Raw genomic sequence first — 57,671 nt, 5'->3', positions numbered from 1 at the left:
AATGGGATTCTGTCGTCAATCCATAGGTCCAATATCCATCCACGGTCACCTGACTTTTGAATCCTTCCAGCACAGCTTTGGCCTCCTCCCCGCCTTTCTGCCTTTCTTCCTGCGGCAAACTGCCCCAATCTTTATCCACCTCAAAAAGGGCAAACGTCCCAAACACAGGGGCATCGGCGGCCCAGCTTACACCAGACAACCCAAACTGCACGACCGCGAAACACAACCAGGATAGTAATACAGGCATAAGTTTTCTCTCCTTCCGACCTGAGTCTTCTCTCCAAACATCCAAATGGGAAATTTTCGGGTTACAAATGACCGGATTGATTTCCCTCACCTTCCCGTAGGAATTGTTGAGCGGAAATCACCACATACGCGGGTCAACTTTGGAACGGGCACGCGGGAAAAAACAACCTTTGAAGAAATATTGAGATGAGGAGAAAGGCCACAGCAGAGAAAGGCAGGGGCTACCACAAACAGCATGCCGGTACGGTAGCTTCTGCGGTGGGTCCGCTCCGTGGCGATACAGCGGCCATCGGCCTTTCAAAAGCACGACTTCCAGAACCGTCGGGACTCTCACGAACATTCCCTTTCTGACTGAATGCCTACGGCCCTGCCGGCGAAAAGACCATTTAGGGGGTGGGGGGAAACCCCCATCAAACGCCTAAACATGGATAGTGGTCTCTCATCTCTTCTATTTGTTACACGAGAAAAAAAACGGCCTGCCGAAAGACGTACACTTTCGGCAGGCCGCGCAACAGTCGAATATCGCTACAATTTTCTGCTTGAGATATCCCCAAACACAGAACTTAGCAGGGAAGCTTATTTACCAATATTGTCAATCATGTCGTTGGCGGTTTCCTTCGTTTTATTCACTTCTCCCTTGGCCCCTTCCTTGAGTTGATCCATCATGCCACCGGCCTCTTTTTTGGTGGCACTCTGGGCTTCAATCGCCTGCTCTTTTGCTGCACCCGTCATGTCCACGCCCTTATGAGCGTCAGTTGAAGTCTTTGTTGTTTCGTCGGCCTTCCCTTTTAGGGTATCCATCATCCCGGCGAAGGATACTCCGGCTAAACCCACCACACACAACACAAAAAGTACTGAGCATAGTACCTTCTTCATAAAAAACCTCCTTAAGGAAGAGCGTGAATGAGGGTGAGAAAATACTCTGCACGTTTCCCCAAACTGAAGTCAATCAGCAGGGATACGAAAGCGCTCTATCGCCGGAACCGTTTTCCGCCCCCATGTCCACGACCATAATATCCGAAAGCCGAAGCCGAATACGGCCAATACCACCCCCAATACCCACCCCAGTAAGGATACGTCCCCCAATAGGGACGATACCCATATGTGTTTCGTGGAATCATCGGCCACACTTTCAAGGCCTGAATGGCAAGAACAGGATAGACTTTTTCTTCTTCATCCACCGGCACGGAGGCCTGCCCGGTGACTTCTCCTATGATGGTGAGGCGAGTGCCCGGGGGAAGCGTGGCCGGATCAAGAAAGGGCTGCTGCGTGGCAATGAAACGGCCTTGGGACTTGGTCCGATCCCATTTGGGAACCGAATCGCTGTCTAAAGGGATCTGAAGCACCATCACTTCGGTCCGGTCCACAAAACGTTTCGCAGACAGCACGACTCCACCCACTTTGAGAATGTGTCCGATATGTGCGGAGGGATCTTGAACCATTTGAACAAACGAGGCGCCGGCCGTCACCTGCGCTTCCTGGTTTGTGGAAAACGGGGAGGAGGAAAATGTCGCGCACCCACTCACCACAAACAAAAGTATTCCGAGCTGAATACTCCACATCCCGACTTTCATGGAAATCCCTCTTTCACCCTCTATTCCATTATACGCCCTCTCCCGTGCCTTTGAAGAGAGAAGGAAAGAATTCCTTATTTGCCCGATTGATGCACGTTCGAATCCATTCGTTTAAAAGCCAACGAGAATTCAACCGACGCATGCCTTCCATCCGCGAAGCGCGATAAACCCATGACCAGATGCGTCTTTGACTTGTGATTTCCATTGTTCCAGGTTACATTTCACTTATCACGATCCAATTAATGACCTCTACCTACAGAAAAGGAGCATTCGATGGCTGTTAAAAAAGCGGTAAAGAGCACGGCGAGAAAAGCATCCAAGAAAGCCTCTCAGGTTAAGTCAGCAGCAAAGAAAAAATCAGCGACCGTCGCTAAGAAAGCCAAGGCAGCGGCCAAAACCGGAGTCAAAAAAGCCAAGACCGCAACCAAACAAGCAAAGAGCACCATCTCCAAAGCCAAGAAAACGGCCACAAAGCGAACCGCCGGGGCCTCCTCACGTGCGAAGAAAACCGTGAGCCAATTGAAAAAGGAAGGGGCGCAGAAAGTGTCTTCAGCGAAAAAAACCATTCAGAAGAAAACTCGAAAGGCTAAAAGCACCGTGCGCAGCGCAGCGAAGCAAGCCGGAAAAACGGTAGGGAAAAATGTAGGAAAAGCGTTAAAAACCGTTGATGAATTGGTTCACCAAGCACAGGAATTCGGCAAAACGCTCCTGGGCTAACCATCTCCAGGTGTCAAATATGTAGCTGCAATTCACTTCATCCGACCTGTCATCATGAGATCACGGCGAAGGATCTGTGCCCAGGTGGACGATGCAACAGCCCGGCGGGATCCTTCGTTCTACTCAGGGGTAGTTCCAACGTACCTTGCCATTCTAATCCTGCGGCGAAGAATCTCTGGCCGGGCGGACGATGCGACGGCTCCCCAAAATCCTTCGGTGGACCTGGTCCTGAGCGTTGCGAGTTGCCGAATAGGTGAGGATGACCATGGCCTCAGTGATCCGAGGGAAGAAGAGAAAAAATGTGACCCTATTCCCGCGAACAGCGGTCTTTAAAGGTCAGCTCGGCAATGCCGGATTTATCCAATTCCCCTTTTCCCAGCTTCACCAATCGTTGATATTGTTCCAAGGTCGATTTGGCCAGAGGCAGGGTGAGTCCGGCGGATTCCGCTAGAGCATAGGCAATGCCGGAATCTTTGGCGGCGTGGGCTACTGAAAAATAGCATTCGTGGTCACGCTGTTGCATATCGGCTCCATCGGTTTCCAGGACCCGTGATGCCGCTCCGGTTTGACTGAACACTTCCCGCAACATCGTCAGATCCAGCCCAAGCGCGTCTCCAAGGCCTAAGCCCTCCGCCAAACCGGCGGTATTGATATTCATCACCATATTGACCAGGGCTTTCACCTTTGCGGCCTGCCCGGCCGGACCAATAAGACGTAACTGAGCACTCAAGGTGGTTAAAACCGGTTTGGCCCGCTCGAAGACTTCAGGCTTTCCGCCACACATGAGGTATAACGTGCCTTCACGCGCCTGAGGAATGCTGCTGGCCATACATGCCTCCAGAGCATGCCCCCCTCGTGCTTCCACGCGCTGTTCGAGTTCCACGTGAATGTGAGGAGAAAGCGTCGCACAATTCACAAACAATCGACCTTCGGCATTCTTCAAAAGACTCTTCGGATGCCCCTCTGAAAAAATGTCCTGCATCGCCACGTCATCCGTCACCACGGTAAAAATCGTATTCGATAATGCAGCCACCTCACCCGGAGTGGACACGGCCTCACAGCCTAATTCTTTGGCCAGACTGTTCGCCCTTTCGCTGGCCACATCGAAAACCGCCGTTACCGGATAACCCACATCGTGAAGCCGGCGGGCCATATTGGCCCCCATCCGCCCCACCCCCACAAATCCGATTTTTTCAGTTGGGGTCTTCACGTCCACCTCCATCTTTTCCTAAAAATTACACAACGAGATCCCGCTGCAGATAAGCCATTTCTTCCCTTCCGCGGACTATTCCCATTTTTTCCTGGGAAACATGCCTAGAGATTCACTGTACCGAAGGCTTCGAACCTGCACAACCAAACATTCAAGAACACCCTCTTGCGGGTAGACAACATCCATCCTTGGATAGCGCCATTATGCATTCCGTCCCTTTCCCCTTTCGCTCCTGAAATCGGTCCATGGTTGCTGGCGACACCCGCTGGAGGTTGTAACGAAAATTCCTCTTGAATGGACTGGGGGGAAGAAAATTCAATGCCTGGCATGAAGCAAGCTAAGGCCGTTTTCCAAGGAGTACCCGTCATGAAACACAAACACAACGCATTATGGAGAACGGGATTGCTGGTTGCATCACTCGTGCTCACGTCGGCCTCCTGCATCCCGACACATGAAAAATTGACGCACGCTGCCGACCCCATTCCCGTTCAGCCATTTGAAGAAATCCCGGTGGAATTCGTCCATCAGTGGGATCAGCTCACTCATCCATTTTCCGGAGCCGCCGTCATCGACGTGGACCAGGATGGCACAATGGAGATCTTTGTGGGCGGCGGCGGCGGGCAGGAGGACGCCTTGCTCACCTACCGGGATGGCCGACTCGTGAACAGCATCCAGGGATCGGGGTTGTCCAGTACCATCGCCACTTACGGGGCCACGTCGATTGACATGGATCATGACGGGGATACCGACCTGCTCATCGCCAGGGACGACGGGATCTCTCTCTACCTTAACGATCAGGGGACGTTCACCCAACGCAAGATTCCGCTCCATCTCGAACCCGACGCCGTCCCGCTCACAATCGCGGTCTCCGACATTAATCATGACGGGCATGGGGATCTCTACGTCAGCGTGTTTGTCAGCAAGAAGGCCTTTCGGAGCGCCACCTTCAATGACCCGACCCATGCCAAACATAACGTCATGCTGCTCAACAACGGCGACCTCACATTTACGGATATCACACAGTCGTCCGGCACCGCCTCGAAACAAAATACGTTTCTGTCGGTCTTCGTCGATTTGGACGGAGACGGCTGGCAGGACCTGGTGGTGGCGCAGAACACAGGCGAAGTCGAAATCTTTCAAAACGAGCGGAACGCGACCTTCACGCCCATCGCCACCAACTCAGGATACGGATTCTGGATGGGACTGGCCGTGGGAGACGTGGATAAGGATGGTGATCAGGACTTGTTCTTTACCAACGTCGGCACCTCCATATCGCACTACTTTCTCAGGGGAGACCTCAAAGACGGTCAGCGATTGGAATCCCAATGGCTCCTGTTACGCAATGACGGGAACTTTGTCTTCACCGATGTCACGGGAGCCTATGGGTTACGGGATTATGGATTTGCCTGGGGAACGGTCTTCGAAGACATCAATCTGGACGGACGCCTCGATATTTTGGCGGCCCAGAATTACATCAAGTGGCCGGTGCACAAAGTTTGGAAACTGCCGGGGAAATCGTTCCTCCAGGTTTCGTCATCCCCTACCAACACCTTCGTCCATGTGGACGACCTGGGACTCACCAACCCGTACTTCGGACAAGCGCCGGTGATTGCGGATTTGAATGGAGACACGAAACCCGACGTCATCTGGCTCAATATGAACGGTCCGGGGCGGGCCTTTCTGAACCGATCCACAGCAAACAGCATCGGCATAGCCCTTCCCGATAGCGTGCACTCGCTAGGGACTCTGGTGACCATAGAAACCACAAGCGGCAAATCCTACACGAAACAATTCGTCACGAGCGTGGGATTGCTGTCGGATCAATCCCCGACCCTGTTCTTCGGCCTGGGATCGGAAAAGGACGTGAAGAACGTCTTCATTCGGCGACCTGATGGAACCGTCTCCATCATGGAACATCCCCCGGTCAACCACACACTCAGGATTCAGGAGCACACGGAAGCAAGGCTTGATGGGGTACAACCATGAAAAGACAAAAACAAATCCCCTTCTTGTTAGGACAGGAACTTTTTTCAGGGAGGGAAAAGTCGGGGTGTAGAGAATTTAACGACACAAAAATATTAAACGAGTTCCCCCTCCTGTGTAAGGGGGGGCTAGGGGAGGTAGAGACATTGGCAAATCTACCCCCACACTGAAGAGCCAAAATAAACAACCCACAATTAAAGGAGGAACACAATCATGAACGTCACACAAACATTTAACCAATCGACACTCGCCATCATAACAGCGTTGACACTGCCAGTCGCAGCCCCCGCCTTCGCGAACGAATTACCAGCGGCCGTCATGGGAAAAGCGTCAGAGGCCTTGGTCACCCTGGCGACAACCGGCAACCCCGATCCATTGCAGGCCGAACTGGGTGGCACCGTGATGTCTTCGGAAGAATTACAAAAGAAAGTCGGCAACCTGCTGAACCTGGAAAAGGAAGAGCACCTGGCCCCCAAAGCCCTCGTCACGCCGACGGGAGAAACCTATGCGATGGTCGCGCCCACGATTACCAAGGATAATTTCATCCTGGTCGATAATCAGGGCCAGGCCAGGCGCATGGACGTCGGCGACTCGGAAGGGCATCACATGCCGTTTGTGGTCCAGACGATTGTGGAAGACGGCGGCACCCCCTGGTACGTCGAATTCTGGCATTGGATTACCGGGTAAAATATCTCTCAGCCAATTAAAGAGTACCAGCCGCCGGGGAGGAAGTCCTTGGCGGCCGGGTTTAATATTTCCATTCAAAAGTATATGACCAATTGAGCGTCCTTATAAAATGAAAATATTCAAGACCTCAAACCCGGTCCGACATGAGGGCGCCGTGGCTGGTTATAGAAAATTCCTGGAAATTTGGGAAAGTCGGAAGGGATGTAAGAGAGGGAAAGGTTCGCTGTAGGAAAAAATATTGTTTTAAGACTGCTTTAGACAGTCGTGTATCGCATCACTTCCACCGAAAGCTTTCGAATAGCTTGGCCTGATCCTTCCGCGAGTCGTTCCATCTCTTTATACACGAAGGGTTCGAAATACTTTTCACCACATTGCTGGCAGATCCCAGCCGGCACGTCCTCTATGATCTTTAAATCCTCATCCCACCAAAAGTCGACGTTTGTGTGTTGTTCCATGACTTTTCCTTTACAGAAGTAACAAGATTTCGGCATAACTTGCGCCCTCACTTCCTGGTTTTCCAATCTAATTCCCAATCAGTGGAATCCGGCTCATACGCGGTAATGATCAGAAGGTCATCCTCTTCAAGATTTCCACACACCACATGAATCGGTCGGCCCTCTTGTGTAACCCCCTTATCAAACAGGAAGGCCCCCTCGGATCTTGAGTATAGTCCTCAATGATCTCGCCCTGGCTGATGGCCTGCTAAATAGTATTGAGTGAAATTCTCCTACGGCGAAGTTTTTCAGTATGGGTAAAAGAAATAACATGTCTCCCGTTTCGGATACGATTACGGATCTCCTCAATATCCATAAATCGGGAACGCTCCCCCTTTCCACAATTTCATCTATAACATCCTAGGTATCCATCGACTACAAGTCAACAAACGTATCTAGGCCGAACCTCTAAACACAATAAATCGAACCGATTAAAAAACTGTGGAGTCAGAAGCCTGGGATGACTGAAGCTGGGGACACCCAATTTCATTTATTTTAAAGGCCAGGCGCATGGACGTCGGCAACTCGGAAGGGCATCACATGCCGTTTGTAGTCCAGACGATTGTAGAAGACGGCGCCCCCCCCTGGTACGTCGAATTCTGGCATTGGATTACCGGGTAAAATATCTCTCAGCCAATTAAAGAGTACCAGCCGCCGGGGAGTATACCCCTGGCGGCTGCTTTCATTCTTCACCTCCAAAAGTACATGCCCGGTTGTGGTGCCTTTTCCAAAATGAAAATATCGTATTGCAAGCCTTGCCCCAGGATCTGACCCCGAATCCCTGAACCCGAATCGTGATTTAAACGAACCCCCTTCTCCTAATCGCTGTGGGGTGTTTTCATAGGGAGAACATGTTCTTGGGTTTTAGGGTACTTCTTTAATTCTTCTTTAGTGGCCCCCTGCACGAGATCCGTCGGTGATGACAAACGTAAGTAACTGCCCATGCCGAAGCGGGTGTTCTTGTCAAAGGTGAGGCCGGCCATCACCGAATCCCCTTTTATTCTGCCTAACGTAGTCCGGGCCTCATCGTGCGATCCGGTATGCACCTCGAAGATGTTGGTTTTCGCCCGTACAGGTGTCATGAGATGTTCAAATATCTGCCGTCGTGGATTACCGACGGCCACGGGCCACACAACAGGAATTAAGACATGGAGTTTGTCCCATTCCTGGGGACCTAACTCTTTTTTCCATTGGCTCATGGCGCTCAATCCCGCTTGTACCTGCAGTTCCACGGCGGATTTCATGGCTTGGGCAACGTAAGGGATTATTTGATGAGAAAACGCACGATAAGACTGTTCATCACCGGAATTATTTTCGATACAGTCCCGTAGATAATGATTCACCATATCCAACATTGTCATGGCTCTGGTCGATGTGGCTTGACCGATATCACTTTTCCCTAAAAGGTCTTTTATGGTTTCCACATGTTTTTTATATTCAATTAGCGGCTCTTCCCACCCCTCGGGTCGATTGGCCACATTGTCAAAGTAGGGGGAGATTAAAAAAAAGACTCCCATCGGGATGTGCGCAAGAATTTTTTCCATCTCATACGTGACGGAGGTCGGCGTGACCGATTCGACGGGACGGTCTCTTCGATACAAGTAATACGTGCTGCCGACCCCCTCTTTTCCCGGCTCATAGTCACTGGCGATGATCAACGGGTAAATATTCTGACCCACATTCCGGATGAAATTTTGATAATTGTTTTTCCTGAACCAATCCATATTACGCATGGCTGTATATGTTTGCTTTGTGAAATGAGCAGCATCCGTCCCAGTATCAGCGGGTTCGGCTCCCTCCCCATCGACAGTAGGCCTCACCCCTTTATAATCGATATACTCCACTTTCTTATCACCCGCGTACGAAACACTGTCCATCAGGAATTTCTTATAATCCTCGTCCTTTTCAAGTTCCAGGAGGGCTTTAAAATATTCTTGATCACCCTCAGGGTAATCCTCTTTCGATTGAGAAAAAGCCGGGATAGGTAATAATAGGGTTTGAATCAACAAGCTGATCCCCAGGATCAAAGCACATAAAAAACCCTTGAACGTCATGAAGTAACGGTGTTGGAAAAATAGATATGATGAACGATTGACGATGAGTGGTCGGCGGTTCTTGTGAAATTTTTGCAACATAGCGAGTTCCCTAATCAAAAAGAATGAAAAAGAATTCCAACGCGATTTTCCCGCCTATTGTTGGGAAATCACCTCCAGTTAGTCAATTGACCGTATCTGGATCTTCCTTAACGAAATTGTCATGCTGAGCAACGCGAAGCATCTGGTTGAGCCATAGCCTGGTTGGGCTGGAATCAGATCCTTCGTTCCTCTCAGGATAACAAGAAGAGACACGGAGCCTTTTAGCGCCTATCCTGAATATGGCCGAAGGGAGAAACCATGGCTGAAGTTTTTCGGCGATCAATAAAAGGAGTATCCTTTGGTCAGCCCCAATTGGTATACACTATTGAACCCGTCTGGATATGCAAGTCATGAACGTGAAATTCCCGGATCAAGCACAATGAAACCTTTTTGTCTGAGAATTCTCTGCTTGTTATTTCTGCTGGTACCTGCGACGGCGGCAATGGGGCAGGAGGTTGACTGGAAGGCGACCGGGGGCGAGGCCGTGGACACCTTGCAGCACTATCTTCGCTTCAACACCACCAACCCGCCGGGTGATGTCACCGAGGCTGCCGGATTCCTTCAGGACATCATCGAGAGAGAGGGGATCACCATCACGCGATATGAAGCTGCACCGGGCAAGATCAATCTTTCTGCCCGGATCAAAGGCACAGGCAAGGCCAAGCCTATTCTGCTGCTCCATCATATGGATGTGGTGCCCGCAGACGCGAGTCGCTGGGATGGCGTCGATCCTTATGGTGGCGAGATGAAAGACGGCTACATTTGGGGCCGGGGCGCGATCGATATGAAAGGCACCGGTGTGCTGCAACTCTACGCCTTTCTGACGCTGGCACGGCAAAATGTCTCTCTCGACCGCGATATCATTTTTATGGCGGTGAACGACGAAGAAATCGGTGGGACGATGGGGACGCGCTATATGCTCGACCACCATTACGACGAACTCGATCCCGAGTATGTCCTCGACGAAGGTGGAGTTGGCAGTCGCGAGATCTTCGTGAAGGATAAGCTCGTCTTCGGAATCTCCGTGGCGGAGAAGCGGGCGTTCTGGCTTCGTCTGACGGCCCACGGCATCGCCGGACACGGCTCACAACCGCATGATCAGAATCCGAATGATAAATTAATGCGCGCGCTCGATCGGCTGTTCAGTCAGCCGTTTCCAACCGTCTCCAATCCGGCATTGGATGCGCTCGTGTCCCAACTCGGCCCGCTTACACCAAACCAGTTCACAAACGCCATCCGGCAAACCACGGTCTCGCTCACCTCGATTCGGTCTGGTGTGGGCGATCCGCCCAAGGCGAATGTGATTCCCTCGCTGGCCGTCGCGACCCTCGACGCCCGGTTGCTGCCGGGCATGGATGCCGAAGCCTTTCTGGCGGAGGTGAAGTCCAGGCTCGGCAATGAGATCGACGTTGAGGTCATTCATCCCGCGAGTCAGTCCATCGTGACGCCGCATGACACCCCGATGTTTCGTTCGCTGTCCAACGCCATCACACGGCACCATCCCGACGCGACCGTCGTGCCGATGATTATCCCTTATGGAACCGATTCGAGGATGTTTCGTCTACGCGGGGCCAAATGCTATGGCATCCTTCCCCTTGTGCTCAGTACTGAACTCGCCACCTCAATTCATGGTGACGCTGAGCGAATCCCCGTCGACCAATTCGAAACGGGAATCCGTATTTATTACGACACCCTGGTTGAAGTCGCAGCCCGCTAGCGCTTCGATTCCTGATCCGAACCCCAGCCCTCTGATCCTTGCAAGCGCTAAGAAACCCTGTTTAAGAAAACCCCATACAGAATCGGGTTCAGCAATCCGACTCCAGGTTATTCTGCATTCCTCTCGCACCGTTCACGCACAGGGCCTAAGGGCACAGGATTTTGAGGCATAGGGATTGGACTCATCCATATAAGGTGCCAAGGCCTGACGAACTTTTGTCCTGGCGCGATGTAACAGCACACGCTGATTGGATTCGGAGACGCCCAGCATCCGGCAGATGTCCTCGGATGTACCCCCCTCTACATCCCGCAGCAGAATTACTTGTCGCTGCATAGCCGGAAGGGTACGAATGACGACATACATCCGCTCGACCATTTCCTTATTCAACAGCTTCCCTTCGGGTGACGCTTCCGTTTGAGAAAAAATGATTCCGGAATAATTTCCAGGGCACCCCTCTCCTCCCGGAGCAGCGGGCAGTTCATCCACCATGTCGTGTCCCCCTTGATCGGCATCGGAAACCTTTTGGGGAAATTCCACGTACCGGCTTTCCCGCACCCCTTGCGTTTTGGCCCGATTGACCAGAATGCGAAAGATCCACGTTTTTAAGGACGAGCGCTCCTCAAAGCGATGAATGCCTTCCAACACCGCCATCCAGGTATCTTGCACGACTTCCTCGGCCACCGCCTCGCTATGCACGAAGGTCAAGGCAACCCGGCGTAATGGTAAATGATAGCGTTCGACCAATTCCTTAAACGCCGTTTCTTCGCCGCGTCGAACGCGTTCCACTAAGGCCGCTTCTGCAGGATCGTCTTCCGCTCGACCTTCGTGACGGTCGTGGCTTTTGAATACCCGGAGTGCCGGGGTCGCGGATTTTCTGAGCCGACCTGACGCGGGTGCACTGAACAGACCATCGATCGATTCTGCTGTAATTGTACTCATGGGACGCTCCTCCATCGAAACCATTTAAGTAAATAAGATCTGCTGAATGAATGACGGACAATTTTTAATGCCACAGCCTTGGGTGATGAGCCGCCGAATCATGCGGACCCCATCCTCTCCCACAAAACTCACCGCTGAACAATCAAGCACCACCTTGGTGCCTTGAGCCAACAGGCCCTGACATTCGGTTTCGACCACGTTGATCCATTCCGATACGATTCGTCCTTCGATTTCCACAGTCGTCGTTCCGTCCTGTGTGGCTTTGACCGTGAGTCGAATCATGGGTCAGGGTTTCCTGTTGCTTGATGTGAACTGTTTCATGCGTGGAAGCTGTTGAAAAAAGCCGCCAACTGCGTTCTCGCCATTTTTCCTTGCTCACGTACTGGAAGTACGCTCCGCGCGAAAAACTGACTGCGGCCTTGCTGGACGAACTTTTTTGAACAGCTCCCCGACCTCAAAACATCCAACATGAATTTGGCCTTTTTCCTCTTGGATGTATTTGTTATTCAACGTTCTCATGAAGGGTATTGAGCAACCATCGGGCCAAAAAAAAACCGGCCACTTAGACAGCATCCAAGTGGCCGGTTTCAATGAGGTTTTTTATTCTTTGCTTGATGAAGGCCTGGTCGGTATTCCCAATATTTTTTCCCAATATGTTGTGACCTTCACAAAATATTGGGAATCTCTCCTATTTTTTTCTTGTAATTCCCAGCTTCTTCATTCGGGCTTCCAAGGTGGTGGGCTTCAACCCCAGCAACTCCGCAGCCCCCTCCTTTCCACTGACCCGCCAACCCGTTTGTTCCAGGATTTCCATGATATGCCGCCGTTCACGCTCCTCCAATGTCATGACAGTTGACACCGACCCGCCTCCCCGCGCCCCCGTCGACAATTCGATGGGTTCCAGGGAAGATCCTTCCGTGAGAATGACGGCCCGTTCAATGACATGCTCCAACTCGCGGATATTCCCGGGCCAGGAATATTGCCGCAACGACGCCATCATCGCTTCCGGAATCCGGTCGATTTTTTTTCCTAAATTCGTGGCGCATTTCCGCACAAAATATTGGGCCAGAAGGGGAATATCCCCTTCCCGCTCACGAAGTGAGGGAAGGTGAATGGGAAACACATTCAGCCGATAATACAGATCGGACCGGTATTGCCCCATTCCGGACAATTGCTCGAGATCCCGGTTGGTGGCGGCGATGACCCGGACGTTGACCTTAAAGGTTTGCGTGCCCCCTACTCGTTCAAACTCTCCCTCTTGGAGGACCCGTAGGAGTTTCGCTTGCAAATCCAAAGGCAGTTCGCCGATTTCGTCCAGAAAAATCGTCCCTTTGTCGGCCAATTCAAACCGTCCGATTTTTTTGGTCAACGCTCCGGTGAATGCGCCCTTCTCATGCCCGAAGAGTTCGCTTTCGATCAACCCGGCAGGAATGGCGGCACAATTGACTTTGACCAGCGGCTTGGACTTGCGAGGACTGAGATTATGAATGGCCCTGGCGATCAACTCCTTGCCGGTTCCGGTCTCGCCCGTCACGAGTACGGTGGAATCGGTGGGAGCCACCCGCTCGACGTTGCGCAAAACTTTTTTCAGAGTCGATGACGATCCAATCACCTCTTCAAAATTGTGCACACTTTGGATTTCCTCCCGCAGATACGTATTCTGCGCTTCAAGCCTGGCCTTTTCCTGTTCCATGAGGACTTTGTCGGTGATATCCAGGAACATGGTGCGGGTATAGGTCCCGCCGGGATCGGGCCTGGACCACCATTGGATCCAAAGGGGTTTCCCCGTGTCCTTGCGGCGCAATTCCAGCACCACCCCGCTGGTATCGGTGCCTTGGCCAATCGCATCAAATGCCTCTTTCATCCGCTTTTGCGCGTCCGGAGTCTCGGGGATAAACGATTTGCCGTACGTCCCTTCCACCTGATCGGGCGTGATGCCCAGGGTCTGCATCGCCACCCGGTTGGCCCGGATAAACCTGGAATCCAGTCCTTCGTTCACATAGGCAATCGGTGCCTCATCGAACAGATCACGCAATTGTTTTTCACTTTCCGCAAGCCTGGCATGGATTTTCTGTCGTTCTAATTCCGCTCCCGCCCTGGCACCGAAGATTCGAAAGAGCGGAAGCAGCCTGGCATCCATCGGCATGGGTTGCACATCCAGCGCGGCCAGGTGCCCCAGCACTTCACCCGCCTGGTTGAGCAACGGAATGGCCAAATAACTTTCTGCGCCCAGATCGGCCAGCCCTTTTTCATGTGGAAACCGTTGTTGAACACGTTCAGGGAAATGGCAGATTTCTCCGGCTAGCACTTGTTGGCAGGGGCTATGCTCCAGATTATATTCAAAGTTTTCAATGAAGGCCTCGCCGTTCCAAAATGCCAGCGTTCTCACTCGTCCGGTATCTGCCATGAGTTGCCCCACAAAGGCGTACCGGACACCCAGCGCCTTTGCCAGGTTGCAAGCCAGTGCCTGGAAAAACTCCCCTCCTGAGGTCGAAGCGGTGCCTTCATCGACGAGCCGCAGAATGGAATCACTTTTTCTGAGGGCTTGGTCCAAGGCCGCCCGTTCAATTTCCGCCACCGCCCGAGCGGCGAAAATACGCATAATAGAAGCCGTATAGTCCCCGTTGGGCATCGGCTTATCATCGAGCACCGCCAAATGCCCGGCCACCTTTCCGGAAGCATTGATGAGGGGAAGGCCGCAATAACTGATGGCTCCCCAGTCTTTAATGACCTGAACTCCGGGGTAACAATCGGCCAAGCCGTCGGCATGATGGACCACCTGAGGAGTCAGAACCACGGCACAGGGACCACCAGCCGGCACCCGGAAAGGAGGGACCAATCCGTTCGGTGACCATCCGGCTTTTGAATAAAAACATCCGTCCACTTGATTGAATTCCGACAGGTAGGCATATTTCACTCCCAGCGCCCTGGCCAACTCTTCGACCAACGTGTCAAAAAATTTCTCTCCCGTCTGCGCCTCCACCCCTTTGATCACTCGGTGAAGCACTTCGTCCTGGAGCACAGGGACGGGACCGAGTGAAGACATCTGAGCGGAAAGGGCCGAAGTAACGGACTCTCCCTCAGAGTAAAATGGAGACGTGGTGTGTACCTCAGCCATGACACCCTCCTCTGAAATGGCAATGCGTGAGAAAAACCTGGCCGGCTTGAGTAGGACCCTACCGGCGCTATTATCTCCAAGGAACCGGGTGAAAGGAAATAGAGTGGTTGCCGGATTATTCCGACAACTTCCCTAACATTCCCCTGACCGACTTCTCCTGGGACCCTGTCATTCGGTTCCGGAACCGGTCAAGGAAAATTGCACGGCATGGAGGAATTTTCCGGAGGTTGATCCCCCTATCATCCTGGCCGGATACCTGGGACAGTTTACGGTTTTCTCGTGATACACTAAAATTATGGGATGGAGCAGGTAAACTCGACTATACTTGATGTACCACTCAATGACCTCTTCTCCAGCAGACCTGTTTAGCGACCAACCCTTCATCCGCCTTTGTGACACATTGCCAACATCTCAGAACATGTTTCAGATTTCGGAGCCTGGAAACATCCCGCGATCGGACCGGGAATTTTGCCGTGACCTGATGATCTGGACCCGGAACGGACATGTCCTGCAAACTCTCCAGCGATAACCCGTCAGGCATCTGTTCATAGGGAACCCCATCCATGTCCAACAGCACATCTCACCTGACCACCGAAGAAGAACGCTTAGAAGAATCCAAAAAGCGGACGGTACATTGGAAACGGTGGGGACCCTATCTGAGTGAACGGCAATGGGGCACGGTCCGTGAGGATTACAGTCCGAATGGCGAAGCCTGGGGGGATTTCCCCCATGACCAGGCCCGCTCACGCGCCTATCGGTGGGGAGAGGATGGCATCGGCGGCATCTGCGATCGCCACCAGCGGATTTGCTTTGCCCTGGCCCTCTGGAACGGGAAAGATCCGATTCTGAAGGAACGCTTGTTTGGCTTGACCGGGAACGAAGGCAACCACGGGGAAGACGTCAAAGAGTATTACTTTTACCTGGACTCCACACCGACGCATTCCTACATGAAGTTTTTGTATAAATATCCCCAACACCCCTTTCCCTATGCCCAATTGATCGAAGAAAACCGGAAGCGGGGTAAACAGGATTGGGAATATGAGTTGATGGACACGGGTGTGTTTGATGACAACCGGTATTTCGACGTGTTTCTCGAATATGCCAAAGCGACGCACGAGGACATCCTGATCCGGATTACCGCCCATAACCGGGGGCCTGATTTTGCGGAACTTCATGTCTTGCCGACCATCTGGTTTCGCAACACCTGGTCCTGGACGCCGCATGCTCCACGTCCCACTCTCAATCGGGATGAAGACCTTGGCGATGCGCAGGCCATCCACCTGGATCATGAACAATACGGGTCGCGATGGTTGTTATGCGAAGGCACTCCGGACATGCTCTTTACCGAAAATGACACCAACACGCAACGGCTCTATGGAGTGCCCAACGCCGGCCCCTATGTCAAAGACGGGATCAATGACTATATCGTCACCGGCGCACCAGGGACCGTAAATCCCGCACAAGTGGGAACGAAGGCTGCGGTCCATTATCACCCGTTGATTCCCCCCGGACAAAGCATCACTTACCGACTGCGATTGACCAACCTCCCTCCGACCGAAGGCCAGTTGGGGGAAGAGTTCGAAACCATTTTCCCCGCGCGCCAACAGGAGGCGGACGAATTTTTTGCCAAACGCCTCGGAACGTGCCATTCCGCCGATGCCCAAAATGTTCAGCGTCAGGCATTTGCGGGAATGCTGTGGAGCAAACAGTTTTATCATTTTGACGTGCGCACCTGGCTGGCCGGCGACCCCACAGGACCGCCGCCGCCCGCAGGGCGAAAAAATGGCCGGAACACGGATTGGAAGCACCTCTATAATGAAGACATCATTTCCATGCCCGACAAATGGGAATATCCGTGGTTTGCGGCCTGGGACCTTGCCTTTCATTGCGTGCCATTAGCCCTGGTGGACCCGGACTTCGCAAAAGATCAGCTTCGGCTATTGGTCAGAGAATGGTACATGCATCCCAACGGGCAAATTCCGGCGTATGAGTGGGCGTTCGGCGATGTAAATCCCCCCGTCCACGCCTGGGCCACCTGGCGGGTGTATAAAATTGAAAAACGCATCAGGGGCAAAGCCGACCGGGTGTGGTTGGCCAAGATTTTCCACAAACTCCTCCTGAATTTTACCTGGTGGGTGAACCGGAAAGATGCCGATGGCCGAAACATTTTTCAGGGAGGGTTTCTCGGACTGGATAACATCGGCCTCTTCGACCGGTCCGCGCCGCTTCCAACCGGCGGATATATCGATCAATCCGACGGCACCAGTTGGATGGGCATGTACTGTTTAAATATGCTGGCCATTGCCCTGGAACTGGCACGACACGATCCGGCCTATGGCGATGTGGCCAGCAAATTTTTTGAACATTTTGTCTACATCTCGCATGCCATCAATCACATCGGCGAGGGCAATCACGAAGCCTCCCTATGGGATGAGACCGACGGATTCTATTATGACATGTTGCATTTCCCGGGCGGCCATTCTCAACAAATAAAGGTCCGGTCCATGGTGGGACTCATCCCGCTCTTTGCCGTTGAGACGTTGGAACCGGAAGTGGTGGATGCCTTGCCGGGCTTTAAACGGCGCCTGTTGTGGTTTATCGAAAACCGCCCGGAATTCCGGCGCCATGTCTGCTCAACCAGCCTGCCGGATGGAAGTGTTCGCCGGATGCTCTCCATTGTGGATCAAGAACAACTCCCGCGCGTCATGAAGTACATGCTGGATGAAGAGGAATTCCTCTCCACATATGGCGTTCGAGCCTTATCCAAATATCATCAAGACCATCCCTATGTGCTCCATGTGAATGGACATGAACATCGCGTGGATTATGAACCGGCAGAATCCAGGACCGGCTTATTCGGCGGCAACTCCAATTGGAGAGGACCGGTTTGGTTCCCGGTGAATTTTCTGATCATCGAATCGTTACAAAAATTCCATCATTTCTTTGGTGATCATCTCACCGTGGACTGCCCGACCGGCTCAGGATCGCAACAGACACTGTGGCAAGTCGCGGCGGAAATTTCCCATCGCCTCAATCGTCTCTTCCTGCGTGATCCTTCGGGCCATCGACCGATCTTCGGTGGAGTCGCCAGGTTTCAACAGGATCCGCATTGGCGGGACTACCTGTTATTCCATGAATATTTTCACGGGGACAACGGGGCGGGATTGGGCGCCAGCCACCAAACGGGCTGGACCGGACTTGTCACCAAACTGTTGGAACAAGCAGGAGAATAGGATCATGCCTTCCACGACAAAGCCCTCAGATCGCAGGCCAACCCTGTCCATGAGCGCACCAATCTGGCCACAGGTCGTGGATTTTGGAAGGGAGATTTGTGGTGATGTGTGGCTGTCCGAACGACGGGAATGGGTCGTCACTAACGGCATCGGAGGGTTCGCCTCCGGCACCGTGGCGGGTTCCCTGACCCGACGGTATCACGGCCTGCTCATCGCCGCCCTCAAGCCACCCCTCGGACGCACCTTGTTGGTCAGCAAACTGGAAGAAACCGTGGAGTACCAGGAAAAGATCGTTCAGCTCTCCACCAATCATTGGCATAGCGGGACCGTGTCGCCAATGGGATTTGTATGGCTGGAACGCTTCCGCCTGGAAGGCACGACACCGGTCTGGACGTTTGCCATCGGCAATGCATTAGTCGAAAAGCGCCTATGGATGGAACCCGGTGAGAATACCACGTATGTGAAGTACTCCTTCACCAGAGGATCGCTTCCAATTCGTCTCAATCTGCGGGCTTTCATCAATCACCGGGACTACCATAGCATCACGCTGGACACTCTCCCGGAATTTTCAACCACTCCCATCCCGCATGGACTCCAGATTCTACCCACAGAAGGTTCTCCGTTTATCCTATCCGCATCGGGAGGATCGGTTGAAGCCGCCAATTTGTGGTACCACGATTACGATCTGCCGCTCGAACGCGAACGGGGACTTCCCGATCGCGAACATCATCTGCACATCGGCACGTGGACCCTCGACTTGAAACCGGGCGAAGAGATGACCTGGATGGCCAGCACCCGTCCTAAGCCGTCCAGGCCCGCCGCTTCGTGTTTCGAATCCCGCCGACGTCATGAAATGGCATTGCTCCAATCCGAGTCCACGACAAAACAGCCACACCCGAATTGGCCGGACTGGATCCAACAGCTCACACTGGCCGCCGATCAATTCATCGCCTCACGCCCCCTGACCCCTCACGACAGCGGGCATACGATCATTGCCGGGTATCACTGGTTTGGAGATTGGGGCCGGGACACGATGATCAGCCTACCGGGACTCACCCTGACCACCAGGCGCGTTGACATCGCTCGCAGCATCCTGTCGACCTTCGCGCAATATGCCAACCAAGGCATGCTGCCCAATCGTTTCCCCGACGCAGGGGAAGAACCCGAATACAACACCGTTGATGCCACGCTCTGGTATATCGAGGCCGTCCGCCAATATGTGGACGCCACCGATGACCGCGCCTTTCTCAAAACGATCTTTCCCGCGCTGGTCGAGATGCTGGCGTGGTATCGCAAGGGCACCAGGTTTGGAATCGGTATGGATCCGGCCGATCACTTACTTTATGCCGGAGAGCCCGGCGTGCAGCTCACCTGGATGGACGCCAAGATCGGAGACTGGGTCGTGACTCCGCGGATCGGCAAACCGGTCGAAATCAATGCGCTGTGGTACCAAGCCTGGCTCACCCTGAGCCAATTGGCCAGGACCATGAAAGCGCCGCACGAGGAATTTCTACAAACAGCCAGGGCCATCCACACATCCTTTCAACGGTTCTGGAACGAACCAGTACACCGGTGTTATGACGTGCTGGACGGACCGCATGGACATGATCCAGCCCCACGACCCAATCAATTGTTCGCCGTTTCGTTACCCAACAGTCCGCTCACCTACAAACAGCAACATGCTGTCGTGGATTATTGCGCTCAACATCTTTACACCTCTTACGGGTTACGCAGCCTGGGGCAGGACAATCCGCAATATGTAGGACAATATGAAGGTGATATCCGGCAGAGGGATGGCGCCTATCATCAAGGCACCGTCTGGGGCTGGCTACTCGGTCCTTTTGTGCTGGCACACTTCCGGGTCTATCGCAATCCCGAAGCTGCGCTGTCGTATCTTGCACCAATGGCTCATCATCTCAACGATTACGGACTGGGAACGCTGGGGGAAATCTTTGACGGGCAACCGCCATTCGCTCCACGTGGCTGTATCGCCCAGGCCTGGACCGTGGCCGAAGTCCTCCGCGCCTGGCATCTCATTCACGCGTCCACCAACAAGCATAGAACAGAAAACCACAGGCCTACATAATAAAACGATTTTGATATCCGGCTATTCTTCATTATAGTTGCCATTCTGATCCCACGGAGACTTGCCTCCTCGATCATTCCTCCTAGGAAGGTCATTCTGAGCCAGAGGCGAAGAATCTGTGACCGGCCTGAAGATGCCACGGCTTAGCAAGATCTTCCGTGTCCCCATGTCGTCTCCCGCCCGCCTTGTCATGCTGAGGCCACGACGAAGAATCTGGCCCACCCTGAAGATATCAAGACTCAGCGAGATCCTTCTATTTCCGCAAATGCCCCTTTCACGAATAGTGTTCCCTCCCACATTCAACCTCAAATGTTCCCCAATTAATCGGGACTTATAGGATTTGAAGATAATAGGTGTTTTATCTATAGTGTTGTACACAACCGGCAGGAGGCACCGTCATGTTGCCGGTGCCATCTCGCTGGATCGCGATGGACCAAATGCAGGACGGACGGCCCGCAGCCAACGCACTCACGGTCGATTCACCACACACCGGCAATAGTTTTGTTCAGCCGCCTCTCCTGAGCCACAAGGTAGTCCTATTCCTCAAGACCATGCAGCCGGTGGCCTTGGCGGCCAGGAGCCCGACGCTCCAGCTTTCTTCGTCCCTCATCAGTCCACCTCATAAGGTTGGCGTTCCCATAGCCAACACTCCGTGGCCGGATATCAAGAAAAAGAGTGGGTCATCCGTTACGATCATTAAAAATGAGTACGCTGGTGCGGACCTGTTGGGCGAGAATAGCCCTTCCTTTTTCTACTCCTTTTTTCCGGCTTGCATCTGTTGGCAGGCACCTGCGGCTGACGTATTCGCGGTCGAGGCCGTGGCGGATAGATAGATTATCAAAATCTCTTGAGTTCATTCCGGGATTCGCGACGGCCCTCATCCTACATGGCCGTTGATGTATGGGCCAATCGGAACAATCCGCCGGTCTGCTCCCGGCTCATTGGTACATTCCTTAGAAGTGGACGAGTCAAGTACTGATAGGACACCGACTATTTCACACAGCTCGCCAGGAGCAAATCTGGAAGAAAGGGTCGGCTTGTTCGGCAATTGAATCAGTGAGGGCGTAATACATCAATAACACTCTCAGCTATAGGTTCCAATGTGGCGCAGCAGAAGGAATCAGCGGGGTTAACGGTACACAACTTTTTCCTGGCACTCGTAAAGACCAAGGAAGACAGTTCGCAGCTCCATGAACCTGAATCCTACACAAATTGGTGCACCCGCTTTGCCTGGGAACGTCTCACCGTGCTCTATCTTTTGGGTTTGGTCGCCAACCCTGCGTTCATTGTGGCCGACGTCCTCCTCCATCGAGAACATCTCAATGCTATCCTCGATATACGCACGATTTTGGAGTTAGGGCTCCTCGTATGCCTTCTGCTGGTGAGGTACCAACCTGCTGCAATCCCGCCACATGTGTTCTTAATACTTTGGGTATTGATTGGCAATCTGTGTATCGTCCAGATGACCGTCGTGCTTGGCGGATTCACAGCCCAGTATTACAACGGGCTCAATCTCGTGTTCCTGGCTGCAGCGGTCATTGTCCCGGTGTCCTGGCCAAGTCATCTCATCGCTCAAGCCGGAACGCTCGTGGCGTATTACGGACTGAACTTTCTCAAGACTTCTGTGACGGCTGATATCGATGCAGCCATTGAGAACTCGTTTTTCCTCGTATGGACCTGTGTCGCCTTACTCTTCTCGGTTTCCCTTTACGAGCGACTGCAGCGGGCCGAATTTCAAGCACGGCTCTTCGAGCGCAAGGCAAGGGTTGAATTGGAGACCTCTAATCAAAAACTTCTCGAACTGGATCGATTGAAAAGTGAGTTTTTCGCCAATATCAGCCATGAAATTCGCACGCCGCTCACTCTGGCGGTGGGTGCATTTAAGACTCTCTTGAAATCTGCACTAGGCGCAGAAGCCAAAGAGGTAGTCCAGACCGGCTTACGGAATGCATCAAGACTCTTGTTTCTCATCAATGAGTTGCTGGATCTGGCTAAATTCGACAGCGGTCGCACCACTCCAAACAAACGGTGTATGGATTTCGCTGGGCTCGTGAGCAGTGTGGTGATGAACTTCGATTCCAGCCCGACTCGTCGTATCCATGTGAAAGGCCTCATGCAACCGGTGGCCTTGGAGGCCGATCCACTCCAAATGAAAAAGGTTCTGTATAACCTGCTCTCCAACGCCTTCAAGTTCAGCGATCCCCATGAAGGCCAGGTCTGGATTCGTCTCTCCACCAAGGAACATTTCATTGAACTGGAGGTTGAAGACAACGGCATCGGCATTCCACCCGATCAATTAGGGCGAATCTTCGACCGATTCACTCAAGTGGAAAGCAGTGCCACGAGGCGGTATGAAGGCAGCGGGATCGGATTGGCCCTGGTGAAGGAAATCGTCATGCTGCATGGGGGAACCATTGCGGTGGAAAGCGACCCCGGCCGTGGTTCCGTATTTACCATCACGTTGCCTCGCGGGAATGTGACCGCTGACCAGATGCTTGCCATTCAAGATGACGAGGAGGACCGGGACATTCTTCCCAGGCCAGCCGAAGACGAACAGAAAGACGATGAGTCCTTCCTTTCCCCCGCTGAAAAAAAGGACGCCCCATTGGTGTTGGTGGTCGACGACAATGCCGATATGCGAGGGTACGTCAAAAAAATATTGCACAGACAATATCAGATCATGGTAGCCAGGGACGGGGCGGAAGCTCTGGAGATAGCTCAACACTTGCGCCCGGCATTGATCCTGACGGATGTCATGATGCCGAAAATGAGCGGACAGGACCTTTTGAAAGCCGTTCGAGTCGATAAGACTCTTCGATCGACCCCCGTGATTTTCTTAACAGCCCGCGCTGGGACCGAAGCACGTATTGAAAGTCTGGAAGCAGGAGCCGACGATTATCTGTCCAAACCCTTCGACGAACCGGAACTCCTGGCTCGCGTCGGCAACCTGATTCGAGCACGCGCACAAGAACAGGAACTCGTGCAATTACAGAAAGAAAAATTAGCCAGGTTCTTACCCCAAAATCTGGCCGACATGATCATGTCGGGTGACCACGAGGATTTCCTGAAAGGGCATCGCAGCAAAATCACCGTGCTCTTTATCGATCTTCGAGGATTCACACCCTTTACTGAAACGGTGGCTCCCGAAGAGGTGATGGCCGTCCTCCGTGAATACCAGGCGGCGATGGGTTACCTGATCTCGGAATATGGCGGAACGCTTGAGCGATTTGCCGGCGACGGCATCATGGTCTATTTTAACGACCCGCAGCCCTGTCCCAATCACGCCGAACAAGCGGTGCGCATGGCAATCGCCATGCGACAAGAAGTCCTTTCTTTAGAAGAGCAATGGAAGAAACGCGGCATTCCCCTCGGAATAGGCATCGGTATTGCGACCGGATATGCGACGATCGGTGCGATAGGATTTGAAGGACGAACGGACTATGCCGCGATCGGCCCTGTCACCAATCTGGCATCCAGACTCTGCAACGAAGCCCAACACGGCCAAATCCTGGTCCCGGAACAGATCGCCTTCCTTCTCGGAAATCTGGTCTCGACCGAACCGGTCGGGGAACTCGCACTGAAAGGCATTCAAAAGCCTCTTTCCGTCTATCAAGTGATCGGATTAAACACCTGACCGTATGATCTGGCGATTGAGGAATATGGCCGGCGCAGTCCGGAGATGTTTGAAGATGGAGGGGCCGGTTAACGCCGGGAGTAATCTTTGACGGCCAACCACCGTATGCTCTACGTGTCCCCCAAGTCTGGACCGTGTCCGAAGTCATACACGTCCCCCAATTGTTCCCGAACCCCATTGTCATTCTGAGGCCACGCCGAAGAATCTGAGCCCAGCCAAAAGACTCCACAATTCCCCGAGATCCTCAGATTCCTTTAGGCAGTCCCCCCACTCGCCTTGTCATTCTGAAGCCACGCCGAAGAATTTATGCCCAGCCTGAAGATGCCTTTGTTTTCCAAAACCTCTTCTCCGTCATCCCGACATTTGATTTGGGACCCATCTATTGAATTTACCATTCCTACTCGCCTTTGCCGGGAATTTCCTTATCCCTAATACTGTATTTCCACACCTCATCACCTCAGAGTTGCACGTGATCAAGAAACTTTGACACGGCACTGACCGCTTCTCGAAGTTCCTGCATGTTCCCGGACTGATCATGATAGATCCAGATTTTCGCTTGCAGACGGTGCAGGAGCCCGAGCACCCGGTCTGACCGACTTTTACTCAGAGACCAGACCACCGCCGTGAGCACCGGAAACTCAATATCATCCGGTGAGGCCATCGTATCCACCGCTTCTGCCAGATACTCCACCATCGGCTCAAACGCAGCCCGGTTTCCCGTTGTGCCATAAATCCGGCCAATCCCTCTGACGGCGGACGCCTGAATCATAGGCAACTGGTTCCGGTCCTGAAACAAGGCCACAAGATGCGGCAACCCTTCCTCTCCCGCGGATGCCAGGGCCTCAACCGCTTCCACCGGAAAATGCTGCCGTTGAATAACAGTCAGCAGGTTAGGAAGAAATGTAGAGGTGGAAAAACCTGCCAACTGTTGGACAATGAGTTGTTGTTGAGCCGGTGGGGTGTCAGGATCCAACAGGAGCGTGGCTAACCGTGAGGCATGTCCCCAATCAGCCATGGCCAGCAACGGAAACTCCGATCGTGCCACCTCTTGAAGCAGCGAGACAAAGGCAGCACTCTCTTCAAAGGCTTCCCCGGACTCACGGAACCCGAGCTTCTCATCAGAAGAAGGACCCCGTACCTCCGTGAGCCAACCCAGGTCTACACCATTCAAATGATATCGGAACCGGCAGGCCGGACCATTCCATAGACGATCAGGGGCCTCCTCCAATTCCGCATCCCCACCCCCGGGTGTGGTTCCCACAAACCGTTTCCGCTCCTCACAAAACACGCGAAACTCTACATCATGCGAAGCTGAGGAATCGCTCACGACCGAAAATCCCAGTTCTTGAAATCGCTTGGCAACCAGAGTATGCAATGCCTCCGACTGAACGAGTCCCTCCTCCGTCCTGACGCTGGAAGTAAGAAGAAGGATATGGATCTGAGCTAACTGCGAGATCTGTTCAGAGGAAAGATGCACCCGCCGGGCCATTCCGTCGGAAGGTCCGGTGACGAAGACCAGCACAAACAGGCAAACGAGCACTCGACGCATAGACGCTCTACTGGAGAAAGGTTGGCGGGGTGAGAACCCCAGGCTTACACCATCTTCGTTCCAGGGGAACCGGCTTATCCGGCACACACACCGCCGCCTCCCCGTTGACCGGAGGCAACAATCGGATGACCATATATTCGGACATTCCCGGACAATCAGCCTGGGCGCCAAACGGACAACCGCCACAATACGTTTTCTCTACAGCTCCTCCCATTGGGACAGATGCGTGTTCTGCGCATGCGATTGCTTCATGCCGATTTCCCTCCCGAAGTCAGAGTGCAAGAGATAGGCCGGTTTGCCGGCCACAAGAAATATCGCGGCACAGACCATACGCACAACCCGCATTTCAACTGAGGTGAAATCAACCCGGGAGATGATCTGCACCTCGTTCTCACTGCCAAACCTCAAGTCCCTGGCCTCATTTCTAATTATTGTAAACTCTCCTTTCCGGCTTTAAATCAGCGTCTAAAAACCCGGCTTTCAAAAATCGAATCCAGAAAGAAGTCACGCCGATGACAAACCGGGACCACACTCCACCCTCGAAAATCCGTTAGCAAGCTTCATTGATCTCATGAATTTTCAAGGTTTCAATCTCGCAGATGACCCCATGGCCGACACAAAAATTGAGCAACGCCTGAGTTTCCCGCCGGCAGAAAATCTCGTTTAAAAATCATCCCCAACCAAAGGCCTCAAACGATCCTCCCCGTCACGAAAATAATTCCCCCCAATCTTGTTTTTTTGAGACAGAGGCAAGGTATCTGTGCCCAGGTCGAAAGACCCCACAGCTCAGCGAGATCTTTTTATCCCCCAGTCGTTTCTCATTCAAGTTGTCATTCTGAGGCCACGCCGAAGAATCTGTGCCCAGCCCGTAGCCCCCACAGTTCAGCGAGATCCTTCGGTGCTCCCAGGATCTCATGCTCGCTCAGGACAAATGCGTTTCTTTCATCGCTCACAATTGGCAAAGATTCCTCCTCCGTCATCCCCGGCATTGGTTGTCGGATATCGATCTCAAATATTAATTAATTTTGTGAGCCTTTAGCCTGGTCATTCTTGTTTGCTTCTGGCAAGATTCTTCTTAGTCTTGTAGTTCGTTACTTCCCTCAATTCAGTCATTAATCAAGATTTTCTGCAGATAAGACTAACTATTCGTTTTATAAATTAACTCAGTTTAGGAAAACTTATGTCATTAAGGTGGGAAGATATAAAGTCATTCAATAATTCTCAAAATAATGCCGTTGAAGAGTTGGTGTGCCAGTTAGCAAGGGAAGAGGATATTGAAGGAAAAAAGAATTCTATCGTGTTGCTGCGCCTGACGGAGGGGTAGAAGCTGATTGCATTTTGGAAAATGGGGAGGAGTATGGTTGGCAAGCCAAATATTTTTCATCCATGGGGAATCCTCAGTGGAGTCAATTAAAGAAATCTTTTGAGTCTGCCTTAAAAACACACCCTAATCTTAAAAAATACTTCGTTTGCATTCCATTGGACAGACAAGATCCAGCGAACCCCACGAAAAAGTCGTTCATGGATCAATGGAAGAAAAAGGTACATTTACGGACTGAGTTCAATTCTGGTGAGCTGGAGCGAGAGGCAACCGTTGCAAAAAATTCAGCAATTGCAGCCGACGGAAAGACCGGCCACAAAAGAAGAGTGTGAAAACCATTCAAGATTGTTTCGGACGAAGTGTGAGGCTCACGAATGAGCGTGTGGCCCACATTCTTCAACCAAAAAAATGGCCGACAGGGGGACAGAAATTGAACGCGTTCCTTCAGCTTCGGCCGAAGTTCGGCCCTCTCGATCGGAAGCCTCTGTCAATTATTTTACGAATTTTATGCCAAGACACGAGTGCGTGGGAAATGGCTCTGTGTCGTGGTAAAGTCTGGCACAGACGATGCGTTTGTTGTGACGGCTTATTATAAAACCGAACAACTCAACGACGGAGCAACCATATGGCCGAAAAAGTAAAAGTGTGGTTCGATCCGGAAGGGGACTTTTTGGAAGTCCAATTTAAAGACTGCCCCGGATTTCTGCGTCCTACCGGTCATGAGGCGGTCATGGAGCGCGTCGATGAACAAGGCCATGTATTGGGATTTAGCGTTTTTGGTGTCAGCCGTTTTCAAAAAGATCATCCCCTGGAAGCTGAACTCGTCACGGACAGATAACCGGACCAGGGGAATTCATTAATCCTGTTGTCACTTTGGACCCTGCCTTTCTCCCCTCAAAGCTGTTATCTGCACTAAAGGTTTCAAAACAAAATACTGCTCTTTTTCCGCAAAAAACATTTCGTGTGAATGAAGCCTAACCTGCACGACATCCGGTCGAGATGGTATATTGAGCCCGACTCGACCAACCAACTTTTCTTACTACATTCTGAGAGACTCTACGCATGAGCACGGCAGGCGAAGAAATTGTCGTTTATGTGACCCCGGACGGCGAAATCCGGGTGGACGTGCGACTTGAGCAGGAGTCCGTCTGGCTTACGCAACGGCAAATTTCAGAGCTATTCGATACATCCACGGACAACATCGGCTTACATTTGAAGAACATCTTTCACGAAGGTGAACTGGAAGAATCGGCAACTGCCGAGGATTCCTCGGTAGTTCAAATGGAAGGCAAACGACGAGTCACTCGCACGATCAAGCACTACAACCTGGACGCCATTATCTCCGTCGGCTACCGCGTCAACTCCAAACGCGGCACCCAATTCCGCATTTTGGCAACACAGATATTGCGTGATCATCTGGTGAAGGGCTACTCCGTCAACCAGGCTCGGCTGGAGGAACTCCAGCCGACGGTCCGGCTGGTGGCGACCATGGCGGAACGCCGGGATCTTTCCGGCGATGAGGCCACCGCGCTTCTCCACATGGTAAGCGAGTATAGCCGGGCGCTGGATCTGCTTGACGAATATGACCACCAACGGGTGCCCGCCTCCATGGCAGGAAGCCAGACACGTTACGCCTTAACCTATGAGGAAGCCATTGGCATGGTGGATCGTTTGCGAGAACGATTTGGGGATTCGGCCATCTTTGCGCAGGAAAAAGATGAAAGCCTGCACAGTAGCCTGCAAGCGATAATGCAAACGTTCGGTGGGCAGGATCTCTATCCCAACTTAGAGGGAGAAGAGGCCACTTACTTTATTTCCTGGTGAAAAACCACTCCTTTGTGGATGGAAACAAGCGTATCGCGGCTGCGTTATTTCTTTGGTTTCTGGGTCTGTTGAAAAAAGCCGCCAGCGGCGTTCTCGCCATTTTTCCGTGCTCACGTACTCAGCGTACGCTCCGCGCGTAAAAACGGCTGCGTCCTTGCTGGACGGACTTTTTTGAACCGACCCGGAGCCTTTGATGAGTAATCTAATCCTGGGCAAATTTGTCCTTGTTAATTTTAATTATTCAACACTCCCTTTCTGGAACGCAATAGAGTCCTGACCAATGCCGCCGGGGCGCGTTTGATTTCGGATGCCGCACTCGTGGCCATGACCCTGATGATCGCGGAAAGCCGCCAGGAAGAAAAGGACGTGTTGGTGCGCATCGTCATGCACCTCCTCTGTCAATACGATCCGGTATGAGCACCCGCACGGCACACACTGTCTGCGCGGATTGACACACAAGACCTTGGACGGCGATGCTATGAGGAAATGGCCTGAACGGTACCAATCTTTTATTTTCACATTCTGAAAGGAAATCATGACCATGAATCTATTACGCATGATGATCGGCATGTCTTTGAGTGTTGCCCTCTTCGCGGGAACCGGGTTAGCCACAGAACCGGCGGAGGTAGAGAAATACGTGAAGGCCCGTATTGAGATCGGCGAAATGATGACGAACTATTTTAAGGGTGGCAAGGGGTACGGAGAAGGTCAACGGCCGTCACCGGAAGCCATGAAGGAAATGGGCGCGGATATCAATACAAAACTCAGTGCATTATTGGCAACACATGATTTGACGATCGAGGAATATCGCCAGCGCAGCCCTGAGGTCTTTGCCGATGATGCCGCCGTAAAGGGGTATCTCAGTGAACATCCGGATCTGAAGGCACGCTACGATGCCCTTCCATTAGGCAGCATGAAAGGCGGGAGCACCGGGCGGGGGTACTGAGACACCCCTTAATTTCAGACAGGATGCTCCCCTTCAAAAAATTCATTTGTTGCTGCAGGCCTGGTCAAAGAAAGCGGCAATCATGATGAGACCCTGTCCGTAACAATGCCAATTCGTTTTCCCATCGACACACAATTACAGGATGGTTCGGCCGTGCGATTGGCGCTGGCCGAACCCAAGGATATCGAATCGCTTCGGCAGCTGTACAACGTGATTGTCGATGAAGGGACGTCCTTTCCCCATGAACAGATGCCGTCCGATGGAGATTTTCAGGCCTATTGGTTTGGAGGCTGCGGCACCGTGCTGGCTTTTGTGCGGACCGGAACAAATTCCCTGGAGCTGGCCGGAGCCTATTATGTCAAAGCAAATTGGCCGGGCCGGGCCAAGCACGTGGCCAACGCGGGGTTCATTGTCGCGCCGAGATGGCGCGGAAAGGGTTTGGGCCGCCTTCTTGGAGAGACGATGTTAGCCCATGCCCGTTCGCTCGGCTTTCGGAGCGTGATTTTCAACCTGGTTTTTTCGGAGAATCACGTGGCGCATCGTCTGTGGACGCAATTGGGCTTTCGTGAACTCGCCACCCTCCCGCAAGCGGTGCGGAAAGACGACGGAACCTACCAGGATGCCCATATTCTGTTCCGGTCACTTTGTGACGACAGCCACCTGACCGGTCACCCCTGAAATGAGGCATCACGCCAGCTGATTTGGTTTGAGTTCAGAAAAATCTATGGTGACGGATTGGAGGTCTCCAGATAAGATATTTTCATGAAATTGAAAGGCTCCGATCCAAGTTTTATTGACTCACGCCGTCCCAGTCAACTTGGTGATAGGCTCGCCAAACACAAGATTAACGAAGCCCGAAAACTCACTCCCGAACAGCGGCTACTCCTTGCCCTTGAACTGTCCGATGCCGCTGCCGCTCTCCAACGCACGTGTTCCAACAAGCATTAACCGTCATTCTTTGCCGCCTTGAAACAGCCAAAGCACAAGTCCTTATCCGACCATTCTGTCTGGCTGCGCCTTGACAAATAGACCCATTCCCGTACTATCAAAACACGAGAACAGCAGGACAGAACGGTTTTGATCCCTTATAAATGAGGAAGACAACTCATTGAATTTTTCTCTCTGTATGCGTATTTGCCATAGAATCCGACATCAGGGGAAAGCGCACGGGTCATCATTCGCTTCCCGACTTTTCACCTGGAACCTTCAAACGGAGGTAGTTGAATCCCATGAACAATGAGCAGCCGGCTACGGTGTTAGCCAGTCTCATAGACAGCATGCAGAGTCTCCAACTCTCCACAGTCGGGATGGACGGCATTCCCCACTGCAGCTATACCCCCTACTTGCACAGGGCTCCCGGCAACTTTTACATCTTTGTCAGTCAACTGGCCGCACATACCCGCCACCTGCTGGCAAACCGGACTGTTGCCATCATGATCATTGCCGATGAACAGTCGACATTACAGATTTTCGCCAGGACGAGGGTGCATTACGTGTGTGAGGCCACCCATATTCCGCCCGATCATCCCGAATACGAGTCTGTGCTGGACGACTACCAGGAACGGCATGGCAAGATGGCAGGCCTGTTACGGCAACTGCCGGACTTTGTTCTGTTTCAACTGCACACGAAGAGCGGGCAGTTTGTGATGGGGTTTGGCAAAGCGTACACACTGACCGGCGACAATTTGTCGGTCTTCGAACATTCCCGCACGGGATAGTGTGTATGATCCAACGCTACGCTTCATTCACTATTGCGGGTGCAGGACACCCCAGCGGCTGAATAAGGACCGGTCACCTACCGGGCACATGCCCCCTTCAGAAACCGCGAGGCTGATCGATCATGGTTCCCATGAAAAAAGCTGCAAGAAGATTTGTAGGGTCACCACACCACACGTTCAGCGTGCATCCTGATGGTGGGCCGGCAAACCCCAGAAATGACGCGAATCAAAATCCCCCTCCCTGAAATAGGGCTGCTCCTCGCCCTTAAACGGTCCAATCCGGCTGCCGGCCCTCATATACAATGCGGATGTTCTCGCAATCGTTATCCTGGAAATTTTTCAGCCTTGAAACAACCAGGAGGCATAGGCTTCTCAAGCCCTTTGCCCGAATTGATGGATTCACCATGGTCTCTTCGGACTTTACAGAAGAGTGAAGGTTCGGTATTCTTGCGGCAACGCCGACCCAAACTTCCGGATAATCGTTCAGGACCGACCTCTTATACAAAGAAGGTCAGTGTGCCATGTGGCTTTCCCCCTCAGGCCGAAGCCCTCATCCCTTCCAGCACATTCCTCCCCTCAGCAAGACCGGCTCCAGCGGGTGGCAATGCCTCCAGGGCGAATGGTTGAGATTTTCTTGGCAGACTGGACCATCGCGGCTAGAAACCATTTGATGGGAGAGGCTTGAACGGATATCCGGTAAAACCGGCGCAGGAAACTCCCGGGTCAGCTTTTTCAAGGGGAAGAACACATTTATGAAACGGGATGTGGAAATGGAGAACACTATACGGGGGAACAATTAAAAGGCAGATTTCACGTGCCAGGATTCGGAAAACGTATTTTCATCTTATGGACCATATGTAGAGCGCTTTTGCAGAGAAAGCACCACAATCACCAACTACTATGTATTAGGAAACCCACGATGCCCAAATTAGCCAAGAGTCAGTATTTTAATCCCTGGCATCATGCCAGTCCCGGAGACAAATTACCCGAGTTCGTGAATGGAATCATTGAGATTCCCAAAGGCACGAGAGCAAAGTATGAATTAGACAAAGAGAGTGGCCTGCTGATACTGGACAGAGTGCTATATTCTTCCGTGTATTACCCTGCCAATTACGGATTCATTCCGCAATCCTATTGTGAAGATAAAGATCCCTTGGATATTCTTGTGATTTCACAAATTGATGTCGTCCCGATGTGCATCGTACCGGCCAAAGTCATTGGCGTCATGCGCATGCTTGATAACGGAGAGGCGGATGACAAAATCATCGCAGTTGCGGCAGGCGACCCAAGCGTCAGTCATATTAAGGATATTTCCGAATTGCCCCAACACTTTATTTCCGAAATGCGGCATTTCTTTGAAGAGTACAAGACGCTTGAACATAAAGCGGTGGTGGTGGAGGAATTTTTAGAGAAAAAAGTGGCTCAAAACATTCTGAATCAGAGCCTTGCGATGTATAAAGATATGTTTTAAAACACCGGGTTACCGGATTGTCCCAATGCCGACCGTCCGGGTGAGGTCACAATTGACCTGCCCGGCCCTCGGCTTTTGCGTTACGAAATTCAACCAGGATTTAGCCGACAATCTCGCCACACATCACATCTGAGAGCAACCCGGTTGCTCGTGATGAGTCATCTCCCATTTTCATATTCTCAAGCTGCAGGCTTGAGCAGAACCTTGCCCCAGCCATTTTCCCCGCGCTTCAAAATGCCGATACGGGGAGTGTTGAATAATAAAGATGTTCAAGAGAAAATTTGCCCAGGATTAGTTTACTCATCAAAGGCTCCGGGTCGGTTCAAAAAAGTCCGTCCAGCAAGGCCGCAGCCATTTTTACGCGCGGAGCGTACGCGTCGTACGTGAGCACGGAAAAATGGCGAGAACGCCGCTGGCGGCTTTTTTCAACAGACCCATACGCTATCGATGACTCACGAAGAGACAGCTCGTGAATGACGAGGAACGAGGGCTTGGCGTTGCCTACCTCATAAGCGATGGGGGTCATGCCCCAGAAGTGTACACGAGTGCTTTTAACCCTTCGTTTCTCTCCTATGAATGAATGGAATTCCCAACCCTCATTTTCAAGCCGAACCCAGGGACTCTATTCACGCCACATTTCCTCCGGCAGGCCAAAGGTCCTAGAAAGAAAATGACAGAAGGGGGTACTGAGAAGAACCCTGGCTGACAAACGTTCAGGTGACTCTCCTGTCCCTATGCGTTCTCCAGGGCGTCTTCCGCTTTTTAGATAAAATGCGGAATGAAATAAAGATTTTGGTTATTGTCCTCTGACAGACCGGGCTGAGAAAATTCATAAAGATCATGAAGGCAGTCCATGCACCCCTTAGCATGGAACCAAGCTGCTGAGGGTTCATGAGCTGTCATGTTGCTTTTGAAGACCAGTCAACAACGTTAGGAGGCGTGAATGAAGGATCAACCATTTCTCACAGACGTACAAACCTTACGCAAACGCGCAAGAGAACACATGGAAAAAGGGGCGGTGACGCCTGGGTATGCAGCCGACCGGGATACGGTGATTAAGCTACTCAACGAAGCCCTGGCAACTGAAATCGTCTGTGTCCTCCGGTATAAGCGGCACTATTATATGGCGTCAGGCATTCATGCTCAGAGCGTGGCGGCGGAATTTCTCCAACATGCCAATGAAGAGCAAGGCCATGCCGATCAATTGGCGGAGCGGATCGTCCAACTGGGCGGCGAACCGAATCTCTCCCCTGAGGGAATGCTCATGCGCAGTCATTCCGAATATGTGGAAGGCACATCTCTGGTCGACATGATCAAGGAGGATCTGGTGGCCGAGCGCATTGCCATTGATAGCTATCGGGAAGTGATCAACTATCTAGACACGAAGGATTCCACATCCCGCCGCATGTTGGAGGGCATTTTGGCTGTCGAGGAAGAGCACGCTGATGACCTCGTCTCACTTCTGGAGGAAATGGGCTCCTAACGATTGGCTATGAGGGAGGCAAAGAACCGGGACATACGGATCGTGATTCTTATGGGTGTCTCGGGTTCAGGAAAAACAACCATTGGTCAACTCCTGGCCAGAAAGCTTGGTTGGTCTTTTTACGAAGGCGATGATTTCCATTCACCCAGCAATATGTCCAAAATGTTTGGTGGAGTTCCGTTAAGCGACAAAGACCGGATTCCCTGGCTCTTGGCGATCCATCAACTGGTTCACGATCTGATAACCCAATCCCAGCGCGCGGTCATCACGTGTTCCGCTTTAAAACAGACGTACCGGAAGTTGATCACTGAGGGGCATCCCCAAGTCTCATTGGTGTATTTGCGAGGCAATTACGCATTGCTTCACCCACGCCTGCAGGCACGAACTGACCACTTTATGAAAGCCGATCTGTTAGCCAGTCAGTTCACGGCGCTTGAAGAACCTCACAACGTGCCCTTCGTTGACGTTTCCCAACCGCCAGAAGTGATTGTGGAACACATCAAAAGCATGCTGCATTTACAACCCGCATAACAGAATGGCGATGTCATCATACGAACGGCTGCACATAACAGGGAGAGCGTTCCCGGAGGGAGAAGATTTTATGATGAGGCATGAGGGAGGCCCCTTCCTCTCGCATCGATCAGAGAATCAGGACATTCGGGGGGATTGGTCTTTTTCCTTTTTCCATTTATACCAGATGGTTTCATTGCTCCCATGCGGATAGATCAATCGCTTCAGCGCAATGTAGGGCCGCCAAAGGTAGCGGTGGTATCGTCTATTCAAATCCGATCGTTTCGCCAACTGACGTTCATTCTCGGATAAACTCTGCGGTTGGAAAGTGTGTTTGTGTTTATACAGATGATAGAGATCCTCTCGAATCAAGCGTTGGAACATCTTCTCAGTCAGCGCGCCCACCCAACCCTGTCGAACCGGAACAGGCAGGCAAATCTGAAAATCGATGAGGTAGGGCTTTCCTTCGGTTGAACAAATGATATTCCCCCGTTTATTTAAGTCCGCATAGAAAATGCGCCGTCGGTGAACCGCCTGAACAATGCCCCGTAATTGATCGAAAAAGTCAGGAGCCAGCGTTGTGGCATACGTAGCCATCGCCGGATCTCCCACCACCACCTTAAATTGTTCCTGGATGCGTCTTTCAATTTCATGAAGCGTGTGCCCTTCAATGAATCGATGAAAATATCCTCGTTTTCCGTATCGCGGCCCTAAGGCTGGAATGCCGGGGAGATCAGACACCATCTGATAGATGCGATATTCCCGCCTGGATATCCATCCCGTCAGAGGGCGAAACAGCCAGCCCAGCACAAAACGAAAGTCGCTGAGCTTCAGGACGTATCGTTCGCCTTTCTGATTCCGATACAGAACATTGACGGAGAAAAAATCGTCCTTCAGGATCCGTTCATAGCCGTACTCGGCTCCATAAATTTCCACGACTGGGGGATAAGATCGTGTCATGGGCATGGTATTTTCCGCGCCAGGGCTCAACCGGATCCCATGGTACACCATCTGAATAAACATTTCTCCCGCTTGTCCTCATGTGGAGGCCTGAAGGTGTTGAATTCTGCCACGCCGGTGATTTCTCTAAACAGCATGTCGTCGAGTACAAAGACTCCGATCTGGTTCCCTACGGCACTGCACCGGACCGCACCCTGTCAAAGACTCTTCCCGGTATTCCAGGGACTGCTTAGGCTCAACATTTTACTGTGCTACGATGAACGACCGGAAAACGTTTCCACCACAATAGGAACGGTTCACGTCCTCATACATGCACTCGCGTGATCCCGGGGGCCGGTTCATTTTTTTCGGACATATCCTGAATTTTCTGATAAGGTAGGCAAAAGAGACGTTCAGCAATCCGACTCTCTCGTATCACGAGATTGACCCGTTTGTAACAATGCCCTATCAGCCCATCGAAAATTACGGCCTGATCGGAAATATGCAGACGACTGCACTGGTCGGCATGAACGGGTCCATCGATTGGTTCTGCTATCCTTATTTCGACTCTCCCAGCCTGTTCTGCGCGATTCTGGATGATGCCAAAGGGGGCAGGTTTAAAATTGCGCCTACTCCCGACGGGGTCAAATCCAAACAATATTATTGGCCGGACACGAATGTCCTCGTGACACGGTTTCATACTCCGGTGGGAGTGGGGCGGGTCATTGATTTTATGCCGGTCGGGTTTCGCACCACTGACTGTATCCGGGACGGATTGATCCGCCGTGTACAAGCCATCAGAAAATCGATGACCTTTCGTCTCGAATGCCGTCCGGCATTCAACTATGGTCGAGAACCCCATACACTCACAATCACCAAGGATGGAGCTCGCTTCCAATCCTCCCGCCTGACCATTCGACTTGGATCCACGATTCCACTGACGCAGGACGGCGACGGGATTTTCACCGAATTCACTCTTCAAGAAGGGGAGGAAATCGATTTTTGTCTGCAGGAAATCGAATCTGGCCATACCCAGGGCACCCTCTCCTGCCCGGAAACACAAGCAGAAGAATTATTTAAACATACGGTCGACTATTGGCGTCGATGGCTGTCGAAATGCACGTACACAGGCCGGTGGCGGGAAATGGTTCACCGCTCGGCTTTAGTTCTTAAATTGTTGACGTTCCAGCCAACCGGTGCGATTGTCGCCGCTCCCACCTGCAGCCTTCCTGAAGAGATCGGCGGGGTTCGAAATTGGGATTACCGATACACCTGGATACGGGACGCCGCGTTTACCTTATACGGTCTATTACGCATCGGCTTTACAGAGGAAGCCTCCGCCTTTATGCATTGGCTGGAAGCCCGTTGTCATGAATTGAATCCTGACGGATCACTACAACTCATGTATGGGATTGACGGGCGCCACCAGCTCACCGAAGAAACCCTGGCCCATCTTGAGGGCTATCGGGGGTCACACCCTGTCCGAGTGGGCAATGGTGCCTACAAGCAACTCCAACTCGATATTTACGGGGAATTGATGGACTCCGTGTATCTCTATAATAAGTACGGCACCCCGATTTCGTACGACCTGTGGAAACACCTTCGGCGCATGATCAATTGGGTCTGCGACAACTGGCAGCGTACCGACGAAGGCATATGGGAAGTGCGAGGGGGCCAGCAACATTTTGTCTATTCCAAATTGATGTGTTGGGTGGCCGTGGACCGTGGGCTGCGCCTGGCCGAGAAACGGTCCTTCCCCGCAGACCGCGAACGGTGGCTGAAAACCCGGGATAATATCTATGAAGAAATCATGTCCAAGGGATGGGATTCAAAACGACAAGCCTTTATCCAGCGATATGGAAGCAGTTCGCTGGATGCCGCCAATTTAGTGATGCCTCTGGTGTTTTTCGTGTCACCTACGGACCCCCGTATGCTCAAGACCCTGGATGCCATCAACCGGAAGCCGGAAGAAGGAGGCCTGGTCTCCAACGGACTGGTCTATCGGTATAATTTATCCGAAATTCAGGACGGGCTGGACGGAGAGGAAGGCACGTTCAATCTTTGTACGTTCTGGCTCGTAGAAGCGATGACCCGCGCTGGGCAAGCCGATCGCAATCGCTTAGAAGAAGCCCGCCTTGTGTTTGAACAAATGCTCGGATATGCCAACCACCTAGGGCTTTATGCCGAAGAAACCGGCCATCATGGTGAGGCCCTTGGCAATTTTCCGCAAGCCTTTACGCATCTCGCCCTTATCAGCGCGGCCTTCAACCTGGACCGGGCGTTAGGCAAATAACCAAGCAGACTCCCCCTTTCCGACTCGCTCGCCTCTTCCTCCCTGACGGTGCAATCCGGGCCACCATTGCCGAGTTCCTCAATCTGCGCCTACACTTTCTGGATGCATGTGATCATTGGATGCGGGAATCTCTATCGAAAGGATGACGGGATAGGAGTCGTGGTGGCTCACCGACTCCAGTCATATTTTTCCAAACATCCCCAATCCAATCTTCAGATTGTTGAGGCAGGCACGAATGGGATCGATGTGCTGCTTCAGGCTCATGGAGCCGGCAAGCTGACCCTGATCGATGCCTGCTGTAGCGGCTCTGAACCGGGCACCCTCTTTCAGCTTTCCGGCCCTGACCTGATGAACCAGCCTCCCCCAAATTTCAACCCGCATAATTTTCGTTGGGATCATGCCGTCCATGCCGGCCGGATCATCTTTCAAGATGCGTTCCCTCAGGATATCACCGTCTTTCTCATTGAAGTGTTGGATACCACCTTTGGAGAAAACTTGAGCCCGGGTGTCGCCGCTTCGGTTGAAAAGACTTGCGCCATGATCATCTCATTCATTCACGAATCCTCCCGCCCACCGCTCCCCACTCAACAATCACCAACTCTCTAACCGGCCTCACTCGGTTTGCTGTGAGAAATATGTTATACACTACCTATTGTCCTTCATGAGGTTTTTCCAATGTCTGGAATTTTTTCGGGGTTTTCACCTCACAACCCATTCAACTCTCCAAACCACAGGCATGCGTTTATGATTGATACCGAATCCATTGCACGAGCTCCCGAAGAGGCCTTGGCACGTGACGTGTCATTTGACTTGAACCATTCCCTACGCTATGTCAGCATGGGGAACGCTACTGTCCGAGTCCTCAAGCCTTCCGCTCCGACCGGAGAAGGCTTAGCAGGCCGGCGCCCATGGATTCACCAACACCAACCGTCTTGCCCGGATCGCAAAGGATTTTAATGCTCAGTATTCTCGGATTAGGATTTTTAATGGGTATGCGTCATGCCTGTGAGGCCGACCATGCCGCAGCCGTCGCTTCTTTAGCTACCCGAAGTGGATCAATCGCGCAAACCGTCAAGCAGGGGATGGTCTGGGGTTTGGGGCATACACTGACGTTGTTGATCTTCAGTTCACTGGTTTTGATGTTGGGCACTATCATTCCCGAACGATTCGCTGCAGGGTTGGAACTCATGGTGGGCGTGATGTTGATAGGCCTGGGGCTCGACGTGTTCCGACGATTACAAAAAAACCGGATTCATTTTCATGTTCATCAACATCCGGATCGCCCTCCCCACTTTCATGCGCATGGGCATACCGAACCCACACACCCTGACAATACGTCCCATGATCATGCTCATGGTTTTCCTTATCGTGCGTTGCTGATCGGCTTGATGCACGGGATGGCCGGATCAGCCGCACTGATCCTCTTAACTTTGAACGCCACACTATCCATGAGCCAGGCCATTATGTATATCCTCCTTTTCGGGTTAGGATCGATACTCGGCATGGGCCTTCTGTCCGTGATCATGGCGATTCCCTTTTGGTACTCGGCCCGATCCCTGACATGGCTCCATAACGGGCTTCAGGCCTGTGTGGGGGTAATGGCCACCGTACTTGGAATCGTGATGGCATTTTCCTCCGGATCCTCACTCTGGCATTCATGAGGCTTTTTCCCGATCCTTCACGCACCTCGCCTTCATTAACGCGACTTTACACCCTCATCGGCTTTAGGCCGATCGGTCGCCTCCTGTTCGGACCGGTCTTCCCGTATAATTCATCAATTGTTTTTTTTCAGAATAGACCATAGGATAGGAGACAGCCAAAACCAACCTGGAAGGAATATGACAATGAGTCAATTGGTCCGCTTTGGGGTTTCTCTTGAAGAAACACTCCTTGCCGCTTTTGATCAACACATCAACCGGAAAGGATACCAGAATCGCTCTGAGGCGATTCGAGACCTCATCCGCAATCAGCTTGTCGGGGAAGAATGGGGCGGAAATAAAGAGACGGTCGGCACCATTACTCTTGTGTATGACCATCATCAATCAGATGTGCTGCAACAATTAACTCACCATCAGCACGAATACGGGAAGCAAATCATCTCGAATCTGCATGTGCATTTGGATCACGACCATTGCCTGGAAGTCATTGTGGTCAGAGGGCGAAGTTCAGCCCTCGTTGATTTAGCCAATCTGCTGATTAAAACCAAAGGGGTCAAGCATGGACAACTCACGATGACGACCACGGGAAAAGCCGTGAAATAGCGCACATTTCTCCTCTCAAGACATTTCGGCCACACCTCATGGCCTCCTTTCCTTCCCATGCCTCCTCTCTCTTCATCGTCTTCCCGCACGATTATGAATTGACAATATCACCGGACCTTGCTACAAGTCGTGTCACTAATTTATTTTTCGTGTTACTGCTGGATATACCACTCGTTCCCACACTCGCTTTTCCTTTACCAATTCCATGGGTATGCGACTCCTTCACACGCTGGCGGTATGTTTCCCGGCCGGTGTTCTCTTCCTCTTGTGGGCCGGTCTGGCATCAGGACATGACCATGAGGAAGTCACGGTTTTAGAAGAGGTGCAAGTCGTTGGAGAGCGCCCTATTGCGGCATCTTCGAATCGAATCATTCTCAATGAGGATATCCTGCTTCAACCGCAAGGGCGGCCTGCGGATTTATTACGGTTGGCTCCCGGCCTTATTACCCTGGAACATTCAGGCGGTGCCGGGAAGGCAGATCAGTTTCTTCTGCGCGGCTTTGACGCCGATCATGGCACAGACCTGGCCCTTCATGTGGATGGCATGCCGATCAATATGCGCAGCCATGCGCATGGACAGGGATACGGAGACATCAATTTTATCATCCCTGAAACTATTGAAGAAATTACGGTCAAAAAAGGACCCTATCATGTGGAGTATGGGGACTTTGCCACGGCCGGCGCCGCCAATTATGTCACCCGTGAGTCGGTACCGGATACCGTTCTTCAGGCGGGCGGAGGAAGTTTCAATACTCAACGATATCTGTTCATGACCTCTCCCACTCACGATAGATTTCGGACTCTTTTCGCCGGAGAATTTTATTACACCGACGGCCCTTATGATTTTGTCAATCGCAATACCCGATACAATGGACTGGCGAAACTGACGTTTGATCCCTCCGCGACCTCCCGACTCAGTGTGACGCTTTCCCAATATTATGGACGATGGAACGGATCAGGGCAGATTCCTTTTCGTGCGGTAGAGGATGGATCGTTAGATCGCTTCGGCTCCCTTGATCCCTCAGAGGGCGGCAAATCTCTTCGGAGCACAGGTCGATTGGATTATCATTATGATTTTCCAGGGGGCGGCACTGCATTCGCCAACTTGTGGGCTCAATATTATTATCTGTCTCTATTCACAAACTTTACGTTTTACCTCAACGATTCGGACAATGGTGACGGCATTGAACAAACCGACCGGCGTTGGTTGACTGGAAGCGATGTCGGTTATCGCCAGATTTTTCGCCTGCTCAATTATGAGGGCACCATGACGGCCGGACTTCAGACACGCTTTGATCAAATCCAAGTGCGTTTGGGCACGCAACAGAAACGCTCATCCCTGGCCATCACACAGGAATCGGACATTTTCGAAGCTTCCTATTCTCCCTATCTGAAATTGGACCTTCAATTCCTTCCCTGGATGCGATTTGTGGGAGGCGGCCGGGTTGACGTCTTCACCTATAACGTGAAAGATCGTTGCGGGGCAGACTGCTCGGAACGACCAAACGGGACAGCCTCGAATGCCATCGCCAGCGGGAAAGCCAATCTCGTCTTGGGTCCCTGGTACCGGACGGAATTTTACTTGAATGTTGGAACCGGTTTTCACAGCAATGATGCGCGGGATGCGGTGGAAAATCCGTCGACTAACAGCTTGACCCGAGCTATTGGTTATGAAGTCGGTATCAGGAGCCGACCGTGGAACTGGTCCGAATTTCTCGCCACATTCTGGCTGTTGGATCTGGGATCTGAATTGGTATTCGTGGGGGATGACGGGACAACGGAGCCGCGAGGAAAGACGCGTCGCCTGGGAACGGAATTCAGTTCTCGCATCACCCCGATGGATTGGCTCACCATTCGAGGAGATATCACGTATACCCATGCCGAGTTCCGAAAAACGGGGGACTCCGTCCCCTTGGCGCCACAGTTCACCGCGTTTTCATCAGTCACAGCCCACTTCCCGCTTGGACTGTCGGGAATGTTGCAAATGTTGACCGTGGGAAGCCGTGCCGGCACGGAAGATAATAGCGTGAAACTGGAACCATTTACGATTTTTGATCTGGTGCTTCGCTACAAAATCCCTCTTGCGCCACCAACCGGACGCCTGGAGGCGTTTTTTAGCATCCGTAATTTGACCGATACCGATTGGCGCCAGGCCCAGTTTTATTATGAGTCCCGTCTTCCCGGAGAACCCGCCGGAGGTGTTGCCGATATTCACTTTGTCCCGGGCACTCCACGGATGTTCATGGGTGGGCTGACGTGGTTATTTCCGACATAACGGCCAGAACCATGATCGCATTTACCAGAGATGCAAGAGCCTTTTCTGCAAACGGTTCTACGATAAACCTATTTTTCCTCCATTTCATGAAACAGGGCTTTCCAGGATTGCCATCGGGAATCCCGGAAAGCCCCATTGTGTTTCAGAAATAGAAGCGCCTATTTTTCATGCATGTGTTGGGCAAGATAATTTTCTACCCCCACCTGCTTGATGGTTTCCATTTGCGTTTCGATCCAATCAATATGATCTTCTTCGCTTTTAATAATACTTTCCAACTTTGCGCGAGTGGTGAAATCTCCCACAGTGGCACAATGGGCAATAGCCTCAGTGAGGAGGGACACCGCTTCGTGTTCAAGAGCCAAATCTGATTTAAATTGCTCAGGAACCGTTTCTCCAATTTTAAGCGTCCCCAATCGCTGCAGATTGGGAACACCTTCCAAGTAGAGAATATGCTCGATCAGTTCTTCCGCATGCTTCATTTCATCAATCGAATGTTTCCGAATTTCATTATGCAATTGTTCATAACCCCAATTGCCGCACATTTCCCCATGCAGAAAATATTGATTAATCGCAGTCAGTTCATTGGTCAGAATTTTATTGAGAAAATCGATCACACCTTTTTTTGCCTTCATGAAAATCCTCCTTTTTTGAAAATTGTCTCAGACGTGAGATATTGCGTGTTCTGCTTCGTTTAATTTAATCATTTTATCGGTCGAGCTTCGGGGTGGTCAATGTTTTTATTTAGGGAAAATTAATTAATATTGAATTCTTTTCTCAACTTCGTTGATCTACATTTTCAAGTTCAATTATTTCCTTCCATGGAGAATATGAAGTTCCTCTTCCGGTTCCCGGCATTTATTCCACCCTCACGGCAGTTCCGCTGACACTCACCATGAGCATGCTCCCGGTTTCTCCCATGACTTCGTAATCCAAATCAATTCCAACAATGGCATTCGCTCCCACCCTTAGGGCTTCTTCCTGAATTTCCTGAAAGGCGATTTCACGCGCGCGTCGCAATTCCTTTTCGTAGGCCCCTGACCGGCCGCCCACAATATCACGGATATTGGCAAAAAAGTCCCTAAAAAAATTCGTGCCCAAAATTGCTTCGCCTGCCACCACACCTAAATACTCTTTAATCTGATGACCTTCAACATTGGGCGTCGTTGTCAGAATCATGTCCCCTCCCTCCTTTTACCTCTGTAACAAATGCTTTGGATCCTTTGTCAATTGATGTTCAAGATTTATTCAACGTGTGCGTTCTCATCACAATTTTTCCACAACCAACGCGGGCATGATTGATATGGAAGCGCGACCAGGGCCCGCGAATGATATAGGGAGAAAATTTTATTTCCGATCTCAGGATTTTTTCTGCGCGTATTTGTGACCCAACCCATGGTAGGAGTTGCATCGTTCACTACTATGCCCACCAAATAAGCAATCTGCTGAACGCATTCTCTCCCTTGGCTTTCGCCCGGATCCTCACGATTTATCCACATACTTGTGCCCATTTTTTCTGGATTACTTTTTTTCATTTCTCCTGATGATTCCTTCAATGTATTCCTGCAATTTTTGAAAAATTCAGAAACCGGACGCCGCGTGGTTTTTCGTATCGTAATTTCATTTGACTTCACTCGAGGTGCTCATTAGAATTTTTCCTGAAGGACCATATGAGTGCCAGCACAATTCGTTCATCTTCATCTTCACACCCAGTATAGCCTCCTCGACGGGGCCAACCAACTCACACCCCTGTTCCAACAGGTGAAGAATTTCGGTATGCCCGCCGTCGCCATGACTGACCATGGCAATCTCTTTGGCGCCATTGATTTTTATCAAAAAGCCAAAGCTCATGATGTCAAGCCGATTATCGGGTGTGAAGCCTATATGGCTCCGGGCCACCGCACGCAGCGGGCAGGACACCTTGCGCATAACGAATATTTTCATCTGATTCTTCTTGCCACAAATCAAGTCGGCTATCACAACCTCATTAAACTCTCGAGCAAGGCCTACCTTGAGGGCTTTTATTACAAGCCTCGCATGGACAAGGAATTATTACAGGAACATCAGGAAGGTCTCATTGCCCTATCAGGTTGTTTGAGCGGAGAGGTGCCACAGCTCATTAACCAACAGGATATGGCCGGGGCTCTCCGGGTGGCAGATGAGTACCGGTCAATCTTTGGAAAGGACCGCTATTACCTGGAAGTCCAGGCCAACGGCTTGGACCATCAACGTATTGCAAATCGGGGGTTACTGGAGATTCATGAAAAGCTTGGCATTCCGCTGGTAGGCACCAATGATTGCCATTATCTCAATAAACGGGATGCGCGTCCGCATGAAATCATGTTGTGCCTTCAAACGGGAAAAACACTCAAAGATCCCAACCGGATGAAGTTTGATACCGATCAGTTATATGTGAAATCCACCGAAGAAATGATTACGGAATTTGCGGAATTTAACCGGGCGGTTTTGAATACCACCCAGGTGGCCGAACAGTGCGATCTTCAATTGGAGTTCGGAACATCCTATCTGCCGGATTATCACGTTCCCGAAGGCCAGACTCATAACTCCTATCTTCAGCACCTTGTGGAAGAAGGCCTTCGAACCCGTTTACGAGAACGCCCAACGGGCATTCCATCCGAGGCGTACCAACAGCGCCTCCACACCGAACTCGCTGTGCTGAACGCCATGGGGTATGCCGGATATTTTTTGGTTGTGTGGGATATCATCAATTTCGCCAGATCCCGCAACATTCCGGTCGGCCCCGGACGAGGATCGGCCGCCGGAAGCCTTGTGGCGTATGCCCTTCGAATTACGGACCTCGATCCCCTCTCCTACAATCTGCTCTTTGAACGCTTCCTCAACCCCGAACGTGTCACCATGCCGGATATCGACATGGACTTTTGCATGGATCGCCGCGGGGAAGTGATCAACTATGTCATTGAAAAGTACGGAGAGGCGCATGTATGCCAGATCATTACCTTTGGCACACTAGGTGCCAAAGCAGCCATCCGGGATGTGGGGAGAGTGATGGACTTCCCCTATGCCGAAGTGGACCGGGTCGCAAAGTTGGTTCCCACCCAACTCAACATCACCCTCCAGGATGCCCTGAAACAGGAACCACGCCTGCAGGAACTGGTCGATCAAGATGCCAAAATGAAGGAACTCATGGACACGGCCATGGCCTTGGAAGGCTTGGCGCGACATGCCTCGACTCATGCGGCGGGCGTGGTCATTTCGCAAAAACCCCTCATGGATCATGTCCCCCTCTACAAAACCAGTAACGACGAAATCGTGACCCAATTCACGATGACCGATCTGGAAAAAGTCGGATTGGTAAAATTCGATTTTCTGGGGCTCAAAACCCTGACGATGATTCATGACGCAGTCCGGATGGTCAATGCTCAACGCCCTGATGAGCCGCCATTGGACATCAACAATCTACCCTTGAATGATCTGCAGACATTTGAGCTGCTCAGCTCTGGAAAAACTTCAGGAATTTTCCAACTGGAAAGTTCCGGCATGCGAAACCTGTTGGTTAAAATCAAACCGGAAACGTTTGAAGATTTAATTGCCATCCTCGCGCTGTATCGTCCCGGCCCCTTAGAAAGCGGCATGGTAGACGATTTCATTAAGCGAAAACGCGACCCCTCCCAAATTGTCTATGACCCTCCGCAATTGGAACCCATTCTTAAAGAAACCTATGGAGTGATTGTCTACCAGGAACAGGTCATGGCCGTCGCCAACCAGTTGGCAGGATTTTCATTGGGGCAAGCCGACTTACTCCGTCGTGCGATGGGCAAGAAAAAACATGAGGAAATGGCCAAACAAAAGGCATTGTTTGTCTCTGGTGCCAAGGGAAAGGGCATTTCGGAAAAACTCTCCGAAAAATTATTTGACCAAATGGCCTTTTTCGCAGGCTACGGATTTAACAAGTCTCACTCTGCTGCCTATGCGGTCGTGACATACCAAACGGCTTACCTGAAAGCTCATTTCCCCACTGAATTTATGGCCGCCCTACTGACATCTGAAATGGGAAATACCGACAAGATGGTTGGCTATTTTACGGAATGCCGTGAATTGGGGGTCCACATTCTGCCACCCGATGCGAACCAAAGCTTAAAAAACTTCAGTGTTGTACCTGAGGGTATCCGGTTCGGGTTAGTGGCGATCAAGAACGTCGGCGGAAACGCGGTGGACGTGATTTTAGAATCACGAGACAGGGAAGGCCCGTTTTCCTCCTTTATTGATTTTTGCTGCCGCATTGATTCACAGAAGGTCAACAAACGGGTGCTGGAAGGGCTTATCAAGGTCGGAGCCTTTGATTCCATGGGTCTCACACGCGCCAGTATGTTTAAGGTCCTGGATGAAGCCTTGGACCATGCTTCGACGGTCCAACGCAACAAACGGGAAGGGCAAACCAGTCTGTTTGAAACACTGGCCCCGGAGCCGGCAGCTCCCAAGCAGGAAGGTTTTGGTTTCGTCATTCCACAGATTCCCGAGTGGTCGCAGAATGACTTACTGAAATATGAACGGGAGCTGACCGGCTTTTACATCACCGCGCATCCTCTCAACCGCCACAGCGTTGGGATCACTCATTTTTCTACCTGCTCCACCCAGACCATTCGCGAGGTCGGCGACGGACGAGAGGTCAAAATCTGCGGAGTCATTTCCAATCTCAAAATCACGACGACCAAAAAAGGCCACAGGATGGCATACGCCCAATTGGAAGACTTGCACGGAACCGTTGAAGCGATTATTTTCCCCGAGACCTTTAAGCAACACGAAGAATTACTGGGGCCGGATTCGGTGGTCCGGATTACGGGAACCGTGGACCTGATGGATAATGGCGCCCGTATCAAAGCCACCAAAGTTGAATCGCTCTCACAATTAGAAAATGAAACAGTGAAGCATGTGACGCTTCAGGTCCACGAACAGGACGTTTCCCCCCACAATCTGCTAGACTTAAAAGATATATTCGAACGGCATCGCGGTCCGACCCCTATTTCGTTGGCGTTTCACTTGCACCCTAATCTGACCGCCAACTTGTCAGGATTATCGGATATCGGCATTTCTCCGTCACCGGAGTTTTTAGAAGAAGTGGAACATCTCCTCGGCACATCCACGGTCACTTTCCAATAATTTCCCTCTACCAAGGAGCTTGTCCGTGCGTGAATACCTGGACTTTGAAAAACCCCTGAAGGAACTTGAAGAACGCATCGCCAAGTTAGTGAAATCAAAATCCAAAAAGGTCTCGGTTCAGGATGCCATCGTCAAATCCACCGAACAACTGGCAAACCTTGAACGTGAGATCTATGCCAATCTTTCCCCATGGCAACGTAGCCAAATCGCCAGACACCCACAGCGCCCTTCGATTTCTGATTACCTGGAGCACATGACCAATGGGTTTATGGAACTCCATGGTGACCGCCTGTTCGGCGACGACCGGGCGATTATTGGAGGGTTTGCCACATGGAAGGGCCGCTCCATCATGGCCATCGGTCATGAAAAAGGAAAGACCTTAAAAGAACGCATGCGCCGGAATTTTGGTATGGCCAAACCTGAAGGCTATCGAAAAGCGTTGCGTCTCATGAAATTAGCGGAACGCTTTAACCGACCAATCATCACCTTTATCGATACTCCAGGAGCCTACCCCGGCGTCGATGCGGAGCAACGCGGCCAGGCTGAGGCCATTGCCAGAAATTTACTGGAAATGTCCCGATTGCAAGTGCCGATTCTTGCCGTGGTCACCGGAGAAGGCGGCAGTGGTGGCGCGTTGGCCTTAGGGTTGGCAGATCGGGTTCTGATGCTGGAACATGCCATTTATTCGGTAATTTCCCCGGAAGGCTGCGCCGCCATTTTATGGGGAGACGCCTCAAAATCCGCCGAGGCCGCAACGGCCCTACGAATGACGGGACCGGAGTTACGCAAACTCAATATCATCGAAGAGGTGATACCTGAACCCATGGGAGGAGCCCATCGCGATGCGAAACTCATGGCCGACCGGGTCTCCGAGGCGCTCGACACTCATTTCTTGCAATTACAGAAAATGTCGCCCGACGCACTCCGAAAACAGCGAGAGGCTAAATTCCGGAGTCTGGGTGCCTTTGGCTCTTCTCAGGCCACGCCCAAACAGGTGAAAATGGTCAACTCATGACGTGCAGGAAGTCCGTACACAGGTTTACGCAACCAAGATCTCACAGGGTCATTGCCTTTTGAGTTGTTCGCCTGTTCTCCAGGTGGTTGTTTTTACCCCCCATTAAGTATCACGAGGCTCACGTTTCGCAGTTTCATATTTTTTTGCTCCAGGGCTATTGCGTACCAGAAGTTACAGGATGATCCTTCGCTGAGCAGAGATGATCTCCATCTATCAGGGCGGGGACCCGGCCAAAAAAATCTTCGCCGGTCAGGATAAAGAATTAGTTCGATGAAGATGCTGGAGGATTCAAATTGTCTGGAGGAGGTTCCCACTGTTCTAACCGCTCGATCAAGGGACGAGCTTCAGGAGTCGATTCTCGTGTCGGTTCGCTTGGTGGATGATCCCAGGTCAATTCAACAAAACCATGCTCCTCGAAAGTCTGTCGGATCACATGGACCAAGGCCTCCAGAGTGACTTCATCACTCAGGGTCAAATCCAGGACCCGCTCTTGCGTCTTCACAGGCGGAGGGCTTTCATGCATTAATGCCCAACACCGATTAAAGACCGTCTCTCTCACAGAACGTGGGGCATTCATCGTTTCGAGATCTGCCGTACATAATGCCAATACCATGAGGACAAATTGGATATCGGGCAACCCGGGATTCATGAGATCTAATCGTTGCATAATGATTATGCTACCTCTGATTCCACTTGGCTGACAAGCACATGCCCCAGCACCACGACCAGGAAGCCTTTGCCAAATTAGTGGAACGGATCGGGTCTGCTCATGCAGGCCAACGCATGGAAATGCAGGCCCACTATTCGGCCCTTCTGTTAAAAGGTTATCACCTCCACATTCACATGGAGGAATTTCCAGCCATTGCCTGGCTCATCAAAACACTCTTAAAGTCGACCGGCCTTTGGCCGCTGGCCGTCAAGAATACCTCCCAATATCGCATTGTCGAGCACACCGTCCCGATTCCTCACCTGCCCGAATCCTTTGATGGATTTCGAATTCTGCATTTGTCAGATCTTCATATCGAAGGGATGATCGATAAAGGCCAAGCGCTTCAGACCGCTCTGTCCACCTTGCAATACGACCTGTGCGTCATGACGGGCGATTTTCGCTTTCTCACGTATGGCCATTATGACAAGACACTGACACTCATGGAGTCATTGGTCAGCACGATCCAGGCTCCGTATGGCGTCACCGGCATTTTGGGGAATCACGATTGGTTGGAAATGGTGCCAGGACTTGAGCGATGCGGAATCCGCATGCTCCTCAATGAAGCTCAAGCCCTGGAAAAGGGATCGGATGCGATTTGGCTCCTCGGATTAGATGATGTCCATTATTACGAAACAGGTGACCTGGAGAAAGCCATACGCCTCGCGCCCACCGACGCCGTACGAATTCTCTTAGTGCATTCCCCGGAAATTATTCCTGAGGCCTCGACTGCCGGGATGGATCTGTACCTCTGCGGCCACTCACACGGAGGCCAAATCTGTCTTCCAGGAAGCCAACCCATCATTACCCATTGCCGCTGCCCCAGAGCCTATAAGGCAGGCCCCTGGCAATATCAATCCATGCGCGGGTACACCTCTCGAGGAGTCGGCACCTCCCTGTTTCCCATTCGGCTGTTCTGCTTTCCGGAAATCATCATCCATACGCTCACACGAGCCCCTACACCTTGAACGTCGCCTGTCCCCGACATACAAAGAGGCTCCTCGACATCCCGGGAAAGTCACCACAGATCAAGATGGACAGCCCATATACATTTCTAAGATTATTACCCCCTTTCAAACCGGATTTCCGCCGGCCACCAAGGCATATACGGGTGGACACACTCCCCGGTTGTCTTATTAACCCCAACAGCAATCATGCAGCTATCAGGATCCAGAGGTAGCTTGACCTGTACTTGTCTCTTTTGCCACGCTATGCTTTGAGTGCAGGCCTGTTATGGTATCCTCCTTCGTTCTATCATCATGAGCTCCCGGATCACGACACCTTCAGCATTTCAATACGACCTGATTTGTATCGGTAGCGGACCGGCCGGACAACGGGCGGCCATTCAAGCAGCCAAAGTAGGAAAACGCGTGGCGGTTATTGAAAAGAAGCGTGCCGTCGGCGGCTCCTGTTTAGAGACCGGAACCATTCCCAGTAAAACCTTTCGTGAAGCCGTTTTGTCCTTTACCGGACCCCATCAACATTGGGGTCGTCTATCGGACACCGCGAAAATACGACCCACGGCCGAGCAACTGATCACTCGCGTGGCAGAAGTCATTCGCATTGAAGGTGAAGTGATCAACGATCAATTACGAAGAAACGATGTGGAATTCTTACAAGGGGAAGCCTCCTTTGTGGATCCTCACACTCTATTGATTCACACCGACCAACATTCACAAACCCTGTCGAGCGCCCACATTCTGATTGCTGTGGGAACCATCCCCACGCCACCACCGAACATTGCCATTGACGGCCAATATATTCTCGACAGTGATAACATCATCCAACTAGAACAGCTCCCACGAACCATGACTGTGGTTGGAGCCGGGATCATCGGCATTGAATATGCCTCAATGTTAGGCGCACTTGGCGTAGAAGTCACCCTTGTGGATACACGAATCCGACCATTGGAATTTCTGGATGGCGAAATCGTCGATGAACTCATTTATCAGATGCGTAATCACCAGGTGACTTTTCGCCTCGGTGAAACTGTCGAAAAATTAGAAATCGCGAGCACACCATCACCAAAAGTCGTGATCCATTTGGCCTCCGGAAAACGACTGGTCTCAGGCCTGGTCCTCTATTCTGTCGGACGAACGGGAGCCACGTCGACACTCCAACTCGAAAAGGCCGGATTGACCGTGGATGCCCGTGGCCGCCTGCAAGTCGATTCGCAATATCGCACGGCCGTCCCGCATATTCTGGCTGCGGGCGATGTCATCGGCTTCCCAAGCCTGGCGGCCACATCTTCCGAGCAGGGCCGTTTAGCGGCCTGCTATGCCTTCGACATGGAAGCCACACCGATGACAAGCCAGTTTCCTGTTGGCATTTATGCCATTCCGGAAATTTCTATGGTAGGAGCTACGGAGGAGCAGCTGACACTTGAAAAAGTTCCCTATGAGGTGGGAGTCGCCCGTTACCGCGAAATCGCAAGGGGCACAATTATGGGAGATCCAAACGGCATGTTGAAACTGTTATTTCATCGAATCGATCACCGGCTATTGGGCGTGCACGTGATCGGGACGGGAGCAACCGAGCTGATTCACATCGGACAGGCCATCCTCCATACCGAACGGGGGCTGGAATACTTCCTTACGACAGTCTTCAATTATCCCACGCTAGCGGAATGCTACAAAGTTGCAGCCTTGGACGCCTACAACAAGCTTTGTGAATTTTAATACATATTTGAGGTCACGGTTAAAAGGGAAGTTTGAACCCGCCGGGAAGATCCTTTAGACCTTTGTTGGGAAGACTTTTTTCCAGAAGACTGTTGAGCACATCATGATGCTGCGTGACCCGCTCCGTCAACTCACCGGCAATCCGTTCAAACCCGGATAACTTATTCTTGAGTTGTTGCATCGGTTCTGCAATTTTCGCCGAGATGGCCGATTGAAGCTCAGCACCAAACTTCGCAGCCAATTCATTCACCATCTTGCCAGCCGCATCCTGAAGTATACGATCCAGGTCGGAGGATATCGTGACATCAGGTTGCTCCAATGTCCCCGTCACAGCGGCCTGAATAGACAATTGGGAAATACCAGTCACGGCAGAGCTGAGGGCTTTGGTCAAAGGATTGGAATCATCCTCCCTTCCTGCGGACAGGTGAAGGCCACGAAGATTCCCGACGCCATGAACCGTTAAGGCCTGGCCCTTGAGTTCTGTGTTCACATTGAGATCGCTCATCCCGCTCATCAGGGTAACCGGCCACTTGGCATCTTTGAACAATGCGAGATTGGTCAGTTCATACCCTTTCGCCTGCACCCTCAACTGATCCTGGGAATCGGCTGGCTCCACGTGGTTGAGAGCCCCTTCCAATGAGACAGACTGGACCCCTTTCAACCGGTCCCCGGAAAGGGCGAATGTCGTGGGTTGTCCCAAAGTCGGTTGATCGGTGGTAATATTGTGAACAGTCCCCGCCAACTCCCCTAGGTCTAAATCGACCGATACCTTCGTCAAACGAATCAGAAAGTCCGGGAGCGGATGCGCTTCCTTGAAATGCACATCCAGGCCCTTCCCCCGCAAAGGCTTGTGCACCTGAGGACCTTCCTCCCCTCCCACTGTCCGTGCTCCTTCCAGAAGCGGCTTCGCTCGCTCATACCAAGCCGCCCCCTCGTGAACCCACGATCCAATCTGCGGCCCTAATAGCGTTTGGCTCATATTGGCCAATCCTTCGGGGGACAAATTATATTTGGCCTTGAGGTGCTGAATATCCCGTTGTGGTGCGGTTTGAATCTGCTGCAACCGAGTACGGAACAACGCCACAGTATCTTCAAATTCCTTTTTGGCGCCTGTGAGAGAGGCAATTTCCTGCTCAATATCCTGCTTCAACGCTTGCACTTCGCTAACCCCTCCCAGCAAGCCCTCCAATCCTCCCTTCCCGGCTTTTTTTAATTTTCTTACCCGCTCCTCATATTGGGTGAGCTGGGCTTTTCCGGGTAACGTCTTGAGTCGTGATTCCCACGCCTCTTGTTCCCGCTGCATATCTCCCTTCAGCGCTTCAATCAATCGGAGCGTTTCCAGATCTTCGTTCTCTAAAATTTCATTCACGTCAGGCACTTCTAGAGCCGGAAGAGCAACAGAAAACATTCCGGGCTCCTCTTCAGGAGACACATCTGAGACGGGCTTAACGGCGCCGGATGTGATTCTGGGAGTATCCAATCGAACCCCTTCCACAGTCATTTCCTCAACAATGACTTTTCTCCGAAGCAGGTTCAATCCGTCTAGACTCATTGTCACCCTGGCAGCTTCCACCGCATTCGTCATAGGCGTCTTGGGATTTGTCACTTGCAGTCTCGTCAAGGAGAGTCCTGCCGGAAACAAGCTGAGATCGGCCGCCTCAACCTCCACCTTGGCTCCTACAGCTTTGGTCCCCGCCGCTTCAATTGCACCTTTCACCCAGCCATCCACAAAAAATATCCACACACAACCCACAATGGCCGCAAACACCACAAACGCTCCAAGTCCCCACCACCGGATCCATTTCGTCATCAGCCCGGCCTCCATGACGAAAGGGTTTCATAGGTCTGATACAACTTACTGGCTTTGAACATTTGCATAATCCTGCTTTTTTGGACCCAAGCCATAACATGTTGGCGATAGCGACGTATCAGGAAGTTCAAAAGCAGAAGAACAGGGACAAACATCGCAACCGAAAACACCAGGCTGCCCATCACAATAGAATTATTGAAATGCTCCAGTCGCCACCACACGGATTGATAGAGGGAGGTCCAAAGATCTGCCAGGGACGAAGCGGTCAGAACGGCCAGCCCAAGCCGGTGGAAAAGCGGATCAAGCAGATAGGCAATTCCCGTAAACAGCGCCAGCCCCAACACAAAAGCCGATAGATTCACGCGCAGAATAAATACCAGCAAAAGCACAAATAGGTTGTGCAAGCTCACAAGCGGGGTGAGCCCTACGACCATCGCAAAACACAATCCCAAAGAAATTTGCCCTGGATCGGTTTCGGAATTCAGGACGCGGAGCAATTTGGCAAGAAGCTTAATCATGTCCTGTAAAAGGCAGGTGATAGGGACATGATATCAGAATAGCTTTGAAACCATGCTACGTCTACCCAATAGATGGTAGAAATCTCCAAACAGGTTGGAGCTTAATTCATTGGTGAGATAAGTAAAGTAGCCGCGGTTTGGTTCCTTCCGCTGATTGTCGTATCAGGATCAATGACCCGCCGGGATAGGCTGCGCTTACTTATGGTTTTTGCCTTTGTGCGATGCATCTTCTCCCGGGAATGGTACGGAAGAATTCCGCTTAGGACCTCGGCCAGGGAATCGCATGGGACATCTTCCAATAACTTGATGGCCGGTTTGGGATCAGGGCCGGAACGGCCACCCACAAAAATATCCACGGCTTCGACCACTTGCCCTTTGACTTTAATCTTTTTCCCTAACAAACCGACATCGGCTACAAGATGATTCCCGCAGCCTGCCGGACATCCCGACCAGTGCATGGTGATGGGTTTCATCTCCGTACCGATCCTCGCTTCAATGCGTTTGGCGGTTTCCATCGCCCGACTTTTGGATTCAATGACTGCAAGATTACAGTAGTCACTCCCTACGCAACTGACCAGGCCCTTTTGTACCGGGGTGGGATTGTACACAAAGCGTTGTAATAAAGGCTCCTCCGTCAGGTCTCCCAACACCCGGTCCGAAACGTTGGGCATGATGACCGCTTGATTGGCTGCCAGGCGGAGTTCTCCCGTGCCATAGACGTCGGCCAGACCGGCTATTCCATGTAAATCATTTGCCTGAATACGGCCGACGGGAATTTTGAGCCCCACATAGCTCAAGCCTGACTGCTTTTGCCGATAGACACCCATATGATCGTTGACTGACGACTTCCGCACATCGGTCCCCGCTCGCGACAATTCCCATCCCACTTCCCGCTGCACTTCCAGACGAAATCGTTCTTCGCCCCAGTCATCCAACAAAAACGCCAATCTGGCAGTCGTACGGGAGTCCCGGCATCCATGATTCCGAAAGACCCGAAGGATGGCTCCGGTCACCGCCACGACTTCCCCAGGAGTCACGAACACGTCGAGTGGGGTGGCAATGCGATACCCGCCGGATCCAAGTTTGCCTCCGGCCAACAGGTTAAATCCAGTGACCGCACTGCCCTCCCCCTCGACCCTGGCAGGCACCAGCGCCAGATCTTGTGTTTCAAGATGTAAGCAATTGTCAAGACAACCGGTAATCGCCATGTTAAATTTTCGTGGAAGATTCGAATATGCCCGATGCCCGACCAGTTCTTCTGTGAGCCGCTTGACCAGATCCGTGGCGTCCAGTTGTTCCTGCGCCGTCAACCCTGCCACCGGGCAAGTCATGATGTTGCGGACGTTATCCATGCCGGTTTGTAACGAGTACAAGCCCGCCTCTTCCATTTGACGAAACACTTCCGGCACATGCTCAATCTTCATATGGCGTAATTGAAACTGCTGACGGGTCGTCAGATCCAGCACACCGTTTCCAAATGTGTTTGCGAGGTGCGCCAATGTGCGCATCTGGACCGACGTGGTTCTTCCTCCTGGAATCCGCACGCGAATCATGAAGTATCCCGGCGTGGGATTTCGCAAAAATAATCCATGCCATTTCAGGCGTTGAATATCTTCATCCGGGATCGCCTCCCACCCTAATTCGGCATATCGGGCAATATCCTCTTTGATGTCCAAGCCGTCTTTTTCCCCCTTGAGCACTTCAATCTTATTCATGAGAATCCCTTCCTGCTGTCTTTCTCGATTTCCTCAACAATCCGTGGGATTTTCTAATTTTTCCCAGCAACAGCCAGGGGATGAGATGATAATTTCCCCTCCGCTGGTAGATTAATCGGCCGTGACGATTCAGGTGCGGCACATTCCACGACCCTTTCTGTTTTCTTGATCCACCCACTCACAGGACTGATGATCCAATAGGCACCTCCCATAAACACGACCCCACCGACGATATTTCCGGATACCACCCACATCTGATTCCAGAAAAACCCGGCCCAGGAAACATCCGGACCATGTGGAAGAAATAGCGCGATTCCCAGTAGCGATTGATTCGCAATGCTGTGCTCAAACCCGCTTCCGATGAACGCGAAGAGGCACCAGAAAATCAGCATGATTTTAGCCGCATCATTGGTCGTGCGGGATGCCGTCCACACCGCCAAACACACAAGCCAGTTGCAAAGAATCCCGCGAATAAACAGTTCACCTATCGGTAGATTCATTTTGAGGGATGCCACGTGCAGCAACAGATCGCTTTGCGGCGCCTTTCCCACCACGCCTGAATAGGCGACCAACCAAGCCAACCCCAATGATCCGACGAGATTGCCTGTAAAGGACCAGAAAAAAATCAGCCCGGCCTCTTTTATGGTGATGGCCTTGGCCAGAGCACCAAGGGCACACACCATATTGTTTCCGGTAAATAGTTCCGATCCCGCAAAGATGACGAGCGTCAGCGCAATGCCAAATGAGACGCCCATTACGAGTTTCAATCCGGCAGAACCTCCGGACCAAAATGGAGCACCCACACTGAAGATCAGGCAGATCCCAAACCCGAGATAAATACCTGCCAGGGCGGATAAAACGAGGTATCCGATGGGATTGCTTTGGAGATACCCCACTTTCCTCTCTGCCAGCTGAACCATCCGTTCGACATCCACCGTATGCATGACGTTCTCCTTAACCAAGTTGTACAGTTGTCAAAAAAAAAAGCGCCAACTGCCTGAGCTACGGTCGGATTCGTCCGCCTTGCCCGGGCAGTGGCGCCTTTGCCACCTTCCCCACCGTTCGCTCCTCGAATGATGGAGTATGAATGCTGTTTCTTACCTAATGGCTAAACCGTTCGTTTAGAAAGATTGTCGATTCAAAGTGTCAGTTCCCTCGACCCATCTCCCATTTTTCGCATTCGACTAAAATAAAAAAAAACGCCCAATCCCCTCTAAGGAATTGGACGCCCATTGTCCACAACCACCTCTTCCCGAATGAACAGCAACTTCATTGTTGCTAATAAAATAATTAACAGACATGTCAGTCCCTGTCAATCAGGGCTAAAGGCCTATTCCATCGATTGAGAAATCTTGTCATGACGATTCACCTACCCAAACCGGCTTTCCCTAAGAAGTGGTGTACGAAAAGAAGACCACACTGGTCATGGCGTCAAAGAGCGGTTGAGGAAGGTCGTCCGAGGGAAGCACACCGTATTCAGGGCATGCAACAAATCCTAAAGCTAAGCCTAACTCAGCAACGAAAATCGCCATAGACCCCTGAAATTACAGGATTTCCCAAGAAGTTTCCAGAACCAAGCCACATCCTTGGATGGGGTCGATCGATCGAGACCATCCATACAGCCCAACTTGTCCACCGCGGCGCTCAACCTAACCTGGAACACCAGAACCTTTACTCCTAGACCGTTCTCTTATTTGGACTGAACTATGCCAGGGGCATGATAAAAAACA

The 57,671-nt window shown here is 51.7% G+C and carries 50 protein-coding genes and 1 pseudogene (1 of these 51 running past the window's edge); 29 read left to right on the top strand and 22 right to left on the bottom strand.

Going from position 1 to position 57,671, the window contains the following annotated elements; genetic code table 11:
• The 3 genes from H6750_18750 to H6750_18740 all read right to left on the bottom strand — a co-directional run.
• Nucleotides 1-247: the start of a chlorite dismutase family protein gene (locus tag H6750_18750; protein ID MCB9776346.1), read on the bottom strand. The gene continues 518 nt to the left of window position 1, outside the view; the window shows 247 of its 765 coding nt (coding positions 1-247); the start codon lies at nucleotides 245-247; its stop codon lies off the left edge, out of view.
• A gap of 575 nt (nucleotides 248-822) precedes the next feature.
• Nucleotides 823-1,122, bottom strand: a complete 300-nt coding sequence (locus H6750_18745; protein MCB9776345.1) for a hypothetical protein — start codon at nucleotides 1,120-1,122, stop codon at nucleotides 823-825.
• Nucleotides 1,123-1,217: 95 nt separating this feature from the next.
• Nucleotides 1,218-1,820 carry a Slp family lipoprotein gene (locus H6750_18740; GenBank protein ID MCB9776344.1) on the bottom strand — a complete coding sequence of 201 codons (603 nt, stop codon included), beginning with the start codon at nucleotides 1,818-1,820 and terminating at the stop codon, nucleotides 1,218-1,220.
• Nucleotides 1,821-2,093: 273 nt separating this feature from the next.
• On the opposite strand from H6750_18740, the gene H6750_18735 reads away from it, so the two are divergent.
• Nucleotides 2,094-2,537, top strand: coding sequence for a hypothetical protein (locus tag H6750_18735; GenBank protein MCB9776343.1), 444 nt, complete (start codon nucleotides 2,094-2,096; stop codon nucleotides 2,535-2,537).
• A gap of 307 nt (nucleotides 2,538-2,844) precedes the next feature.
• Here the strand turns inward: H6750_18735 and H6750_18730 are convergent, their stop codons facing one another.
• Nucleotides 2,845-3,759 carry an NAD(P)-dependent oxidoreductase gene (locus H6750_18730; protein MCB9776342.1) on the bottom strand — a complete coding sequence of 305 codons (915 nt, stop codon included), beginning with the start codon at nucleotides 3,757-3,759 and terminating at the stop codon, nucleotides 2,845-2,847.
• A gap of 354 nt (nucleotides 3,760-4,113) precedes the next feature.
• Here H6750_18730 and H6750_18725 point away from each other — a divergent pair, with 354 nt between their 5' ends.
• Both H6750_18725 and H6750_18720 read left to right on the top strand, forming a co-directional pair.
• Nucleotides 4,114-5,733 (top strand): CRTAC1 family protein, encoded by a 1,620-nt coding sequence (locus H6750_18725; GenBank protein ID MCB9776341.1) that lies wholly within the window; start codon nucleotides 4,114-4,116, stop codon nucleotides 5,731-5,733.
• A gap of 210 nt (nucleotides 5,734-5,943) precedes the next feature.
• Nucleotides 5,944-6,417, top strand: a complete 474-nt coding sequence (locus H6750_18720) for a hypothetical protein (GenBank protein ID MCB9776340.1) — start codon at nucleotides 5,944-5,946, stop codon at nucleotides 6,415-6,417.
• A 254-nt stretch (nucleotides 6,418-6,671) separates the two neighbouring features.
• Here H6750_18720 and H6750_18715 read toward each other — a convergent pair whose 3' ends face one another.
• Together H6750_18715 and H6750_18710 are read right to left on the bottom strand one after the other, a co-directional pair.
• Entirely contained in the window at nucleotides 6,672-6,872 is a 201-nt protein-coding gene (locus tag H6750_18715; protein MCB9776339.1) for a YgiT-type zinc finger protein, read from the bottom strand.
• A gap of 857 nt (nucleotides 6,873-7,729) precedes the next feature.
• The gene (locus H6750_18710; GenBank protein MCB9776338.1) at nucleotides 7,730-9,046 is read right to left on the bottom strand and encodes a hypothetical protein; all 1,317 of its coding nucleotides are present in this window, start codon (nucleotides 9,044-9,046) and stop codon (nucleotides 7,730-7,732) included.
• Between the two features lie 379 nt (nucleotides 9,047-9,425).
• Here H6750_18710 and H6750_18705 point away from each other — a divergent pair, with 379 nt between their 5' ends.
• Nucleotides 9,426-10,763 carry a M20/M25/M40 family metallo-hydrolase gene (locus H6750_18705; protein MCB9776337.1) on the top strand — a complete coding sequence of 446 codons (1,338 nt, stop codon included), beginning with the start codon at nucleotides 9,426-9,428 and terminating at the stop codon, nucleotides 10,761-10,763.
• 132 nt (nucleotides 10,764-10,895) lie between these two features.
• Here the strand turns inward: H6750_18705 and H6750_18700 are convergent, their stop codons facing one another.
• The 3 genes from H6750_18700 to H6750_18690 form a co-directional block, all read right to left on the bottom strand.
• Nucleotides 10,896-11,702: a sigma-70 family RNA polymerase sigma factor gene (locus H6750_18700; GenBank protein MCB9776336.1), complete on the bottom strand. Its 807-nt coding sequence runs from the start codon at nucleotides 11,700-11,702 to the stop codon at nucleotides 10,896-10,898.
• A gap of 24 nt (nucleotides 11,703-11,726) precedes the next feature.
• A complete protein-coding gene (locus H6750_18695; GenBank protein ID MCB9776335.1) occupies nucleotides 11,727-11,984 on the bottom strand; it encodes an STAS domain-containing protein in 258 nt (85 codons plus the stop codon).
• A gap of 406 nt (nucleotides 11,985-12,390) precedes the next feature.
• Nucleotides 12,391-14,820, bottom strand: coding sequence for a sigma 54-interacting transcriptional regulator (locus H6750_18690; GenBank protein MCB9776334.1), 2,430 nt, complete (start codon nucleotides 14,818-14,820; stop codon nucleotides 12,391-12,393).
• A 563-nt stretch (nucleotides 14,821-15,383) separates the two neighbouring features.
• On the opposite strand from H6750_18690, the gene H6750_18685 reads away from it, so the two are divergent.
• From H6750_18685 to H6750_18670, 4 genes are all read left to right on the top strand, one after another.
• Nucleotides 15,384-18,053: a glucosidase gene (locus tag H6750_18685; protein ID MCB9776333.1), complete on the top strand. Its 2,670-nt coding sequence runs from the start codon at nucleotides 15,384-15,386 to the stop codon at nucleotides 18,051-18,053.
• Nucleotides 18,054-18,102: 49 nt separating this feature from the next.
• Nucleotides 18,103-20,139, top strand: a complete 2,037-nt coding sequence (locus H6750_18680) for a glycogen debranching enzyme family protein (GenBank protein ID MCB9776332.1) — start codon at nucleotides 18,103-18,105, stop codon at nucleotides 20,137-20,139.
• 398 nt (nucleotides 20,140-20,537) lie between these two features.
• Entirely contained in the window at nucleotides 20,538-20,972 is a 435-nt protein-coding gene (locus H6750_18675; GenBank protein ID MCB9776331.1) for a hypothetical protein, read from the top strand.
• A gap of 269 nt (nucleotides 20,973-21,241) precedes the next feature.
• A complete protein-coding gene (locus tag H6750_18670) occupies nucleotides 21,242-23,773 on the top strand; it encodes a response regulator (protein ID MCB9776330.1) in 2,532 nt (843 codons plus the stop codon).
• A 457-nt stretch (nucleotides 23,774-24,230) separates the two neighbouring features.
• Here the strand turns inward: H6750_18670 and H6750_18665 are convergent, their stop codons facing one another.
• Both H6750_18665 and H6750_18660 read right to left on the bottom strand, forming a co-directional pair.
• The gene (locus tag H6750_18665; protein ID MCB9776329.1) at nucleotides 24,231-25,322 is read right to left on the bottom strand and encodes a hypothetical protein; all 1,092 of its coding nucleotides are present in this window, start codon (nucleotides 25,320-25,322) and stop codon (nucleotides 24,231-24,233) included.
• 7 nt (nucleotides 25,323-25,329) lie between these two features.
• Nucleotides 25,330-25,706, bottom strand: a pseudogene (locus tag H6750_18660) (tRNA-binding protein).
• 954 nt (nucleotides 25,707-26,660) lie between these two features.
• Here H6750_18660 and H6750_18655 point away from each other — a divergent pair.
• From H6750_18655 to H6750_18640, 4 genes are all read left to right on the top strand, one after another.
• Nucleotides 26,661-26,975: a hypothetical protein gene (locus H6750_18655; GenBank protein ID MCB9776328.1), complete on the top strand. Its 315-nt coding sequence runs from the start codon at nucleotides 26,661-26,663 to the stop codon at nucleotides 26,973-26,975.
• A gap of 293 nt (nucleotides 26,976-27,268) precedes the next feature.
• Nucleotides 27,269-27,481 (top strand): DUF2283 domain-containing protein, encoded by a 213-nt coding sequence (locus tag H6750_18650; protein ID MCB9776327.1) that lies wholly within the window; start codon nucleotides 27,269-27,271, stop codon nucleotides 27,479-27,481.
• 224 nt (nucleotides 27,482-27,705) lie between these two features.
• Entirely contained in the window at nucleotides 27,706-28,467 is a 762-nt protein-coding gene (locus H6750_18645; GenBank protein MCB9776326.1) for a virulence RhuM family protein, read from the top strand.
• Complete coding sequence (locus tag H6750_18640; GenBank protein ID MCB9776325.1) at nucleotides 28,464-28,607, top strand: Fic family protein; 144 nt, start codon at nucleotides 28,464-28,466, stop codon at nucleotides 28,605-28,607. The genes H6750_18645 and H6750_18640 overlap by 4 nt, the downstream gene beginning before the upstream one ends.
• A 93-nt stretch (nucleotides 28,608-28,700) precedes the next feature.
• Here the strand turns inward: H6750_18640 and H6750_18635 are convergent, their stop codons facing one another.
• Nucleotides 28,701-28,847, bottom strand: a complete 147-nt coding sequence (locus H6750_18635) for a hypothetical protein (protein MCB9776324.1) — start codon at nucleotides 28,845-28,847, stop codon at nucleotides 28,701-28,703.
• Between the two features lie 155 nt (nucleotides 28,848-29,002).
• Between H6750_18635 and H6750_18630 the strand changes: the two genes are divergently transcribed.
• From H6750_18630 to H6750_18600, 7 genes are all read left to right on the top strand, one after another.
• Nucleotides 29,003-29,413: a hypothetical protein gene (locus H6750_18630; GenBank protein ID MCB9776323.1), complete on the top strand. Its 411-nt coding sequence runs from the start codon at nucleotides 29,003-29,005 to the stop codon at nucleotides 29,411-29,413.
• Nucleotides 29,414-29,518: 105 nt separating this feature from the next.
• On the top strand, nucleotides 29,519-30,091 hold the full coding sequence (locus H6750_18625) for a GNAT family N-acetyltransferase (protein ID MCB9776322.1): 573 nt from the start codon (nucleotides 29,519-29,521) through the stop codon (nucleotides 30,089-30,091).
• An 84-nt stretch (nucleotides 30,092-30,175) separates the two neighbouring features.
• Entirely contained in the window at nucleotides 30,176-30,361 is a 186-nt protein-coding gene (locus H6750_18620; protein ID MCB9776321.1) for a hypothetical protein, read from the top strand.
• A 281-nt stretch (nucleotides 30,362-30,642) separates the two neighbouring features.
• Nucleotides 30,643-31,131, top strand: a complete 489-nt coding sequence (locus H6750_18615) for a pyridoxamine 5'-phosphate oxidase family protein (GenBank protein ID MCB9776320.1) — start codon at nucleotides 30,643-30,645, stop codon at nucleotides 31,129-31,131.
• Nucleotides 31,132-32,050: 919 nt separating this feature from the next.
• Nucleotides 32,051-32,602 carry an inorganic diphosphatase gene (locus tag H6750_18610; protein ID MCB9776319.1) on the top strand — a complete coding sequence of 184 codons (552 nt, stop codon included), beginning with the start codon at nucleotides 32,051-32,053 and terminating at the stop codon, nucleotides 32,600-32,602.
• 943 nt (nucleotides 32,603-33,545) lie between these two features.
• Nucleotides 33,546-34,085 (top strand): bacterioferritin, encoded by a 540-nt coding sequence (locus H6750_18605; protein MCB9776318.1) that lies wholly within the window; start codon nucleotides 33,546-33,548, stop codon nucleotides 34,083-34,085.
• Between the two features lie 51 nt (nucleotides 34,086-34,136).
• Nucleotides 34,137-34,616 carry a gluconokinase gene (locus H6750_18600; protein MCB9776317.1) on the top strand — a complete coding sequence of 160 codons (480 nt, stop codon included), beginning with the start codon at nucleotides 34,137-34,139 and terminating at the stop codon, nucleotides 34,614-34,616.
• Between the two features lie 117 nt (nucleotides 34,617-34,733).
• Here H6750_18600 and H6750_18595 read toward each other — a convergent pair whose 3' ends face one another.
• Nucleotides 34,734-35,618 (bottom strand): hypothetical protein, encoded by an 885-nt coding sequence (locus H6750_18595; protein ID MCB9776316.1) that lies wholly within the window; start codon nucleotides 35,616-35,618, stop codon nucleotides 34,734-34,736.
• 376 nt (nucleotides 35,619-35,994) lie between these two features.
• On the opposite strand from H6750_18595, the gene H6750_18590 reads away from it, so the two are divergent.
• The 6 genes from H6750_18590 (at nucleotide 35,995) to H6750_18565 (ending at nucleotide 42,363) form a co-directional block, all read left to right on the top strand.
• Nucleotides 35,995-37,827: a glycoside hydrolase family 15 protein gene (locus tag H6750_18590; GenBank protein ID MCB9776315.1), complete on the top strand. Its 1,833-nt coding sequence runs from the start codon at nucleotides 35,995-35,997 to the stop codon at nucleotides 37,825-37,827.
• A gap of 102 nt (nucleotides 37,828-37,929) precedes the next feature.
• The gene (locus tag H6750_18585; GenBank protein ID MCB9776314.1) at nucleotides 37,930-38,433 is read left to right on the top strand and encodes a hydrogenase maturation protease; all 504 of its coding nucleotides are present in this window, start codon (nucleotides 37,930-37,932) and stop codon (nucleotides 38,431-38,433) included.
• 69 nt (nucleotides 38,434-38,502) lie between these two features.
• Nucleotides 38,503-38,784: a hypothetical protein gene (locus H6750_18580; protein ID MCB9776313.1), complete on the top strand. Its 282-nt coding sequence runs from the start codon at nucleotides 38,503-38,505 to the stop codon at nucleotides 38,782-38,784.
• A complete protein-coding gene (locus H6750_18575; protein MCB9776312.1) occupies nucleotides 38,784-39,488 on the top strand; it encodes an urease accessory protein in 705 nt (234 codons plus the stop codon). Before H6750_18580 ends, H6750_18575 begins: the two co-directional genes overlap by 1 nt.
• A 183-nt stretch (nucleotides 39,489-39,671) precedes the next feature.
• Nucleotides 39,672-40,088: a nickel-responsive transcriptional regulator NikR gene (gene nikR, locus H6750_18570; GenBank protein ID MCB9776311.1), complete on the top strand. Its 417-nt coding sequence runs from the start codon at nucleotides 39,672-39,674 to the stop codon at nucleotides 40,086-40,088.
• Nucleotides 40,089-40,299: 211 nt separating this feature from the next.
• Nucleotides 40,300-42,363 (top strand): TonB-dependent receptor plug domain-containing protein, encoded by a 2,064-nt coding sequence (locus H6750_18565; GenBank protein ID MCB9776310.1) that lies wholly within the window; start codon nucleotides 40,300-40,302, stop codon nucleotides 42,361-42,363.
• 158 nt (nucleotides 42,364-42,521) lie between these two features.
• Here the strand turns inward: H6750_18565 and bfr are convergent, their stop codons facing one another.
• From bfr to H6750_18550, 3 genes are all read right to left on the bottom strand, one after another.
• The gene (gene bfr, locus H6750_18560; protein MCB9776309.1) at nucleotides 42,522-42,995 is read right to left on the bottom strand and encodes a bacterioferritin; all 474 of its coding nucleotides are present in this window, start codon (nucleotides 42,993-42,995) and stop codon (nucleotides 42,522-42,524) included.
• A gap of 223 nt (nucleotides 42,996-43,218) precedes the next feature.
• Nucleotides 43,219-43,539 carry a heavy metal-binding domain-containing protein gene (locus H6750_18555; GenBank protein MCB9776308.1) on the bottom strand — a complete coding sequence of 107 codons (321 nt, stop codon included), beginning with the start codon at nucleotides 43,537-43,539 and terminating at the stop codon, nucleotides 43,219-43,221.
• 65 nt (nucleotides 43,540-43,604) lie between these two features.
• Nucleotides 43,605-43,994: a hypothetical protein gene (locus tag H6750_18550; protein MCB9776307.1), complete on the bottom strand. Its 390-nt coding sequence runs from the start codon at nucleotides 43,992-43,994 to the stop codon at nucleotides 43,605-43,607.
• A gap of 40 nt (nucleotides 43,995-44,034) precedes the next feature.
• On the opposite strand from H6750_18550, the gene H6750_18545 reads away from it, so the two are divergent.
• Entirely contained in the window at nucleotides 44,035-47,499 is a 3,465-nt protein-coding gene (locus H6750_18545) for a DNA polymerase III subunit alpha (GenBank protein ID MCB9776306.1), read from the top strand.
• A 19-nt stretch (nucleotides 47,500-47,518) separates the two neighbouring features.
• Nucleotides 47,519-48,514: an acetyl-CoA carboxylase carboxyltransferase subunit alpha gene (locus H6750_18540; protein MCB9776305.1), complete on the top strand. Its 996-nt coding sequence runs from the start codon at nucleotides 47,519-47,521 to the stop codon at nucleotides 48,512-48,514.
• Nucleotides 48,515-48,776: 262 nt separating this feature from the next.
• Here H6750_18540 and H6750_18535 read toward each other — a convergent pair whose 3' ends face one another.
• Nucleotides 48,777-49,181, bottom strand: a complete 405-nt coding sequence (locus tag H6750_18535) for a hypothetical protein (GenBank protein ID MCB9776304.1) — start codon at nucleotides 49,179-49,181, stop codon at nucleotides 48,777-48,779.
• Nucleotides 49,182-49,222: 41 nt separating this feature from the next.
• Here H6750_18535 and H6750_18530 point away from each other — a divergent pair, with 41 nt between their 5' ends.
• Together H6750_18530 and sthA are read left to right on the top strand one after the other, a co-directional pair.
• On the top strand, nucleotides 49,223-50,188 hold the full coding sequence (locus H6750_18530; protein ID MCB9776303.1) for a metallophosphoesterase: 966 nt from the start codon (nucleotides 49,223-49,225) through the stop codon (nucleotides 50,186-50,188).
• A 291-nt stretch (nucleotides 50,189-50,479) separates the two neighbouring features.
• Nucleotides 50,480-51,898, top strand: coding sequence for a Si-specific NAD(P)(+) transhydrogenase (sthA, locus tag H6750_18525; protein ID MCB9776302.1), 1,419 nt, complete (start codon nucleotides 50,480-50,482; stop codon nucleotides 51,896-51,898).
• Between the two features lie 19 nt (nucleotides 51,899-51,917).
• Here the strand turns inward: sthA and H6750_18520 are convergent, their stop codons facing one another.
• The 5 genes from H6750_18520 to H6750_18500 all read right to left on the bottom strand — a co-directional run bounded on the left by H6750_18520 (nucleotide 51,918) and on the right by H6750_18500 (nucleotide 57,473).
• Nucleotides 51,918-53,708, bottom strand: coding sequence for a TIGR03545 family protein (locus tag H6750_18520; protein ID MCB9776301.1), 1,791 nt, complete (start codon nucleotides 53,706-53,708; stop codon nucleotides 51,918-51,920).
• The gene (locus H6750_18515; protein ID MCB9776300.1) at nucleotides 53,708-54,226 is read right to left on the bottom strand and encodes a TIGR03546 family protein; all 519 of its coding nucleotides are present in this window, start codon (nucleotides 54,224-54,226) and stop codon (nucleotides 53,708-53,710) included. Before H6750_18515 ends, H6750_18520 begins: the two co-directional genes overlap by 1 nt.
• Nucleotides 54,227-54,327: 101 nt before the next feature.
• Nucleotides 54,328-55,941: a ferredoxin--nitrite reductase gene (locus tag H6750_18510; GenBank protein ID MCB9776299.1), complete on the bottom strand. Its 1,614-nt coding sequence runs from the start codon at nucleotides 55,939-55,941 to the stop codon at nucleotides 54,328-54,330.
• Nucleotides 55,942-55,994: 53 nt separating this feature from the next.
• Nucleotides 55,995-56,885: a formate/nitrite transporter family protein gene (locus tag H6750_18505; GenBank protein ID MCB9776298.1), complete on the bottom strand. Its 891-nt coding sequence runs from the start codon at nucleotides 56,883-56,885 to the stop codon at nucleotides 55,995-55,997.
• 444 nt (nucleotides 56,886-57,329) lie between these two features.
• On the bottom strand, nucleotides 57,330-57,473 hold the full coding sequence (locus tag H6750_18500) for a hypothetical protein (GenBank protein ID MCB9776297.1): 144 nt from the start codon (nucleotides 57,471-57,473) through the stop codon (nucleotides 57,330-57,332).
• Nucleotides 57,474-57,671 lie beyond the last annotated feature (198 nt).

Source organism: Nitrospiraceae bacterium (genome assembly GCA_020632595.1).
Classification (GTDB): Bacteria; Nitrospirota; Nitrospiria; order Nitrospirales; family UBA8639; genus Nitrospira_E.
This window is presented reverse-complemented; position numbering and strand designations above follow the sequence as displayed.

What these genes read in the sequence shown, in the direction of transcription:
- H6750_18500 (MCB9776297.1), bottom strand. Translation starts at nt 57,473, where the DNA reads ATGGCGATTTTCGTTGCTGAGTTAGGCTTAGCTTTAGGATTTGTTGCA.
- H6750_18600 (MCB9776317.1), top strand. Translation starts at nt 34,137, where the DNA reads ATGGGTGTCTCGGGTTCAGGAAAAACAACCATTGGTCAACTCCTGGCC.
- H6750_18735 (MCB9776343.1), top strand. Translation starts at nt 2,094, where the DNA reads ATGGCTGTTAAAAAAGCGGTAAAGAGCACGGCGAGAAAAGCATCCAAG.
- H6750_18650 (MCB9776327.1), top strand. Translation starts at nt 27,269, where the DNA reads ATGGCCGAAAAAGTAAAAGTGTGGTTCGATCCGGAAGGGGACTTTTTG.
- nikR (MCB9776311.1), top strand. Translation starts at nt 39,672, where the DNA reads ATGAGTCAATTGGTCCGCTTTGGGGTTTCTCTTGAAGAAACACTCCTT.
- H6750_18745 (MCB9776345.1), bottom strand. Translation starts at nt 1,122, where the DNA reads ATGAAGAAGGTACTATGCTCAGTACTTTTTGTGTTGTGTGTGGTGGGT.
- H6750_18675 (MCB9776331.1), top strand. Translation starts at nt 20,538, where the DNA reads ATGTTGCCGGTGCCATCTCGCTGGATCGCGATGGACCAAATGCAGGAC.
- H6750_18700 (MCB9776336.1), bottom strand. Translation starts at nt 11,702, where the DNA reads ATGAGTACAATTACAGCAGAATCGATCGATGGTCTGTTCAGTGCACCC.
- H6750_18535 (MCB9776304.1), bottom strand. Translation starts at nt 49,181, where the DNA reads ATGCAACGATTAGATCTCATGAATCCCGGGTTGCCCGATATCCAATTT.
- H6750_18740 (MCB9776344.1), bottom strand. Translation starts at nt 1,820, where the DNA reads ATGAAAGTCGGGATGTGGAGTATTCAGCTCGGAATACTTTTGTTTGTG.
- H6750_18615 (MCB9776320.1), top strand. Translation starts at nt 30,643, where the DNA reads ATGAACAATGAGCAGCCGGCTACGGTGTTAGCCAGTCTCATAGACAGC.
- H6750_18520 (MCB9776301.1), bottom strand. Translation starts at nt 53,708, where the DNA reads ATGACGAAATGGATCCGGTGGTGGGGACTTGGAGCGTTTGTGGTGTTT.
- H6750_18585 (MCB9776314.1), top strand. Translation starts at nt 37,930, where the DNA reads ATGCATGTGATCATTGGATGCGGGAATCTCTATCGAAAGGATGACGGG.
- H6750_18605 (MCB9776318.1), top strand. Translation starts at nt 33,546, where the DNA reads ATGAAGGATCAACCATTTCTCACAGACGTACAAACCTTACGCAAACGC.
- H6750_18665 (MCB9776329.1), bottom strand. Translation starts at nt 25,322, where the DNA reads ATGCGTCGAGTGCTCGTTTGCCTGTTTGTGCTGGTCTTCGTCACCGGA.
- H6750_18555 (MCB9776308.1), bottom strand. Translation starts at nt 43,539, where the DNA reads ATGATTCTGACAACGACGCCCAATGTTGAAGGTCATCAGATTAAAGAG.
- H6750_18575 (MCB9776312.1), top strand. Translation starts at nt 38,784, where the DNA reads ATGCTCAGTATTCTCGGATTAGGATTTTTAATGGGTATGCGTCATGCC.
- sthA (MCB9776302.1), top strand. Translation starts at nt 50,480, where the DNA reads ATGAGCTCCCGGATCACGACACCTTCAGCATTTCAATACGACCTGATT.
- H6750_18680 (MCB9776332.1), top strand. Translation starts at nt 18,103, where the DNA reads ATGAGCGCACCAATCTGGCCACAGGTCGTGGATTTTGGAAGGGAGATT.
- H6750_18725 (MCB9776341.1), top strand. Translation starts at nt 4,114, where the DNA reads ATGAAACACAAACACAACGCATTATGGAGAACGGGATTGCTGGTTGCA.
- H6750_18645 (MCB9776326.1), top strand. Translation starts at nt 27,706, where the DNA reads ATGAGCACGGCAGGCGAAGAAATTGTCGTTTATGTGACCCCGGACGGC.
- H6750_18685 (MCB9776333.1), top strand. Translation starts at nt 15,384, where the DNA reads ATGTCCAACAGCACATCTCACCTGACCACCGAAGAAGAACGCTTAGAA.
- H6750_18630 (MCB9776323.1), top strand. Translation starts at nt 29,003, where the DNA reads ATGACCATGAATCTATTACGCATGATGATCGGCATGTCTTTGAGTGTT.
- H6750_18595 (MCB9776316.1), bottom strand. Translation starts at nt 35,618, where the DNA reads ATGTTTATTCAGATGGTGTACCATGGGATCCGGTTGAGCCCTGGCGCG.
- H6750_18715 (MCB9776339.1), bottom strand. Translation starts at nt 6,872, where the DNA reads ATGGAACAACACACAAACGTCGACTTTTGGTGGGATGAGGATTTAAAG.
- H6750_18565 (MCB9776310.1), top strand. Translation starts at nt 40,300, where the DNA reads ATGCGACTCCTTCACACGCTGGCGGTATGTTTCCCGGCCGGTGTTCTC.
- H6750_18510 (MCB9776299.1), bottom strand. Translation starts at nt 55,941, where the DNA reads ATGAATAAGATTGAAGTGCTCAAGGGGGAAAAAGACGGCTTGGACATC.
- H6750_18515 (MCB9776300.1), bottom strand. Translation starts at nt 54,226, where the DNA reads ATGATTAAGCTTCTTGCCAAATTGCTCCGCGTCCTGAATTCCGAAACC.
- H6750_18505 (MCB9776298.1), bottom strand. Translation starts at nt 56,885, where the DNA reads ATGCATACGGTGGATGTCGAACGGATGGTTCAGCTGGCAGAGAGGAAA.
- H6750_18610 (MCB9776319.1), top strand. Translation starts at nt 32,051, where the DNA reads ATGCCCAAATTAGCCAAGAGTCAGTATTTTAATCCCTGGCATCATGCC.
- H6750_18705 (MCB9776337.1), top strand. Translation starts at nt 9,426, where the DNA reads ATGAAACCTTTTTGTCTGAGAATTCTCTGCTTGTTATTTCTGCTGGTA.
- bfr (MCB9776309.1), bottom strand. Translation starts at nt 42,995, where the DNA reads ATGAAGGCAAAAAAAGGTGTGATCGATTTTCTCAATAAAATTCTGACC.
- H6750_18530 (MCB9776303.1), top strand. Translation starts at nt 49,223, where the DNA reads ATGCCCCAGCACCACGACCAGGAAGCCTTTGCCAAATTAGTGGAACGG.
- H6750_18635 (MCB9776324.1), bottom strand. Translation starts at nt 28,847, where the DNA reads ATGCGCACCAACACGTCCTTTTCTTCCTGGCGGCTTTCCGCGATCATC.
- H6750_18590 (MCB9776315.1), top strand. Translation starts at nt 35,995, where the DNA reads ATGCCCTATCAGCCCATCGAAAATTACGGCCTGATCGGAAATATGCAG.
- H6750_18710 (MCB9776338.1), bottom strand. Translation starts at nt 9,046, where the DNA reads ATGTTGCAAAAATTTCACAAGAACCGCCGACCACTCATCGTCAATCGT.
- H6750_18580 (MCB9776313.1), top strand. Translation starts at nt 38,503, where the DNA reads ATGTCTGGAATTTTTTCGGGGTTTTCACCTCACAACCCATTCAACTCT.
- H6750_18620 (MCB9776321.1), top strand. Translation starts at nt 30,176, where the DNA reads ATGAAATTGAAAGGCTCCGATCCAAGTTTTATTGACTCACGCCGTCCC.
- H6750_18730 (MCB9776342.1), bottom strand. Translation starts at nt 3,759, where the DNA reads ATGGAGGTGGACGTGAAGACCCCAACTGAAAAAATCGGATTTGTGGGG.
- H6750_18695 (MCB9776335.1), bottom strand. Translation starts at nt 11,984, where the DNA reads ATGATTCGACTCACGGTCAAAGCCACACAGGACGGAACGACGACTGTG.
- H6750_18625 (MCB9776322.1), top strand. Translation starts at nt 29,519, where the DNA reads ATGCCAATTCGTTTTCCCATCGACACACAATTACAGGATGGTTCGGCC.
- H6750_18720 (MCB9776340.1), top strand. Translation starts at nt 5,944, where the DNA reads ATGAACGTCACACAAACATTTAACCAATCGACACTCGCCATCATAACA.
- H6750_18690 (MCB9776334.1), bottom strand. Translation starts at nt 14,820, where the DNA reads ATGGCTGAGGTACACACCACGTCTCCATTTTACTCTGAGGGAGAGTCC.